Genomic DNA, 57,671 nt, shown 5'->3' on the forward strand with positions numbered 1-57,671 from the left:
AAACGATGTCGTGCGAGGTCAAGTCAAAACGGCTCGCCTATTTTACGTCGCCGCAAATCCATTGTTTGCCCCCTAGGACGCCAGAACATTTCTGCGCCGTTCTGCGTGACCCTGGGCAGCCATTAGGGTTGGCGAGGCGATGTTCCAAGCCTCGAAACGAACCGACTCTTGGCACACTTCTGGACGATCATCGTCGTCACCTCGCCACTCCCCTCTTGGTAACCAGTATCATACCATCCCACCAACAGTTGCTTTGCCGCGATTGTTATCAGCCGACTGACGAATTCCCAACCGACGGACTCATCGAACGCGAGAGGGCAACGATTGCTGCGAGCGAACTCCAGTCAACGGACGTGGCTTCAGGACGACCTGTCGACGCGAGAATTGCTGCATCGCTATCCCGCTTTGTTCGCGATGGTGTTCGCAGTTACGGGCATCTTGATCGATCGGTCCGTCTTTGCGGTTGCTCGATTCGGGATCCATTCCAACTTGCTGTGTTGGGGCGGACTTTCGATTGCCGCGTTGCTGGCGGTTGAATTTTCAATTCGGTACATGGATTCCGTCGACAGCAAGAAAGCGAAACGCCTGAGGTGCATCGCGAGTGCCGTCGGCGTCTTGTCCCTGTTCGCGAGCTGGCATGCCATTTCGGAACAGAGCTACCGTTCGGCATCGATCCATCGCTTGATCGGTGACGATGCGGTCCCAGTCATCGTCCAAGGAGAACTGTCCGAGCGAGTGACGTTGCGATCCAATGGCGAATCGATCGACTCACCCGACTCGTTTCTCAGTGAATTGATCGTTGCCATCGACACCCACCGGGTCGACGGCGTCAATCAAGCGGTTACAGGATCTGTGCTGGTCAGTGCCGACGGTGACCTCAGTCACTATCACCCAGGCGATCGCTTGGAAGTTTATGGTTGGCTGCGAGCTTTCGACCCGCCGACCAATCCGGGGCAGCCAGATTTACGTCCTGCCTATCGGAGACGCGGACTGCATTGCCGACTGGAAACGAAGAACGACCAGTCGATCGTTTTGTTAGAAGCGTCAAAGGATTGGTTTGGCCGGTTGATTTCGACCGTTTCAAACTCCGGTCGACAATCGCTGCTCCGCCACACCGACTCGCACACCGGGCCGCTCGCACTGGCGTTAATTTTGGGCCAACGTGAATTGGTCGATGCTGACACTCGAGACGCGCTGCTCGCCACCGGAACCGCACACCTGCTTTCCGTCAGCGGAATGCACTTGGCAATTCTCGTCGTTTTTGTTTCGTGGGGAATCGCTGCTGCTGGCTTCCGGCCGGCGACGCAATTCTTAGTGATCGTGCTGCTTAGTTCGGTCTATGTGGCAATGACCGGTGGTCGTCCGCCTGTCTTTCGCGCGGCAGTATTAATCGGCGTGTTGCTGCTGGCATCTTGTTTTCGTCGTACCAGCCAGCCACTGAACACGCTAGCTTTCGCGGCGATTTTGTTGTTGATCAAAAATCCGCTGAACGTGCTTTCGATCGGCGTGCACTTGTCCTTCCTTGCCGTCATTACGTTCATGCTGGCGGGGCGATCGATGCCGAGCTTATCGCTACATCAGCAATTGGAACGAGAGCGCGAGCAGAGTTTCCAACAATTGATCGAAGGGGCTTCATCTCGCTGGATTCGCACGGGCAAAGCGATCGTTCGGTTCTTCGTGCAGATGGCTTGGATGAGTGCTTGTGTGACGGCAGTCAGTTTGCCTTATGTCTGGTCACAGTTCCATTTGATCTCGACCGTCAGTGTATTGACCAATGTGCTGGTGTGGGCCGGATTGATGCTCGCGCTACCAGCGGGCGTGCTGGTTGTGCTCCTGGATCCGCTGGCAAGTTGGCTGGGGTACCTACCCGGCGTTGTCTGTCAGTGGTCCTTGCGATGGATGGCGTGGGTGATTGATTGGACGCATTCCATTCCGAACGGACACTTCTGGTTGCCATCACCACCGGCATACAGCGTTGTCGTGTTCTTTGTTGGTTTGGCGGCGACATTGGTTTGCAACGATCGCATTGCCCGAACAGCGCGAATCGGCTGGATCGCCGGTTGGACCGTCGTGAACTTATTTCTGGCAACACGTCCCGCTGCGTTACCGCCGTCGACTTTGGAAGCAACATTCGTCGACGTCGGGCACGGCACCAGTGTGATTGTCCGAACGCCACAACACCGATGTTATCTGTATGACTGTGGGCGATTAGGTAACCGCCAAGGGGCTTCTTATCCGATCGATACCGCACTCTGGTTACTGGGGCTGACGCATCTTGATGGTGTCTTGCTTTCACACGCTGACGCGGATCACTACAACGCCTTGCCGAAACTGTTGCAACGGTTTCGCATCGATGCGGTCTACACCCCGCCCGGGATGCTCCATGGTGCTGGCTCACAATTGGAGCGGCTAAGAAACGCGATCGAACACGCCGGTGTTCCGGTCATCGAACTCTGTCGTGAAAACATGACGGACGATATCGACGCCCGATACCGAAAGCTGCCATTTCGAGTTTTGCATCCGCCGCGTAGTGGGGTGGGCGGCAGCGATAATGCGAACAGTTTGGTGTTAGAAATCGAACAGGGTAGGGTACCTTTGTTGTTGCCTGGCGACCTGGAGCCACCGGGGACAGAGGTGCTCGTTGACGGGCCGCGTCCTACGCCAGGCGGTGTGATGATGGCGCCGCATCACGGAAGTCTGCGGATGAACGCTGACATGGTGTTGGCTTGGGCTCGGCCGCGTGAAACGGTCGTCAGCGGCAGCCAGCGTGCCGCCCGAACCGAAGTCCGTCAAATGCTGTCTCAAACCGGCAGTGGCGTTTATGTAACAGCCCAAGTTGGTGCGGTACGAATTCGCATCGGCAACATGAAACAAAACCGAACCACTGGAAAAATCGACGTCCGCTGCTGGCTTTCGGACCCTTGGGAGTAAATCGGCCGTGGCCAGTCACCGGCGGTATCGTGTCGCCTATGGCCATTGCTGAAAACACGTGTACGATGGGGAAGACCCTGATTGGGGTTCCGCGTCACCGCGTTTTTCTGCGACAAAACTTTCCTTTCGTGGAAACTGCCACGTCGTTTGACATTTAACGAGGTTGTATAGTTTTCCGCCTCCCCCCTCATACCCCTCGCCCACCTTCGAACCGCTTTCGTGTTCGCAATCCTGCACCAGATATCCGTCGCCTGCTTTTTCACCAGTTATCTACTCGCGCTTGTGATTGAACTGTCGCGACTGGTGGTGACATTTCATGCGCGATCGGCTGCGGTGCTGTTGATGATGGGGCTAGGCCTGTTCACGCAGGTCAGTTTTCTGTTTTTGCGTGTGATCGACGTCCAAGTCGATGAGAAACTCGGGCTGCTTTCCAGTTGGGCAGAGTGGTCGCTGGTGCTCGCTCTGGGGCTGGCGATATTCTTCACCGTCGCCTACGTCCGCCGCAGTGACACGATCATCAGCTTTTTCTTTTTGCCGTTGATCTTGGCGACAATTGGTCTGGGGGTTTTCGTCGGTGGTTGGGAACCGTTTTCGCGTGATCATGCTACCGATGTTTGGGGTTCGGTCCATGGATTGGCGATGATGGTCGGAACTGGCGCCGTGCTGATCGGTTTTTTGTCCGGCGTGATGTACCTGGTGCAATCCAAACGGCTGAAACAAAAGCGTGCTGGTTCTCCAAGGTTTCGTTTGCCGACGCTGGAGACGCTGGACCGCGCTAACCGCCAACTGTTAATCGTCAGCACCGTAGCGGTCGCGATCGGTGTGGTCGCCGGAATGATTATGAATCTGAACCAAAATAACCGGTTGGTTTGGACAGACAGCGGGATCCTGCTCAGCTTGGTATTGTTCGGTTGGTTGTGCGTGGCGACCGCGACAGAGTTTTTCTATCGACCGGCCAGTCGCGGCCGGAAAGCGTTTTACATGACGCTGGCCAGCCTCGGTTTTTTGATGTTAGCGCTCTTCGGCGTCATCTTTAGTTCGCACGGGGTGAGCTGATGCAGCTGCAGATGATTGGATGCAGCCACCACGATTCGGCCGTCGATTTTCGCGAGCGTGTGGCATTTACGAATGACCAAATTGGAACGGCGCTAAACGAATTTCGTCGCCGGTTCCCTGACGGCGAATTGGTGTTGATCAGCACCTGTAATCGCACCGAGCTGTACACGACCGCCGACGACCAAGGTTCACCTGACCGCGATGCGGTCGTCTCGTTCCTTGCCGAACAGCATTCTTTGCCCGCCGATGACGTCGTTGAACAGATGATCTATCGCAGCGGTCACGATGCGATCGAGCACCTGTTCACAGTTGCGTCGAGTCTCGACAGCATGGTGATTGGCGAATCACAGATTCTGTCGCAAGTCAAACAAGCGTACGAACTCGCATGCCAACTCGGATCGGCGGGCCCGCTAACCCACGCGGTGTTCCAAGCGGCCAACCACGCCGCCAAACGCGTACACACCGAAACTGATATCCATCGCCGCCGGGTCAGTGTGCCCAGTGTGGCTGTCGGTGAAGTCATCCCCGAAGTGTTCGACAGCCTGGTCGGCAAACGTGTGCTGATCTGTGGTGCGGGGGAGATGGGCGAAGAAACACTGCGTTACTTGATCCAGGCCGGCGCCAATAACGTCGTGATTCTGAATCGCAGTTTGGATCGAGCGAAAAACTTGGCCGAAGCCTTCGGCGTTCAACATGCTCCCTGGGAAACGTTCCTCGATCAAGTTGTCCAAGCGGATGTGATCGTGGGGACCACCTCCGCGACGACGCCGATTCTGACCGCTCAACAATTCGAATCGATTCGGTCACGTCGAAAAGACCGAGTGCTGTTGGCGCTCGACTTGGCAGTCCCACGTGACTTCGACGCGGCGCTCGACGAGTTTCGCAATCTGTACCTGTATCAGATCGATGATTTACAAGCCGCCTGCCAACGGAACCGCCATGAGCGGGAAAAAGAATGGCCCAAGGCACAGCGAATCATCACGGAAGAGACCAAACGTTTGCTGACTGATCTGAATCATCGTGCGACCGGCCCGGTGATCAAAAGGCTGCGCGAACAGGCTCAGCAGATCAAAAAAGACGAACTCGAACGTTTGCTTCCGAAGTTAGAACTGCTCGGCGGTGAGCCGGCGTTGCGGAGCGAGATCGAGAAGAGTTTGGATCGGATTATCAACAAACTCTTGCATCCGCCACTGGCGTCGTTGAAAGAAGACGCCGCTGAAGGCCATCAAAAAGGGCTCGTCAAAGCCCTTCGAGAACTGTTCCGACTGGACTGATCAGAACACGGGTGATGGGTTGGGCACTCACCAAGCTTGGTGATCAGTCCCAATCCTCTTCGTCTTCTTCCTCTTCTTCCCAGTCGTCGTCTTCTTCGTCGCCGTCGTCGTCCCAGTTTTCTTCGTCGTCTTCGAAGTCATCGCCGAAGTCTTCTTCGTCGTCGTCCTCATCGTCGACTTCTTCCCAGTCGTCGTCGTCGTCTTCTTCATCGTCGTCGAGGTCATCTTCGTCCTCGTCGTCATCCTCTTCCTCATCGACGTCGTCGTCGACATCATCCCAATCTTCGTCTTCTTCTTCGTCGTCGTAGTCAGGCTCGCCTTCGTACAGCTCGTCCTCTTCGTCTTCAATGACGGCCACTGGCTGAACTGGCAATGGTTCAACGCCCCACCAAAAATTGGTGGTGATCGGATCGGTAACGTTGGCTCCAGACGCGGTGCTGGCTACAGACGAGGCAACAAGGCTCACGACTGACTCCTTCTTGATGTCGATATTACTTGAGGTCGAAATTTGAAGACGATGATTCGGGTTCCGGTTCGACAGCATCATCTTGTAAGGGATCCCAGTCGATCGGTGGTAATGCGTCGGTGGACGGAAGCCCAAAGACTTCCAAAAAATGTTTCGTAGTATCGTATAGATACGGTCGGCCGAGCTCTTCGCTCCGTCCAGAAATTCGAATTAAATCGCGTTCCATCAGTTGTCGCAACAACTCGCCGCACGCTACCCCGCGAATCGCTTCCACATCAGCGCGTGAAACCGGACCACGGTAGGCAACAACTGCCAGCGTCTCCATCATCGGCGATGATAACCGAATTGCTGAAGGTAAATGTTCAAGTCGGCCAAGCCAGGGCGCATAGGCTGCTCTGGAAAGCATCCGGTATCCGCCAGCTACCTGCTCGATTCGAATCGCTCGGCCCAAATCGTCGTAAAGTTGGTTCAATTGGCGGACCAGTGTACGGGCCTCGGTTCCATCCGCCAAGTGAGCCATTTGGGCCAGTTTTCGCGTGGTCAACGGGTTCTTGGCAAGCAACAACACCGCTTCGACTCGCATCCGACGTTGGATCGGGTCCTCATCGATCTTGGCAGCCGCCCCCGACGGTTCTTCACCCTGTGATGCAGATTCTTCGGCCAGACTTGAGGGCTGGGCGACACTGTAGGGCCGCCGACAATGGGGCTCAGACAGACGGTGCCAAGCTCGCTCACCCCACGATGGTGACGAGAGGGGATGCTGAAACGCACTTCGGTAAGGCTGGAACTGCATGACCTCGTCGAAAATCCATCGGCTAGTTTTTATCTTAAACTGTTGTCCCGGTCCGTGTTATCGTAGCGACTGAGGGCTTGATCGTCCTTCAGCGAGAGCCACAACCTTCGGTCCCCATTCGCTTTTTTATCACACAACGTGTCTACGACGGATTCCAACCTTTCACGCTCGCGAACGAATCCCCGATTTCGCAACTCTCGCAAAAAGATGGTCGTCATCGCGAGCATCTTTGCGGTGGTGTTGGTGGGCGGGGTCGTTCTATTCAAAGGGAACGTCACCGGTGTCGAATTCGCACCCAGCCATTTTCAAACTCGCGAGTTTTCGTTTTACGAAATCCCTTTGTTGCATGTCCAAATCTCACCGATCCGTCGCTCGGTGGTTCAAGATCCTGTCAGCAAGCAACTGCTCGCCGATTCATTGATTTCGTTCCCTCGTGGACAGAAACCCAAGCAATGGCATCTCGTTTGGATCCGGCGAGGACCGACGATGACGCCCGCCATCGCATCGCTTTTGATCCAATCGCTATCCGTTTTTGATCGCGGCGGCGTGGCTTTCTGGGTGGATTGGAACAAATCACATCCACAACGTGCCGCCGTGCTGTGGCCACAAATCCAGAAACTTGCCACCCGCGAGTTGTACGTATTGGTCCCACCATTGTTGGAACTGGCCAGAACGCTGCCGGGGGATGATGACGCGCCCAGTCTGACCCTGGCTGTCGATGAATTCATGGTGCAGCAAAATGCCGACTTGGTCAAAGACTTACGTCTGGCAAATCGAGATCGTCTTGCAGACGAAGTCCTACAAGATGCTCTCGCGGATTACCCCGACGCTGAAACCCTGCAATCGATGAAGCTGACTCGGCCCGAATGACCGCCCGATGATTTACCTGGACAACAACGCGACCACAGCGATGGACCCCGCCGTGATCGACGTCATCGCCGAAGAAATGCGCCGTGGTCCGCGAAACGCCTCCAGCCTGCATGCCCTCGGTCGGTCCGCCGCTGATGCTCTTGATGATGCGATCATTCGAATCGGCCGTTCGCTTGGCGCCGACCTCTCCCAACCGGGCGGCCCTCGTTTGATCCTGACAAGCGGCGGGACTGAATCCAACAATCTGGCGCTCGCCGGTCTTGCCGAACCTGAGACGCCGCTGGTCGTTAGCTCGATCGAGCATGCAAGCGTGTTGCAATTCGCCGAAACCCAACGCAAGCGAGGTCGCCAAGTCGGCTATATCGCTGTGAAGCCTGACGGAACCGTTGACCTCGAATCGCTCGATCAATGCCTTGGTCAGTTCGATAAGCCACTCGTCTCGGTCATGACGGCCAATAACGAAACCGGAATTGTCCAGCCCACCGCAGCGATCGCGGAACGATGTCGGCGGAACGGGGCTACCTTTCATGTCGACGCAACACAATCGATCGGCAAAATGGAGGTGTCCATCGCCAACATGTCCGCCGACGCGGTGACTTTTACCCCCCACAAATTTCATGGCCCCCAAGGCATCGGTGGACTGCTTTTGACGCCGGGCCTGAAATTACGTCCAGCACTTTTCGGTGGTGAACAACAACTGCTCAGCCGACCGGGGACAGAGCCGGTCCCCTTGGTTGTGGGGATGGCTAAAGCAATTGAACTTGCCGTGGATAACCTGTCAGAAAACTGTCAGCGAATCGTCAGCCTTCGTGATCATTTCGAAGATGCCCTGCTTTCAGGCATTCCTGGTCTTCTCATCCACGGAAGGAACGTAAGCCGTTTGCCGAACACAAGTTGCGTTTCGCTTGAGGGGGTGGATAGGCAGTCGATTTTGATGGCATTGGACATGGCCCAGATAGCTTGCAGCAGCGGGTCTGCCTGCAGCAGTGGCAGTAGCCCTCCGAGCCATGTTTTGACAGCGATGGGATGCCCCGAGTGGGCTATTGGCAGTGCAATTCGGTTCAGTGTCAGCCGGTTTTCCACTGCGACAGAAATTGACGAAGCTGCGGGACGTATCTGCCGTATTTACAACAAGTTAAGATCCTAAGAGATTGTTGAAAACTACGTGGAAAAGTCACTTGAAAAGCAAAGGGAGAAGCTAGAATAGGGCGTCCGCTGGATTGGCGAGGTTTGTCAGTTCTACCGCTTTCCAGCATTAAACCTTCCGGTTCGAACGTAACCCGCGTTGTGAATTCGCCCGTCAAACTACCGATCGACACTTTCCCGGTTGAACGACCGTTGCTGAAGCAGCGTCCGCGGGAAACCAAGCTGTCGTTTGATGGTCGCAATGCTTCGTTGCCAGTCTTTGTTGCTGGTGATGAAAACCGGTTGGTCGCTTTCGTTTGCCAATCCGACACGTCGATGTGGTCGACGGGACCATTGCTGTTGATTGGGCCAGAAGGTTCTGGAAAAACCACGATCGCATTGCATTTGGCCGCTCGCTGTTCGGCAGAAGCGTCGCTGGCTGATGACCCATCAGCGGTCAGGTATCTGTCAGCGCTTGATTTCGCGCGGGAATATGCGGACGCCGTTGCGGCGGACGACATTCCACACTTGCGACGCTCGATTGATAAAGCGGCTGTGTTGGTGATCGAAGATCTGCATTTGATCGCGGGCAAAACCGCAGCCCAAGACGAGCTGACCAGTCGGATCGACCAACGGATCCAACGCGGTGCACCGACGATTCTGACCAGTCGTCGTCTGCCAACTGAAACGCGGGCGATTCGGCCACAGCTTGCATCTCGAGCGGTGATTGGGCTGACGATTCCGCTCGCCTATCCACAGGCCGAAAGTCGTTTGGCTTTGTTGCGAGAGTTGTCGCTGGTGCGGGGCGTCGAAATCAGCGACGAACACTTGGCCTTGCTCGAGGCGGGCCTGCGAACGGAGGTCTCCGTACGCAGCTTAGATGGGGCGATCAAGCAAATCGATCTGCATTGCCGTATGACACAGTGCGGTGTGGATATCGCAGCCGTTCAGTCTGCGATCAATGCGGCTGGCGAGTTAAACGACATCGATCTGGGCAAGATCACGCGAACGGTCGCTAAAATTTGGGGCCATCGCACCCGAGATTTGCGAAGCGGTTCCCGCAAGCAATCGGTCGTCCGTGCTCGTTCGCTAGCAATGCTTCTGGCTCGCCGGATGACGCCATGCAGTTTGGACAAGATCGGCGATTACTTCGGCGGACGCGACCACTCGACGGTCCTTCACGCGATCCGCAAAACGGAATCGCTGTTGGAGTCTGATGCGGATCTCAGCCGCATCATGCACGAAGCGAAAGAAAAGCTGGCTGCCTAGCAGCACCTCTACCGCGCCAGCATTACTTGCACAACACGCCCGTTGCCTTCGGTCTGACTGCCCCAGTCGTACCAACATCGGTACACGAATGAGCTGGTATCAGAGCCCATCAACTAATTGACAGGCTCTGTCCCCGTCAGAAATCCCCACGCCAATTCAGGCTGACGGGGACAGACACCGTCACCGTTTCTGCCCTCTGCTGAGCGTTTTCTCACCGCCCAGTTCTCACCGCCCCGAATCATCCATCGACCGCCGGGAAACGTTGTCTGTTGCGTCCTCTACACCGTGACGGGGTCTGGCCCCGCAACGTTTCTCGCATCCAAGCAAACAGGTCCTATTGCGTGACGGGGACAGAGCCTGTCACGGCTTCGTGGGTGTCGCGGGGTCTGTCCCCGCACCCTGTTCTCGCTAGCTAACACGTGCCGATTGGCTGACGGGGTCTGGCCCCGTCACGCTCTGGCCGCCCGAGTCTTTGGCAGGGTCTGTCCCCGTCGAAGATTCGGATACACAGCAAAATCACCCGCTATGCCCCCGCTGCCTGCCGGCGAAAATCGCTACACTCCCGACGATTGGACTGAATCGAAGTTTGCTAGCAATATTGGTTAAAGAATGCTGATGCTGTTCTGTCGGGACTGCCGACGGAACGTCACAGGACCGTGTCTGGCTACCGCTACGATTCGCAGCTAGCCGTACCAACAGGGGCAAACCCTGCCGTGACGGGGACAGACACTGCCACTCCTATCAACTCTTCCAAACAGCTTATTTGCTATCACCACTAGATTGATCACTCGGCTTTTCCAGCGTTTTTTCGCTGTGGAAAACTTGTGCATCAACTGTCAGCCTATCGTTGATCCTCCTGTTCACGGTAAATCCGCTGACTACCGGAGTGTTAGCCACTGTCAGCCTTTGAGTGACTTTCGCACTGTCCCTCGACGCGTCACCGACAGGTTTTCCACGCTCGGTTTATTGGCGTAACTCTTTTGCTAGCCTTTGGTTTTGAATCCAAGTCGGGCGTTACTGACAACTTCGGCGGACGTATTCTTACGACGACGATAAATAAAAATTTAAGACAACAATAAAAGTCCAACGCCTCGCACCAGCTGACCGAGCGAAGTGGATGACCATCCACGCTATCGCTACCGGCTCGATGCGTTACAACATGAAGGCAGTCGAAACTCCATTCCTTTGCTTTTGCTACGCAACATGAAAATCTCGTGTGCTCGTGAACCTCTGACCAATGCCTTCTCCTTGGCCGCCAGCATTGCGCCGTCACGATCGCCCAAGGAAATCTTGACCAACGTGAAGTTCACAGCTTCGGGTGGAAAGCTGATTTTGACCGCTACGGACATGGAAGTCGGCATCCGCTTGGAAGTCGAAGACGGGATCGATATCGAAACCGAAGGCACCGCACTGTTGCCGGTTCAGCGAACCATGGCCATCTTGCGAGAGAGCACCGACGAGACGATCACGCTGGAGACGGACGACACCGGAATCCTGCTGAAAGGCGATCGCAGCAAATTCAATCTGCCCGCTGGCAACCCCGATGAATTCCCGCCAGTGGTGTCCTTCGAAGAGGAAAAATACCACGTGCTGTCCGCCCGACTGTTCCGCACGATGGTTCGCCGGACTGTATTCGCGACGGATACTGACAACACCCGGTTTGCCCTTGGTGGGGTGCTCTTGGAACTTTCCGAAGGGACCGTGACAGCTGTCGGCACTGACGGTCGCCGCCTAGCCTGCATGGAAGGCGAGGGCGAATCGGTCGGTGGTCACGAAACGGTTGGTAACAACACAATCGTTCCGACACGGGCGATTCAGCTGATGGAGCGGGCGGTTGACCCCAACGATGAATCGATTGACATCGCCGCTCGTGCAAGCGACCTATTGTTGCGAACCAAGAACGCGGTGATTTACTCACGACTCGTCGAAGGACGGTACCCAACCTGGCGTCAGGTCTTGCCACAGCGTGAAAACGCGGTGCAGCTGGACATGACCGTCGGACCGGTGTTTGCCGCCCTTCGCCAAGCGTCGATTGTGACCGATCAAGAAAGTCGCGGAATTGACTTTACGTTCGGTGATGGGACTCTAAAGCTAGAAGCCAGCACGAAAGACATCGGTCAATCACAGATCGAATTGCCCGTGGCCTACGATGGGGAACCGATCACGTTGACTTTGGATCACCGTTATCTGGCAGACTTTTGCAAGGTTCTCGACCGCGAACAGCCGTTCCAAATCGAGATCGAATCTGGCGCATCGCCAGCATTGCTGAGCACCGAAGATGGTTATCGCTACGTGATCATGCCGATGTCACGCGATCGATAAGCCGACCGTACATTCGTTTCTACCCGATTCCACCAAACGCGGAAAAAGAAAAGTGTCTAGCGGAGCCAACCAACTGGATCAGTTGAAACAATACACCACCGTCGTTGCAGACACTGGTGACTTTGAATCGATGCGAGAGTTCGAACCGCAGGATGCCACGACCAACCCGTCGCTGATTCTGGCCGCCTCGGGCCAACCACAGTACGAGTACCTGATCGATCAGGCGATCGAAGAGCACGCGTCGAAGTCGATGTCGGACTCCGAACGAGTCGCGTCGATCATCAACCGCGTGTTGATCTTGTTCGGCAAGGAAATCTTGAAGATCGTTCCAGGACGCGTTTCCACCGAAGTCGACGCTAGCCTGTCGTTCGACACCAAGGGCACGATCGACTTGGCCCATCATCTGATCGACCTTTACAAACAAGAAGGCATCGAACGCGATCGCATCCTGATCAAGATCGCGTCGACTTGGGAAGGCATCAAAGCAGCCGAACAACTCGAGAAGGAAGGCATTCACTGCAACCTGACGCTGTTGTTCTCGTTGTCGCAAGCGGTTGCATGTGCCGAAGCCAACGTGCAACTGATTTCGCCATTCGTCGGTCGTATTTACGACTGGTTCAAAGCGTCGACCGGGCAAGAGTACACCGGTGCGGACGATCCCGGTGTCCAATCGGTCCAGCAGATCTACAACTACTACAAAAAGTTCGGCTACAAGACCGAGGTCATGGGAGCCAGCTTCCGTAACGTTGGTCAGATCACCGAATTGGCTGGCTGCGATCTGCTGACGATCAGCCCGAAACTGTTGGCCGAACTCGCCGGATCGACCGATCCGATCGAAAAGAAATTGGACGAATCGGCCGCGGCATCGAGCGACATCGAGCGTTTGGAACTGGACGAAAAGACGTTCCGTTTCCTGTTCAACGAAGACGCGATGGCAACCGAGAAGACGGCCGAAGGCATCCGCAAGTTTGCGGCCGACATGCGAAAGCTCGAAAAGTTGATCGCCGACAAGGCTCAAGCCGCTGTCTAAGCGATGGCATAAACAGTCAAGCCGCCGGGCGATTGTCACGGCGGCATGCGTGTTTGAAATCCCGATCCCGTAACCTTTTTGGTTTGCCGACGACTCGATGCCACCATCGAAAAAGAACGACCAGGAAAAGAAGGGTGCTCAGCGGATCGGAAATCTGGTCAGCCAGCTAATGTCCCGACGCGGCTACGCTCAGTCCGCCGTCAACGACGAATTCTTGGCTGCGATCACCGCAGCAGTCGGCCAGGGCATCGCGAACGAGATCACCGTCGGCAAACTCAATCGCGGCGTACTGAAAGTCTTCGCCAGTGACTCGGTCACGATCCAAGAGCTGACGTTTCAAAAGCGGATGATCTTGCGGCGGATTCAATCCACGATGCCACAAGCCAAAGTGACGGACATTCGTTTTGCCGTTTTGACCAAGTAGGCTTCATTGGAGTGATTCGGCCGGTCTGATAAGATCCCGAACATGACAACTCAAGATACAAGTGAAGTCCCACAGGACTTGGTCGACGCCGCCAACACGCTGTTGGACTGGCATTGGCAGGAAACTCAAGTCGGCGGGCAAGCCTGGCAAATGGCGGTCGCCAGCGATCCAGATGCGATGTTGGTCGATGCTTGCGAACGACAGGACGCCGGCGAGGAAGGTGTCATCGATCCGTTTTGGGCGACGACTTGGCGAGCCGCCGCGGGCTTAGACCAGTTTATCGGCGAATTAGATCTCGCCGGTAAACGAGTGCTGGAGCTTGGCTGTGGGACAGGCCATGTCGGAATCGCGGCGGCACTTCGTGGGGCCAGCGTGATCTTGACCGATGGGGTAGAAGACCCACTGCATCTGGTGCGGATGAGCAGTTACCCCGTACGAGATCGATGTGAGATTCAGCGGCTGCGTTTTGGGATGGACCGTCTCGACGAACGATTCCCGATCTTGCTAGGGAGCGATGTCACGTACCAGCGGCAACTCTGGCCGGAGTTGATCGAGTGCATCGATCAGCATCTCGCGCCCGGTGGCGTGGTGTTGTTAAGCGATCCGTGTCGCATCATTGGCAACGAGTTCAGGGAGTGGATCAAAGCTCACCCGTTCAGCTATGTCGAGCACAAGGTCCAGATGGAAGACGATCCGGAGCACCCGATCCGAGTCATGGAGCTACGCCGCAAAGGCGACTAGATGTTGTCAGCGCACGGCCGGCGAATCTACCAACGGAAGAACGGCCAAGGACCGGGCGAGTCTTCTTGGGGAGAGACGCAAACGTAGCCGTCGCTTTGGGCCATCGCGACGAGGTCTCCAGAGCCTTTTGCCGGGACGAGTTCCGCCAGTCCAGGGCCAACGAGACGGGCGAGCAGCATCGCGTGAAGTGGGATCGTCTTGCGGATCGGTTCGACCAGCGTTGCCAATTCGGGCTTGGACATCCAGTGCTGACAACCGGCCATCTTGCGGATCAGTGGCACGGCGAAGCGATGGCAATTGATGGTCGCACTGACAGGGTTCCCAGGTAGTGCCAAGACCAAGCCACCGGCTTTGGTGACCGCACCCAAGATCGGCTTGCCAGGGCGAATCGGCAGGCCGTGAAAGCGAATGTTCGCACCGGCATCAGCGATCACGTCGGGGACATAGTCATAGTCACCTTTGGAAACGCCGCCAGTCATCAGCACGACGTCGGCTTCGCGAACCGCTTGCTCGAACGCTTCCGTCAACGCGTCACGATTGTCACGAACGTGCTCTTGTTTGACGACATCAACATACGCGAGTTCCGACATGATCGCGGCGACCGCGGCGGCGTTGCTGTTGCGAAGTTGCCAAGGCGAAAGCGACTTCGTTGCTGGCGGCAAGACTTCATCGCCAGTCGTCAGGATTGCGACACGAAGCTTACGTAGGACTTTGGTGGACGTGATGCCGAAGTTGGCGAGTGCGGCGGTCAGGGCCGATGTAACGACCAGGCCGGAATCGAGAACAGCGTCGCCGACGGCGGCATTTTCACCTTGGCGACGGATGTGGTCGCCTTCTTTGGTGAGTTCCAATGCGGTCGGCAGGAATCGAATGCTGTTTGGCGATTCGACGGTGTCTTCGCGTTTGACGACCGCTTGGCACTCACTGGGAATGACCGCGCCGGTGAAGATTCGGATCGCGTGACCAGGCTTCATCGTCGGCGGCTGCACACCGGGCGGACATTGGTCGCTGACAGGCAGGTCGACATCGGATTGCAAATCTTCGAGTCGGATCGCATATCCGTCCATCGCCGAAACATCAGCCGCGGGGCTGTCACGATCCGCCAGAACGGGTAATGCCAGCACCCGACCGCACGGCAAATCGACCGTGTCGATTTCGCTCACGACCGCCAATTCATCGGCGACCGCCAGTAGTGCAGATTCAGGATCCGAGAATGCAAACAGGTCGTTCATAGATCAAGACGTAGGGATTGAAGATCGGCGGGCGTGTTGATGTTTCGTGTCGAAGACTCCGGCAGCGAAACCCGGCGGGCGGCGAGACGTTTGAGCAAGTGCTGTAGTCCGTACTGACCTTGCTCGATCGAACGACGGATCGAAGGCAGAACGGTAACAGGGTAGATGCCGATCAACGGTTCGTACACGATCGGGCCGTTTCCGGCGGCACACAGAATCGTCGATCGGTCGAGCAAAAACGCCTGATGCAAGGTGCGGAGCTCGTCCACTTGCAACAAGGGTGTATCAACCGCGGTGAAGATACAACCACTCAATTGGTTTTCGGCGGCGTAACAAAGCGACGCCAAAATGCCCGAAATCGGCCCCCGCGAAGGCTGTGCATCAACAATCCGCTCGTGCTCGTGCTCGTGCTCGTGCTCGTGCTCGTGCTCGTGCTCGTGCTCGTGCTCGTGCTCGTGCTCGTGCTTCGCCGCTTCACGAAGCATTGATTCCTCAGCCAGCGAGACACAGACTTGCCCCGTCACCAATTCCAACCTTCGTACCGCGTGTTCCAAGAACGTCTTGCCAAGAAACGTTGGGCCGGAACCATGCGGACGATGAAGTCGTTCGCTCGGCAATTCGAGCGTCGCTTTCTCGCGGCCCATCCGCGAAGATTGTCCGCCGCAAAGGACAACGCCAAGCAACCGGTCGTCCGGCGCTGGGGGCATGACCGGCTTGGTGCCGGTCATGCGTTCTGTTTGTCGATGACGTCTTCGACCCAGGACTTGCCTCGCATCATCGTGGGGAATCCGATGGTCGGTGCGCTCAGCAAAGCGACGTGGCGAAGGTCATCGGCTGAACAACCGGCTTCGAGCGCTTTGCGACAATGGGAATGGGCAGCGCCTTCCAGTCCGGCGCCCAGCGAGATCGCCAGCTTCACCAACGCGACTTCGCGATCTGACAACGGGCCGGCGTCCTTGGCCGCCTTGCCGAACGATTCATAAGCCTGCATCAGTTCCGGATGGTCTTCATGCATTTTCTGATATCGCTTCGGGATCATGGCGTTTTCTCGATCGCGTCAAGTAAAGAATCAATCGTGTATGGATCCGCTGTTGCGGCGACTTGGTATCCCAGGTCGGTTAACACCTTGGCCGTCTTTGGCGACAGCGCGGCCAAGCGGGCACGATGAAGTATTGGACCATAAAGTCGGTGCAGATTGTTTGCCGTCGCGCCGCTAGTAACGGTGATCCAGTCGATGCCACCTTCGCCAAGCAACGTTTCAAATTGACCGTCCGGCTGATCAACATCGACGTTTTGATAGGCGGCGACTTCGTGAACGTCCGCCCCGCAGCGAGTCAATCGGATTGGCAATTCGTCACTGCCGCGACTGGCGCGAAAGATCAAGAAGCGTTGACCGTCCAAGCTGGAGAGGTTTTCTTGCAGGGATCCGAGCAAGCCTTCGGAACTGAATCGATGAGGGATCAGGTCGGCGAACAGTCCAAACTTGGCAAGCGATTCGGCTGTCTTGCGTCCCACCGCGGCGATTTTGCAATGGGCAAGTTTTCTTATGTCGATCGATCGTGAACGCAGTCGTTCAAAGAACGGCGGGATCCCGTTGTGGCTGCAGAAGATCAGCCAATCGGTATCGTCCAGTCGATCGATCGCGGCATCCAAGACGCTTGGATCATCAACGGGGGAAATCTCGATTGCCGGGGCGATGATGGGCGTGCCCCCCCGAGCCCGGATAAGCGCCGCCATCGAATCGGCTTGATGTCGGGGACGCGTGACGGCGATCGTTTGACCGGCGAGTGGCAGCTGCTTGCGAAGTTGTTCGATCGGCTCGGCCAGCTCTGAAACTTTGCCAATGATCGCGATTACGGGAGGACGAAAACGACTGGCCGGGGTCAACCGGTCGACGACTTCATCCAAGCGACAATGGATCGCACGCTGATCAGGCAAGCTGCAGCGGCGTACCAGAGCAACCGGCGTGGCGCGGTCCATTCCGCCAGCGATCAATGCTTCCGTCCAAACCGGGGCGGTCGTGACGCCCATGTAGATCACAAGTGTTCCAGGGAATCGGGCTAACACGTTCCAGTCGATCGCCGATTCTGCTTTGCCGGGTTCCTCGTGACCGGTGACCAAGGCGACCGCGGAGGCGTATTTGCGGTGCGTGATCGGGATGCCGGCGTAGGATGCCGCGGCCAAGGCGGCGGTGATGCCGGGGATGATTTCGAACGGAATGTTGGCTTCGATCAGCGCGTCAACTTCTTCGGCGGTGCGGGCAAACACGGCCGGGTCGCCGCCTTTCAATCGCGCCACGACTTTGCCATCACGGGCATGACGCAGCATTTCGTCGATGATCTCAGTCTGCTTCCAAATTCGCGAGTGCCCGTGTTTGCCGACGCAGATGTGTTCGGCTTGAGGGGCGTGGGACAGCAGACTCGGGTTGCTTAGTCCGTCATACAGGACAACGTCCGCTTGCGCGAGTGCCGCCGCACCCCGCAAGGTAAGTAGCTCGGGATCGCCCGGACCGGCGCCGATCAAATAAACGTAGGGATTCATCACTCCAATTGAACCCATTCGTTTCCGGTGGTGCAGGAGGGGGGACAGATTTTCCCTGTCAAACGACGATTCGCCGATCTTCCCCATGCAAATCTTTGCGAAACGGCTTCAATCCGAAAGGTTTAGCGGAGGGATGCAAAGCGGAGGGCCGATGCAACTCAACCCACGACATCGATGCAGTACCGCGCGATGTCGTTGACATGGTCGAGATCGGTCCCCCAACTGCCACCGTTTGGTCGTCACCCACGCGGCCTTTTGCTGGCGCAGTAGAATGTGACGCAAACAGCGATCGGGCGGATTTGTCAAGTTTTCTGGCACCCAATCGGGCGGGCAAGAAAAGTTATCCCTGGACACATCGCCAGCGCATCGCCATACTACGCGGCTCGATTCAAACCGATCAGATATCAAAACACATCAAAATCACGCTTTCCGGCAAAAGTTAACAGAGAAAGATGCCAAACACCGCAAGTGCAAAGAAACGGTTGCGTCAGAACGAAAAGCGTCGTCTGCACAATCGCACGCTCCGCAGCCGTATGCGGACTCAACTTCGTAAGGTTCGCGAAGCCGTCGCTTCTGGCGACGGAGAAAAGGCACAGACCGAATACCGCATTGCAGCAAAACGTCTGGATCAAGCTGCCGCCAAGAACCTGATCCACAAGAACGCCGCCGCTCGCGGTAAGAGCCGCTTGAACAAGCTGGTTAAGACTCTCGCTTAATTGCGAAGCGATAGAAAACAAACGTTAGCGTCCTCCGATTCGTTCGAAGGACGCTTTCTTCGTTTGTGGATCCGCCACTGCAGCGTCAGCATCGAATCATGTGACGCGTTAGGGCTGTTTGACCGAAGCGTATTCAATCGGCTGTTCCGGCAGCGATGACAAGAACACTTTGCCATACGGCTTGGTGCAAACTCTTGGGTCCAGCACGACGACCATCCCGCGATCGGAACGGGTTCGGATCAGTCGGCCGACACCCTGGCGGAACTTGATCGCCGCTTCAGGCACCTGGTACTCGACAAACGGATTGCCGCCGCCAGAACGGATCGCTTCCAACCGAGCTTCGAGCAGCGGGTGATCGGGTACGGCAAAGGGCAGCTTGGTGATGATGACGTTGGTCAGTGCCGATCCGGGAACGTCGACGCCTTGCCAGAAGCTGTCGGTGCCGAACAGCACACCCGGTTCACGTTTAAATGCGTCGACCATTTGTGTCCGATTCTGATCGCCGCCTTGGGTGTATAGCGGCAACTGGCGTTCGGCAAAGTGACGCGCCAACCGGGCCGCACATAGCTTCAGCAATCCGTAGCTGGTAAACAGCACAAACGCATGACCGTTGGATTGGTCGACGTACTTCTTGATCTGTTCGGGTAGCTGTCGCTCGAACAGTTCACGTTCACGCGACGGGTCAGGCATGTCGCGAACAATGACGACTTTCGATTGCTTGGCATAATCGAATGGGCTGCCGACACGGACCGACATGCCGCCGGTCAGTCCGATCCTTGATCGAAAGAACGAGAATTTGTCGTCATCGCCTGAAGCGATCGTCGCGCTGGTCATCACGACACTGCGAATGGCTTTGTCTTGGAACAGGCATTCGCGAAGTTGGGCGCCCACATCGATCGGCGACGACGACAATTCGACGCGGTCCATCCCCGAGCGTGATGGCTTGGATTCGATCCAATACACGGTGTCATCGTCGCGTTGGCGGATCCAGCGGTCTAGCGACGACGCCAGCAGCACCAGGCGATCGTGGGCCGATTCGAAGTCCAACCGGTCGGCTTCGTCGCGTTGGCCATTGGCTTGCATCGCCAGCTTTTTGGCGAGCTCATGCATCGGCTCGCTCAGCGGATTGCTAACGATGTCCGGTTGGCGAACCCGCCCGTTGGATCCGCCGTGATCACGCAGCCAATCCAAAATGTCCGCAAAAAACTCGCTGTGGGCAAAGCGAATCCGATCGACCAGTTGCTGTAGACCAGTCAGCCCTTTGTCGACAAGCAGGCCTTTTTGATTGCGGTCGTTGTAGAGTCGATCAAGTAAAAACAAAAACTGACCGCTGGTTAAACGCAGGCCCAAGTGGTCGCCCGCGGCAGCTTCGATGGTGTGGCATTCGTCCAGGATCACCGCGTCGTAATCGGGCAGCATCGAGACGCCTTCACGGCGGAGTGCCAAGTCACTGAAAAACAACGCGTGGTTTACGATCAACAGCTGTGCGTGCTGGGCGCGACGACGGGCCTTGAAGTAAAAGCAGTCGGCGAAGTGGTCGCACTGCTTGCGCAGGCAATTGCCGGTGTCGCTGACGATCTCGCTCCAGACTTCACCGTCCGGCCGCACCGGCATGGTGGCGAGCGAACCGTCGCTCGTATCGTGCGTCCACGCACGAATTTTATTGAGCTGCTGATACTGGTGATCCGATCCTAACATCGACGTCATTTTGGCCATCGTGCGGTCCAGACGGCGTTTGGACAAATAGTTGCCGCGGCCTTTGACCAAGATGCTGGAAAACTCGCGGGGGATGACGCTGTTGAGTAGCGGCAGGTCTTTGGCGATCAGTTGTTCTTGCAAGCTGATCGTGTGGGTGGCGATCAAGACCCGCGGCTTGCGATTGTCGTTTTCGTCTTCGCTGTTGCGGATGATCGCTTCGCCGGTGGCATGCAGAATCGCAGGGACGAGGTAAGCAAAGCTCTTTCCCGTTCCGGTGCCAGCTTCGGCAACTAAGTGTTTACCGGTTCGCAAAGCCGTCGCGACCGCATCCGCCATCTCCAATTGTTGGGAGCGTGGCTCGTACCCAGGCAAGCGCGCAGCGATTCGCCCTTCGGATCCGAGAATGGATGAAACGGTCAGTTCAGGATCGGACAAGTTTGCAAGCGGGTAGGGCGGTCGTCGATGCGGGGGCAGGTCGCAACCGGCAGAGTACCAAAACCGAGCGATGGCGGACAGCGATCGCGGGAAGCAACCAAGCGATCACCGAGAGCGGGATCACGCTCGTACGTCGTAGATCTGAATCGGGCAGTAAGCGATCCAAGCCAAGTTGATTTGCTAGCAAATATGCGGCTTCGGTAAAGCGTTCCGGGGGAGGGGACTCGCGATTGGCAGCGTTCTAAGATGCGGTTGGTATGTGGTGACCGTATGTGTCCCATTGCCCGCGATAAAGCAGGTGTCCCCAAAAGAAATCAGTCGCCAACAAGTTTTCCACGCTTGTTTGCTTGTGACTGGTAGCAGTCGCGGGTAAGTTTCACGGTCGGTGTTTCCGACCGGTCCGACCAGGGGGGTGGCGGTCGAGCGGACGGGGTGTCAGCGGTAACCAACCGCACCATCATCGCCAACAATTTCAAACGTGGCAAAGAAGGAAGCAGAAGATGGCTAAGAAGAAAGCAACCAGCAAAGGTCCTAAGGTCGATCCAAACCTGAAAACGATTTTGGAACGCGAACCGGGCTTGGCGACCACCCTTCAGCAAATCGACAAGACCTTTGGCGAGGGAGCGATCATGCCCCTCGGTGCGACCGGTCACTTGACCATCGAGGGCATCCAAACGGGCAGCCTTTCGCTGGACATGGCACTTGGCGGTCAGGGAATTCCACGTGGACGGATCATCGAAATCTATGGGCCAGAATCGAGCGGTAAAACGACGTTGGCTTTGCACGTTTGTGCGGAAGCGCAAAAGGAAGGTGGCATCGCGGCAATCGTCGACGCCGAACACGCGTTTGATCCAACCTGGGCCAAAAAGCTGGGCGTCGAGTTGGACACGCTGCTGGTCAGCCAACCGGGCAGCGGTGAAGAAGCGATGCAGATCTGCGAGATGCTGGTCAAAAGTAACGCCGTCGACGTCATCGTGATCGACTCGGTCGCGGCTTTGGTTCCCAAGAAAGAACTCGAAGGTGAAATCGGTGACAGCCACGTCGGTTTGCAAGCACGTTTGATGAGCCAAGCGTTGCGTAAGTTGACCGGTGCGATCGCCAAGAGCAAATGTGCCGTGATCTTCATCAACCAGATCCGTGAAAAGGTCGGTGTGATGTTCGGTAGCCCCGAAACGACGCCTGGCGGTCGGGCATTGAAGTTCTACAGTTCTTGCCGAATCGATGTTCGCCGTATCGGTGCACTTAAAGATGGCGAAGAACAAGTCGGTCAGCGCGTAAAAGCCAAGATCGTCAAGAACAAAGTCGCACCTCCGTTCCGCATCGCCGAGTTCGACATGATGCACAGCAACGGTATCAGCTACGAAGGCGACTTGTTGGACCTCGGCACCAATCACAAGATCATCAACCGCAGCGGTGCGTGGTTTAAGTACGGCGAAACCTACTTGGGCCAAGGGAAAGAGAAAGCACGGAATTTCTTGATCGAAAACACCGATGTCGCTGAAGAGATCAAGAACAAAGTCATGGCCGAAGGCGGCTTCGGACCACCGGTTGACGAAGCCCCAATGGTCGATGACGCGAGCGAGTTGGATTCCGAAGAAGTCACCAATTCGTAAACTTCATCGCGACAAACGTAGACGCGCTAGTCACGGGATTTCGATTGCCAGTTTCGGCATCCAGAACCTTGTCTAGCGCCAATGCAGCCTGTCTAGCGCCATCTGCCTAACCCCATTGCGTGCGACGTGATCAGGTATCATGCGACGTTCTGCAAAGAACTCCCTCCCGATACCTTCCGTCGCAAGTTATGTCGCAAGAAAAAGTCTTGATCGTGATCGGTGATGCCACCGAGACATTGGACACGATGTATCCCTATTACCGCTTGATCGAAGCGGGGTTTAAACCGGTTGTTGCCGCGCCCGAAAAACGTCGCTACCAGATGGTCTTGCACGAGATCAAACCGGGCTGGACTATCACCAAAGAATGGGAAGGCTACACCTTAGACGCCGACGTCGCGTTTTCGGAAATCGATCCCGCGGAATACGTGGGCATCATGTTTAGTGGTGGTCGCGCTCCCGAATACATTCGCTATGACGAAGACTTGGTCCGTGTCACCAAGCATTTCTTTGCAGCCGGCAAACCGATCGCAAGCGTCTGTCATGGCGTCGAGATTCCCGCCTATGCCGACTGTGTTCGTGGCCGAAAAATGGCAACTGTTCCCAAGTGCCAATTCGATTTGGAAGTCTGTGGCGGGATCTTCGTCAACGAGCCGTGTGTGGTTGATGGCAACTTAGTTAGCGGTCGAACGTTCCATGACAACGGCCACTACATCGGACCTTGGATCGAACTGCTTGAGAACGCACGTGAAGCAGCGGCATTCCCAGCCGGACGTGATTGAGCAAGACTGGTGTGAAGGTTCAATCAACGGCAACTTTCACTTTCAAGATCCCACGCACAAGAAATCGATGGACGCGATTCCAGAATCAATCACCCGTGATGGCGAAACGGCTATCGTGATCCAGTGGTCTGACGGCAAGACCACAAGATGGACGGCAGCAAAGCTGCGGGCGGCGTGTCCATGTGCGACCTGTCGTGAAAAGAAACGCGGGCAATCCAAATCGCCCGCGATGCTTCCGGTTTTAAGTGCTGCGGAGGCCAAGCCGCTGACAATCGACTCGATGCGTCCCGTCGGATCGTACGCTTACAACATCGGTTTTAGCGACGGTCACTCCTCTGGTTTGTTCCAATTTTCGATGCTTCACGCTGATCAATAACCGCGTGAGGTTGTGGGGGATCGCCAGTAAACTCGGCTCCGTCGGCGCACAAAACCCGATCCGGATTTTCTCACGAACGTTGATTCGGGTTGGTATCAAACCCGCCGTTAGCTGCATTTTTGCACAGTGTTTGGCGTAAAAGATTGCCCAGTGGGGACCAGAGGCATCCTTGAACCCGAATTTACGCGGGTTTTTCCTATCTAATACCCCACCAGGGGGTGCAGGTTGCAGCGTGACGCAGATAGATTGGCGTTCGTCGTGAACGACCTGATGCGGCATAAATCCGCTAGGGCGTTTGCGGTTTTACCGCAACCAACTGATCTTTGAAAAGAAGTTCCCGATGTGCTTATTGGCCGTTCAGTATCAATTGGTCCCAGAAAGTCCGATTCTTGTTGCCGCCAATCGAGAGGAATATTTTGACAGGCCAAGTCTGACACCTTCGATCCAATCTGGAAAGCCCCGTGTCCTGTGTGGGATCGATCAAAAAGCTGGTGGTACTTGGCTAGGCGTAAACCAAAACGGTTTGTTTGTCGGGGTTTGTAACCGAGCGACAACGATGCCTTTGTTTGGGCAGCGTTCTCGTGGCTCACTCGCAATGGACTTACTCCGTTGCACCAGTGCGTCGCGAGCTTTGGAAAAAGCGCTCAACGAACTTGGCGAGACGCAATACGAAGGTTGCAACCTTGTGATTGCCGACGCGAAGTCGGGTTATGCAATTTATTCGGATCAACGTCAAGAAGTGGTCGATCTTCAACCCGGGTTGAACATCATCGGATCACACAACTTGAATGACCCCGATGACGAACGCGTCAGCATGGCACGTCGTCTGTTGACCCTGCAAACCTTGGATTCGCCGGTGAAATTCCTCGCCGTCGCGAGCCGCGTTTTTGCCCGTGCACCCGTTGGCCCTGGCCGACCAAGCATGGTTATTCGCAATAAAGATTACGGAACCGTCAGCAGTTCGTTGATCGCTTTGGGCGTCAAACCCCGCGACGCGATCTACCAATACAGCAACGGTGCTCCGGATCAAACCAAGTACGAAGACTGCTCGCCGATGCTTCGCGATATCCTCAGCCGTGGACTGCGTGAAGCTCGCACCAAAGCCAAAGTTGGTGCTTAAGCACTTCTGAACGATCTTTGCTATCTAACGAAACGCCGCATCGATTTGATGCGGCGTTTTGCGTTTCGGATGACAGCATCTCGGACTTGAGTCAAACTCAGAAAACTTCTCTATCTGCCAAAAGCATCGATCCCTAGACTCCCCAAAGTCGCTGGCGAAACCCCGTAACGGATGCGGATTTGCTAGCACTCTGACCAAAACCCAAACAGGGAGTTTTCGGGCATGGATGCCATTGCACGTCGCTCATTTGTGCTTGTGTGTTTGCTAACACTGGAGATCGGTTTTCCGGTTCTCTGTCACGGCCAAACCAAGCGAAGTCAGAACTTCTACGTCGAAGCCGAAACTCAAGCACTCGCCGACGCCGTTTGTGAACAAGCCGAACGTTCTCGCAAAGAACTCGCGATCTATTGGCTCGGAAAAGAGTTGCCACCATGGCCGCAGCCCTGTCCGATCACGGTTCACGCCGGTCCACGATTGGCGGCCCAAGGGGCGACGACCTACAACCCACGACCGGTTAGCAACTTCCGCATGGAAGTGATCGGGACAACCGAAAGAATTCTCGACAGCGTCTTGCCACACGAAGTCACTCACACGGTGTTGGCGACACACTTCGGACGCCCATTGCCACGTTGGGCCGATGAAGGCATTTGCACCACCGTCGAACACGCCGCCGAACGAAACAAACACGAACACAAACTGCGTGAATTCCTGCGCAGCAAACGCGGCATCGCGATGAACCGGTTGTTTCTACTGACCGAGTATCCGCAAGACATGCTCCCCATGTATGCCCAAGGCTATTCGGTTTGCCGCTTTTTGGTTGAACAAGAAGGCCCACATCAGTTCATTCACTTCTTGGAAGACTGGATGAAAACGAACTCGTGGACCAGCAACGTTAAGAAGTACTACGGCTACGATTCGTTGTCCGACCTACAGCAAAGTTGGCTCAATTGGGTTGCCGATGGCAGCGGTCCCGTCGACGCCTATGTTTCCAACACGCGACGATCAAACGGGGCTCAGCCAAGCGTTTCACTCGCCTCGGCAAACTTGGGGCAAAACGCCCCATCGCAAAACGCCGAGTTGTCGCTTAATGCCCCATACCAGCCTTCGCCGTCGACGGCACTGGCGGCCATCGGGAAAGGTCGCCAAACAGGCAACCGGCAAGACGCAGGGACTCCAATGGGTGGATCTACGATCGACAGTTGGTACCTGCGACAGCGTCAGCAAACAGCGGCAGGCAAAATTGCTACCAGTGACCGATCGGACGCCCCCCATGACGCCCGACCAAACACACATTTACTCGGCACCACCTCAGCTGGACGCAATTACATGCCGATGCAAACGAGATCCGACTACAGTGTGTCTCAACCACAAGACGAACTAAGATACGGACAATACCGCTAGTGGTCGCCCATGATTGGGTTCAACCATGAAATGAGACAAAGCACTAGTGGTAACACTACCGCGGTGAACGAAATTCTGCTATTTTCTGCGGTCTTCGAAATTCCTCCACTCTCACACCTGATTGATTGATGGCCAAGCCACACCACAAGTTGAAGAAAGCGAACCACGGACGTCGTCCGGCCAGCGCCAAAGCACGCAAGGCAAAACGCAAAAAGATCAAGACCTAAGCATTTCGCCGCTCCGATTTGACTCTACCTGCGGAAGCGACTGCCGTGGCCAAAACCGACTTTATTGTTGACCTTTCGTTGCTGGATCATGATCAGCCGACTGCTGATCTGGATGCCATTCGAGCGTTGAATCCTCAACGTCACGAGATGGAGCATCTGACGGGCATCTTGTATGAAGATGTCGAAACGCTTCGCTGCGCCGGGTACAAAGACGTCACCCACGACGAGTTCTGGGTGCGTGGTCACATGCCGGGGATGCCGGTCATGCCAGGCGTGATTCAGCTCGAAGCCGTCGCCCAATTGTCCAGCTTCTTTGCCCAAAAGCACGATTTGCTGGGGGCCGAGATGGTCGGTTTTGGTGGCGTTGATGCCGCCCGTTTTCGCGACGTTGTCGTTCCTGGTGATCGATTGGTGCTGATGATTCGCTTGACCAAAGCACGTCGCAACCGAATGATCGTTGCTGAATTCCAAGGCGTCGTCGGCGATAAACTGGTTGTCGATGGCACCATTCGCGGCATCCCGCTACCGGTTGCTGCTGTGAAAACTCACCTAGCCGCGCGAGCCGCGCAGAACGCTGTCTGATCCATCATCTGACTCTGATCATTTTCCGACTTCAGGCCGGATCGCTTCGATCGATTATGGCACCGTCCGAATTGGTGTTGCCGTTTGCGACCCTTCGCGGTCGCTAGCCAGCCCCGTTGAAGTCTACCAGGTTCGTTCTCCGGACCTGGACGCCAAGTATTTCCGGACGCTTGCAAAAGAAGAGCGTCTAGTGGGGTTTGTCGTTGGTCTGCCAATTCACTGCGACGGCCAAGAGAGCCAGAAAAGTCAGGAATCGCGGGCGTTTGCCCGTTGGTTGCATGACGAAACCGGGTTGCCGATCCGACTTTTCGACGAGCGATTCAGTACCGCAGCGGCGAAAGAACGGCTTCGAACCGGTTCGATGACGCGAAAGAAAAACAAGAAGCGGCTCGACGCTGTCGCCGCGCTCGTTCTGCTCGAGTCGTTTCTGGAAGCCTGTCGATATCACGAGACAGTGATGGGCCAATCAATCGAACAATCCGGTGGTGGTGCCGACGCACTCGAGGATTGATCGAATAAGACCTAGCGGACGAGGAGTTCATCAGGACATCACTCCTCGTCCAGTGTCAGCACGCGTTGAAACCCTTCGAGTCAACGAAGCTTTGCGAATAAGAGCCTTGAGCGGTTTGGCCACGCTGGCTCCGCAAAACATTGTCCTCTGCGGAAACTACCGCTGAGAACCGACGCATTAGGCGGCTTCCGCGAACAGGGTGTCGACCAGGTTTTGGAACCGGCGATCGGCTTCTTCACGACGGGCTTTACGCTCTGAAAGCGACCAGTTGGACCGGATGTCACGAACTCGACGCATGATCTCAGCGTCCGACAGTTGCAATTGATCAACAGTGTTCTCAGTTTGAGAAACGATTCGCGAATCCAGTACTTCAGTGTTGCAAACAGCGTTCATCATCTTTCAATCCCTCGTAAGAAAAGGGCCGACCAGTGCTGATCGGTTTTCGGGGTTCCGTTGGTTTGGCAACCGACCCAGTTGGTTGCCTTCTTTCGATTTTGTCAGTTCTTCTCGATCCGACGAATACAACTAATTGCAACCAGTGTGCCAATCAATGACCTAGAGCGGAAAAAATAGCTGAGAGTTCGCGGAAAAGATGCAAACTGCGTCGAAAACGGGTTGTTTCGACTTTGACGGCAGGAGAATCAGCCCAGCTGGGCGCTCAACTTTGGGTCATCCGCTGAGCAAACTTTCAAAGCTTTGAAAATTCTTCCACTGTCGAAGCGGCAGAATCATGATCGAAAACCGATCAATCTTGGCAAATCCGCTAATGCTTTGAATGAGCGTTCGCCAATGGGTGGGGCTTCCGTGACCACGAAGCTCCAAATATTGGATTTGGCCAGCCGCGTCGTAAATCATCCCCACGAGCTGGTGATCTGGGCCCGACCAAGCGATTGAGCCGTCCGGTTCGGTCAGGGCGGAGAGCTGCTCCAGTCGATCCATCGCCGCTTCGAATGTGGTGGGAATTGGCAGCTGACGGCCGGACAGAGTCTCGTCGGCAATTCCTTCTGCGACGGGACCGTAGACGTGAATGTGAAAGGTCGACAGCGGATTGGAAGATTGGCTCATCCAAGGATTTTGCCGGCAATGCGTTGCTTCGACAATCCGAGCCCGAATGTCTTACCAAAGTGGCGCAACTCTTAAGACAGTTCAGCTGGGCTGTAGACCGAATCAGCAGACCTGAGTGAGATGCTTTTGCACCGGAAAGCCATTTCGTTGAAAGCAAATGCTTTGCGGAACGCCTAACGGTCGGGAATGTTTCGGGACTGTATCACCCGCGAACACGACAGGGAGTCAGTGCTTATGTACAGAGTTCACGCGATCTATTCGCTGGCTGTGGTCCTGACCATTGCTACGGTAGCAACGGCCGCACCAGCGAAAACGGATCGATCGATTTTGATCGGTCCGAATGATCGGTGGGATGACGAGACCGTCCATGAAGAGACGGCATCGAGTCAAATTAATTTTGCCCCGATGATCAACGATTCGTTCGTTCCGACACCGATCCCGGCACCCATTACGGATGCTGAGCCCTTACCCGTTTCTGATGATTCGACCGATGCGTCGCCGCATTCATTGAAGCATCAGGAACAGAAGCGAAAATCCGCACATGCAAACCACGAGTCTTCGAAAAAGAAGCCAACGGTGGTGGATCGGATTCGCGATTTTGACCGCCGAAGCAATGCTTGGTTCAAGCGAACATTTATGGGCGGCTAGCACCGTGTCGAAACTTGCCAAACTTTCCTGACGCGAGTGCTCTCTCCACTTCTCCGCTCATCAATCGCACTTGTCTTGCCAGACGATGCGCCCGACCGAAAGCACCTTCGGCGGGCGCTTTTTCTTTTCTGCCGACCGGCTGATTTCTCTCAGCCCGTATTCTCGCCAACTTGCAACCCGTCAGGTGCAAACACTGTCCGGCCACCGTCAACGGGCAAGCAGACTCCGTTGACGAACGTGTTCTCACAAAGAAACCGCACCGCGTGTGCGACGTGTTCGGCGGATCCGATGTTGCCACCCAAGGTGCTCGCGCACAGTTTTTGTCGCTGTGCATCAGGGACTTCATCAGCCAACAAAACCGGGCCTGGCTTGATACAGTTAACCCGGATGGAATCGTTCAGCTGCGCTAGCTCAACCGCGAGCGAACGCGTCATAACATCGACCGCACCTTTGCTGGGAAAGTACGCGGCGTGATCAAGGTACGGCCGTTCGGTCGCCCAATCGCCGATGTTGACGATGCAGCCGCCTTTCGCTTGGTTCGCCATCGCTTGTCCAGCGGCGCGAGCACAAAAGAACGACGCCATCGTGTTGATTTCAAAGTACCGTCGCATCTCATCGGCGGTGATGTCGGCCAGCTTGGTCGGTTGCCAGATCGCGGCGCTATTAACCAGAATGTCGAGACGTGAAAACTGATCGACGCATTCGCTGATTAAACGTTGCGGGGTCTCACTGTCTTCTAGCGCACCGATCGCAACGGACGTTTCGACATCAAACTGCTGTCGCAATCTTTCTGCCGCCGTATGAGCTTGGTCGACACTATGGTTGGCGTGCAAGACAATCCGGCAACCGGCGGCGGCCAACTCCATGGCGATCGTTTGTCCAACACGCGGAGCTCCGCTGCCGGTGATTAACGCGACCGGCGCGTCGCAGTCAAAAACGCGTTGCAAAAGATTCGTCATCACGATGCCATTCGTCGGTGGGTTATGTCAGTCCGTTAAAGATACTTTGCCAACGGGCCACCGCGTGCGGCACGGGCGTCGACTTTGGCGGTCGTCTCGGGGTCTTCGATCAGCCCCGGTGCTTGCCAAGGTTTAAAGCGGGCGTCGATGACCAGACTGCCTCGACAGCCCCAATGTTTGGCAACGGTTTCGCTTTCGATTCCCGCGATGTCGGTGGCCGGGTTGCTTCTTGTGAACGTCGTCCACAACCAGTTTTGCAGGTTCCGGGCGGCAAAATCACTGTCGTCGACGATCGTGATCAGCGGGAAAGAGGCGATCGAATCACTTGCCGAAAACGCCTCACAAAAACGCTGAATCTCCGCCGCTCCGCTGTCACGCTGGTAAGCGTCAGCCTGGACAGCCAAGACACCCGGCATGACGACTTTCGGTGAACTGAATCCTCCGGGGAGATTCAAATCCGACGGCAGTTTTGTTGGTAACGAGCGTCTTGGGGGACCGGCCGCGGCGACGACGACTTTGGATCCGCGATTGAAACCTTCGCCGCTGTAATCAAGCGTGTCGATGGTCGTCGACGTGTAAAAGTGCAAGTCGCGTTTGGTATCGATTCGGCACAGCACGTAGTGCAGGAACGATTCGATATTGTGCAGGTCCAGTTCGTCGTCTCGATCGTCCGCGATGAATAGGTACTTTGCCAAGGACAATTGTCCGTTGCCAAGAATCGCGTTCGCTTGAGTCAACAATTCCTGCGGGGCGGTTTCATTGAGGTACGGCATGTACCGTTCGCTGCCAATCGCCAGCAGCAGTGGATGGACGCCAGCCGCATCGACCGCATGAACCGCTTTGACACCTGGAATCACGGTCGGAATGATCGGGTCGGTCAGCTCGTGGATCAGTTGTCCGAACGTGGTGTCTTCTTGCGGAGGACGGCCGACGACAGTGAACGGCCAGATCGCATCTTTTCGATGCCAGACCTTTTTGACTTTTAGAACCGGAAACGGATGCTGCAAGCTGTAGTAACCGAGGTGATCGCCGAAAGGGCCTTCCGGTTTGGTGACATCGGGATCGATGCTGCCGATGATCGCGAAGTCGGCGTCACTATAAACGGGCGCATGATTTCCACGAACCATTCCGATTCGCCGACCGGCCAGCGCTCCGGCGAACGTCAATTCAGTCAGGCCTTCTGGCAACGGCATCACCGCAGCGACGGTCATCGCGGGCGAGCCACCGACGGTGATCGTGACGTTCAGAGACTGCGATTTGGATAAGGCTCGCTTGTGATGAACGCCGATCCCACGATGGATCTGATAGTGCAACCCGGTTTCATCGCCCGCGTATTCGTTGCCCGACAGCTGGACGCGGTACATCCCCAGGTTCACTCGCATCAGGTTTTCTGGTGCATCGGGGTCGGCACTCAAGACCTGCGGCAACGTCACGAAGGCACCGCCATCGTCAGGCCACGATTTCATCATTGGCAAATTCGCGACGGCGCACTCGTTTTCGCAAACCGGACCGCGGCGAACGAATTTGGGCAACATGCGGGTCGCTGTCAGAGGTACGCCCGCATAGCGAAACGGTCGCTTGGGAATCGCCGAAGGATCGATTTTGACTTCGATCAACCGACGAACGGATTCCAATGTGTCGCGAAACAGATACCGTGCTTGTTCGATCGAACCAAACAAGTTCGAAACCATGGGGAAAGATGTTCCCGTTGGATTCGTGAACAAGACCGCAGGCCCGCCATTGGCATAGACACGGCGTTGGATCTCGGCCATTTCCAAGTTAGGATCGACCGCCTCGGTGACTTCAAGCAGATAGCCACCGGCTCGGAGGTCGTTAACCGTGTCTCGGGTGCTGCGGTGCTTCATGGCGAGCGGTAAACTGACGCGCGTTAAACGATGGAAGTTTAAAAAAACAAGTTTTGTAACTTAACCGTGGGTGGGATCGACCACCGGCTGCGTTGAATGGTTAAGTCCCAAACCAATTCGAAATCACTGTTGAATCATCTCATGTCGGAAACTTCGTCACAGTCTCAACGGAAATCCATCTTGGGGCAATTGCCCAACCCACAATCTCCACCACAAACCCCGGCGCCGACGAGCCCTGTGACGTGGCGATTGTTGGCATTTGTGATGGTGCGGCACTCAGTCCGACTGCGGCGCTGATCGACAGCGAAATTGGTGGGGCAATCGGACGCCTCCGCGATGCCGGCAAGCTGTCGTCTGACGAAGGCGAAACGATGTTGCTGGCCGGGCCCGGTGCTGGTGGTCCCGAGTTGGTCCTTGTTATTGGTCTCGGTAGCCTAAAGTCCGACCACGAATCCAACCGCGAGTTGGCCTTCCGGTTAACGAGTCAGTCGGTTCGATCGCTGGTCAGCAAATCGCACAAGAAACTCTTCATCGCGCTCGGCGAATACTTTGATGCCTCGGCTCATGACTCCGTCGTAGCGGGTGCCCTGTATGCCTTGGAAGGCCAATCGATCTACCGAACCAAAGCGGTGATCAACGTTCCCGAGACACTCGTGTTCTCGTCAATCGAACAAGACGCTGTCACCCGCGGCACGATCATCGGTCAATCGGTCAACTTGACTCGCCGCTTGGTCAATGAACCCGCCTCGGCGATTTATCCGGAATCACTGGCCGACTTGGTTTCTGATCTGGCTTCTGACAACGGGATCGAATGCGAAGTCTGGGACGAAACCAAACTGGCCGAAGAAAACTGTCGCTCGATCTTGGCCGTCGGTGGCGGAAGCGACCGACCACCGCGTTTGGTGATCTTGCGTTACAACGGCGGTGAAACGGGCGAGGCACCTGTCGCGTTGGTCGGCAAAGGCGTCACGTTTGACAGTGGCGGTCTGTCGCTGAAACCCAGTGACGGCATGATCGACATGAAGTGCGACATGGGCGGCGCCGCAACCGTGATCGGAGCCATCAACGCGATCGCCAAGCTGGGCATCAAACGCAACGTCATCGCGGTCTGTGGCTTAGCCGAAAACATGGTCAGCGGATCCAGCTACAAACTCGGCGACGTGATCAAAACACGCAGCGGAAAAACGATCGAGATCTTGAACACCGACGCCGAAGGCCGCGTGGTCTTGGCGGACGCATTGAACGTCGCGATCGGTTTCAAGCCGTCAGCGATGGTGGATCTCGCCACGCTCACCGGCGCCTGCATGGTCGCACTCGGCAACGAAGTCGCCGGGCTGATGACGAACGACCAAAGCGTCGCCGATCAAGTTTTCGCTGCTGCCAAAGTCGAAGGCGAACTGCTGTGGCAATTGCCGATGCTGCCGCTCTATGACGAGAAAGTGAAAAGCAAAGTTGCCGATATCAAAAACATCGGCGAAGGACGTTGGGGCGGTGCGATCACGGCGGCCAAGTTCCTCGAGAACTTCGTCGACAAGACTCCTTGGGTTCACCTGGACATCGCCGGCCCGGCGTTTTCCGATAGCCCCAAACCGTTCCGAGATGCCGGAGCAACCGGCGTCTATGTGAAGACCTTGGTTCGCTGGATCGAGTCTCTGTAACTCGCCGGCCTTGCCCAGTTTATCTTGACGCTCTTGACTGCTTTGCTTATCCAAACGGGATGAGCAAAACGATCTTTTTTTCAGTCGGTGAACCCAGTGGTGACGAACACGCGGCCCACTTAATCGAGGTGCTCCGCGAAAGGCAACCGGACCTGCGTGTGCGCGGGTTCGGCGGTCGTGAAATGCGTCGGGCTGGTTGCGACGTCGACCTGGATCTGACCGAACACGCCGTCGTCGGGATCTTAGAGGTCCTGCCCAAGCTGCGGCAGTTCTTTCGCTTCGTCGACGATGCCGAAGCGATCTTTGCGACCGGTGAAATCGATGCCGTGGTCCTGGTCGACTTTCCAGGTTTCAATTGGCACATCGCCAAGCGAGCCAAAAAGTACGGTATTCCGGTTTACTATTATTGTCCGCCGCAACTTTGGGCCTGGGCATCGTGGCGGATTCGCAAGATGAAAGCCACCGTCGATCATGTGTTGGCCGTTTTGCCGATCGAGCAGCAGTTCTTTTCCGAGCACCAAATCCCCACGACCTTCGTCGGGCACCCGTTTTTTGATGCCGTCGACCAAGCACAGCTCAGCGAAACAAGCATCGCTTCGATCCGCCAATCCGCCGCAGATGGTCCGACGGTTGCCGTCCTTCCCGGGTCGCGGACCGCAGAGGTGTTCGGCAACTGGCCGGTGATGTTGTCCGCCATCGCAGAACTGAGCGAGCAGCATCCGAAGGCACGCTTCGCTGTCGCGGGATATCGCGACAAGCATTTGCAGTTTTGCAAAGACGAGTACCAGCGTTTTGTGAATCGCGAAGGCCGCAACTTGCCCATCGATTTTTATCAGGGCGCGACCAGCGAAATCATTGACCAAGCGACCTGTGCGATGATGGTTAGCGGCTCGGTCAGCTTGGAACTGATGGCAAGGCAAACCCCTGCGGTGGTGATGTATCGAGTGGGGCGATTCTTGTACGCCTTCGGTCGCTGCGTGGTCAAAGTCGACAGCGTGACATTGCCGAACTTGATGCCCGACCCAGAATCCGATTCACGTCCTTTTCCAGAGATGATCAGCGTTGGGAACCCGGCCCCGGCCAGCCAATTTCTGGTTGATGAAATCGGCCGGTTGCTTGCCGATGATCAGTTGGTTGCCGAGCGGCGCCAGCAGCTCGCCAGGCTCAACCGTTTATATGCCCAGACGGGGGCCAGCGTGCGAGCGGCGGACAAATTACTGGAGCTTCTTGACCACCCCGGTGCCATCGCCAAACGCGTCGCGTGAACCCATTCGAGGGGTTTGACTGGCCGAACAGCTTCGTTCCCGCAAATCACGGGTGAAACGTGTTGGAAAGCGGCATTCTGAAGGCGTAAATAGGTGAAAATTTCGCGGTCAGATGCCAAACCAAACGGTCGGGGATTGCGTACGTGGGTGATTCAGGAGTTTGTCTGCGCCTTGATCGCAGCGATCCTTCACTGATGAACTTTACGTATCGACCTTGAATTGATCACTTCCCGATGACGACCGATTCGACCTCCCCGCGGACGCTCGGCGCGGTAATGAGCAGTGAGACTGGATATGAGACCCAGGACACGCCGCTGCGTATTTCCGGCTTCATTGCCCTGATTTTGGCCCTGATTAGCGGCTTCGCCACCGTCGCGTTGCCGATGGTCTTGGTGGGGATTCTCGCGCTCATCATCGCCCTCTTTGCACTGCGCAAGAACCGGCCTGGAATGGAGGGTGTTCGTCCGGTCGGAACCGGGGTGGCTAAAGTCGCGATCATCGTGGCGAGCTTCTTCATGGCCTGTAGTTTGGCCCGGTATGGCTCGAAATATCAAACCCTCGGTTCGCAGGCCGAGTATTTCGCACGCCAATTCGTTCGTGTCGCAAGCAGCGGAAACGAAATCTACGCCAGGGAGCTTCAAAAACGGTACGTGAACCGATACCTCAAAACGATGCCGTTGGAAGTTCACTACGAAAACGCTCGCCGCCAACGTGAAGAACAGAGCCGTCGAGAAGGCACCGAGACTTACCAAGAAGAAGACTCCACGGTGTCCGATCTTGCGAAGTACGACGTCGATCATGAATGGGTCTTGTGGCGTCCAGTGCGCGTCTACAACCACTATGGTCAGCAAAAAGCCGAGGTCATCTTGGCTGCGGGACCAGAGGAGAACGCGTATCGACTCCGTCTCGAGCTCGACTACCTCGTCCACAAAGAACGCGGAAGCAGCGAATGGCACGTCGCAACTGCAACCCCATTCCATGAACGGATCGTTGCCGAGAGCATTCTGTAGTTCTTACCAAGCCGATCGGTGAGCTTGCTGGCGGTCGGCTTCCGTTTCAAAGCCCAACGTGTAGGGCTGATAGCCGAGCCGCGGATGGGCTTGCAGGGAACCAAACCCAAAATCGCGTGGGTCTTCACCACGCCGCGCAATCTCGACGGCAAGTGCGACGTCGCGGACTTCCGTACGGAGAACTTTCCGCGTCGGATGCATCGCTCGCCAAACGTAGGCGACCCTCTGATCGGAACGGTAATGCTGAAGCCACTCGGCGAGCTGCAACGTCGAATCGTGATCGATTTCTTTTCTTTGGTTCGCGATCGCCAACAATGCAACCGTTAAACGCGGTGGCGGTTCGGATACGCTGTTCAGCACCCGCCGACAATCCGTTTCCACCAGTTGCTCACAACCGTATCGCATTGCGATGCAAAGCCGGTCTTCGAGATTGACCTGTGTGTGGCACAAGTAACTTTCTAGTAGCCTCGTAAACACACGTTGCTCAGAGTCATGAATCAGTAGCGGACCTAAACCTTCGCTACGCAGCACAGCCAAGATGGCTTGTTGCTGCCGTATGTCTTGTGATGCATCCGTTTGTTCACAGCCACGCACCAACAACATGCTCCAGCGGATAGTGTCGAACGTGGCCAAGTGTTGTCCATCGAGCGTTGCTGCGAACGAACGTGTCCGATCGTTTGGTGGTTCAGCGATTAAAAGGCGTTCGCCGAACCGACGATCACGTTGCAAGATTTTCACGAACACCCGTCGAGCATCGTAGTCGCTACCGGCGTGCTCCCGAAAAATATCCCAGCCTGGCGGTTGAGCCTCTGGGTTGGTGGGCGATGTTAAAAACTGATCGAGCAATCGTTCTTGGCGTCGAATGACAATCAATTGTCTGAGCCGCAAACGGTTTAGTGCGGATTCCAAACTCGGATTCTGATCGTTTGGAAACGCAAGCTGTGTTTCGATCGCTAGCGCAGAATTCGCGTCGGCTTCGGCAAGTTCCAATAGTTTTTGAGACGCAATCGTACGTGTCGCGTAGGAATCGTCAGCCAACTGTTTGATTAATTCATTGATGACAGGGTCATTGCTCGGTTCGGATTCATTGGCCTGTGCCGAACAGACGATGAAAGCTGCATTGGTCAAGACGACCACGACGATTTGATGAGCAAATCGGTCGAGAAGGCGGCGGGATGTGGCGAGCTGTGACATAACGAGAACGTAGATTCATCCAGATCACCGATCGCCCATGTCGTCGAGAGCTATCTCGAAAACCTTATCGGAAGCATTTTCGACATCGGTTACACTCGTTCAATCGTTACAACCCCTACCCGTCAGAAAGCGAATTCGACGATGAAATTGATCTGTTTCGAAGACCAATTTGTCAGCCAATTGCAACCGATCACCTATGCGCGTCCGGCCTACGCGATCACCTGCGCGAGCTATCAACTGATCGATTGGCTGCGACTGTTGCCGGGTGAAATTTCTGTTTCGGTACGAAACTATTTAGCGGCGATCGAGCAACTCGATGCCGGGCTGGGGGCGCCGAACGATGAAGCGGTGCGTGGCGAAGACGTCTTGCTGGTTAACGCTCGGTTGGTTCCGCGTGTGGAAACGTTGTGGCACCTGCAAGCGATTGCCAAGTCGACTGTCAGTGGTGTGATCCGGTGTCCCGAGACTGGCGTGATTTTGGTCGCTCGACTTGCCAAATCAGAGACCGACGGCTTCCTATCAGTCGAACCAGATTCGGGTACCGAACAGACGCGTGAAGTCCCGTCGCCGTTTAAGAAAGCGGTTCGCAAACCTGCAGAAGGTCTACAGAAGTTGACGGGCGAATCGACGCTCGAGCACTTGTTTTCCAAGGCCGAGCAAACGGGCACGGCATCTTGGGGGATCAGTGCCAGCGACCTACCGGTTTTCAACTGGCCACATGAAGTCGTGTCGTGGCACATGAAGGAGATGCCGGCGGCGATGAACTACCGATTGGAACATGGCAGCTATACCGAAACGGATGACGGCGTATTCGTTGCCCAAGGGGTTTCGATCGGGAAGTATGCCGTGGTGGAAACGCATGACGGGCCAATTTTGTTGGACGACAATGTGAACGTCGGGCCGTTCTGCTTCTTATCGGGACCCGTGTATGCAGGCGCGGGGACGCGGGTGATCGAGCATGCGGCGCTCAAGGACGGCGTGGCTTTGGGACACACCGTGAAGATCGGTGGAGAAGTCGAAGCGTCGGTGATCGAACCTTACACCAACAAGCAGCACCACGGTTTTCTGGGACACAGTTACCTGGGCAGTTGGATCAACCTTGGTGCCGGAACGTGTAACAGCGATTTGAAGAACACCTATGGAAAAATCAACATCGAGTACGGTGGCGAGAAAGTTTCCACCGGCATGCAGTTCCTTGGTTGCATCATGGGTGATTACAGCAAGACTGCGATTAACACCAGCATCTTTACCGGCAAGGTGATTGGCGTGTGTAGCATGTTGTATGGCTTCGCGACGTCCAACGTCCCCAGCTTCGTCAACTACGCAAGGCTATTCGGGCAACAGTCGTTGTTACCGGCTGAGGTGATGGTCAACACCCAACAACGTATGTTCGCCCGCCGCAAAGTCCAACAACGCGACTGCGACATCAAGCTCATCCAAGACATGTACCACCTCACCGCCCCCGAACGCGACATCACCGACCCCTACAGCTTCTAAAAGGTGTCAGGTACCTTTTTGGGGGACTAGGTAATTTCAGTTTTGTTACCGGCGAACTTCTTTGGCCGTCCGCGTGGCCGCATTGTCATTTCCAAGTTGTATCGCCGGGCGATCGACTCGGTCCAACCTTCGTCGCCATACGGTGCGCCGCGTTCGACCGACCAACGCAGCTTTTTCAGCTCACGTTCGGACAGTTCCATTCGTACCCATTCGCTCCACTTGGGGCGACGTGCAATTGGCCAGCTCCCGAGCAGCGTTTTCTCTTTCGTAGAGCCATACTTCCAGCGAAAAAGGCTGCCCCAACGCCAATTTTCAGGGCTTTCGCAAAGCTGTGCAGTGAACGCGTTCCGCTCGACATAGCGGCAGACGGTCAGAAAGTGATCGTCGTCCTGGATCGGAAAGCTCTTGTACCGGCCTTGATAGAGATGCCCATGACCGGTGATTTCATAGTGGGCGTTGTATCGCTGCGTATGCGTCAGCGTAAGCCATTGGCAGAACCGTGACATCTCGCCATCGACATTCGGCCGAACCACCATGTGCCAGTGATTCGGCATTAAACAGTAGGCGAGCAAATCGACGTCTGACCGTGCGACCGCCTCCGCAAGGATCGCCTCGAAGGCCTCGTAGTCTCCGTCTTTGTGAAAGACGGTCTCACGGTGATTGGCCCGATTGAGAATGTGGTAGCAATGACCAGCAACATCAACGCGCGGTGCACGACCCATAGCACTTGACCCCAAAGATGAACTTGTGGTGGCAACGGTATAGGGTCAAGCTAGCGGAGTGAAATCACCTCGTCAACCAAAAAGGTACCTGACACCTTTATTGGATGGGTGAGTAGTCGGTGGGTGTCATGTAGATGGATTTGGGGCGTTCGGCGAGGCGGCCGACGCCGGATGCGGCTGCTGCTTTTTGCCACTCGGGATCGGACCCAAATGCACTCCATGATTGCTTTGCCGCTGCATCACTTTCGTGTTCGATGATGTAGATCAACGTGTCTTCGTTGGCGGGCGAATCGGTTGGGTGCCAGTATGCGACGGACTTGATGCCATGTTTTTCGAACAACGCGATGGTGTGATCGCGAAAGCGTGCATCGAGCTTTCCGAGTTTACCTTCGGCGGCTTTATAGACTCGAAGCTCGAATACGTCGTCGTCATCACCTTCGGCGTTTTGATACTCAGGTGAGTAATCGGTCAGTGTCATGTAAGTCGACTGTGGACGTTCGGCGAGTTGCCCGACACCCGATTCGGCAGCCGCTTTCTTCCACTCGGGATCTGCTAGGAAGTTCTTCCAGGATTCTTTTGCCGCGTCACGGCTTTCATGTTTGATCACATAGACAAGCGTATTCTTTGAGTCGTCCTCATCTGTTGGAACCCAGTAACCCATCGATTCGATACCATGCTTTTTAAACAGTCGCATGGTGTGGTTGCGAAATCGCGCGTTGAGCGCGTCGAGCTTGCCTTCGTTTGTCTTGTAGATTCGCAGCTCATAGACATCGGCAGAGCACGTTGCGGCGGTGGACAACAAGCTGACTGCGCTGAACGTAGCCAGTGCCAAAGATCGAAAGAGAGTCTTCATGGTGGGTCAGGAATGGTTGGGGGTGTGAAGCGGTGAACCCGTATTGTGTGCCATGTGGTCGGCGGCGGGGGCATAAAAAAACGCACGCCTCAAATTGAATCGAGACGTGCGTCTGGTTTGTTCAGGGATCAAATCGTTACGCGAACGGATCGTACTTTCCAGGGACTGGGACTGGGTACTTGCCGTCAGCGCCAGGTACTGTTGGCGGTGCGGTATCGAGCGTGTAATCATCGATACCAGGCGCCAGCTCGCGGCCTTTTTCCAGCAGCTCGTCCCAGCGAATCACTTTGCCGCTGTAGCATGCTTCACGTCCAAGGATGGCAGTGAAGGTCGACATCGCGCCGTACTCGCCTTCGTTGTAGATATCGCCGCGCATCAACGCTTCGATCAAGTCGTGTTGCTCTTGCTGGTGACCTTGTTGACGGTCGCCGCTGAAACGCCAATTGCCACTTCCGTTTGTGATCGACGAACCGGAAACGTCAGCGGTACCTTTGGTGCCGTGTGCGTACTCGGCAACATGGTTCCAGCCGCCGCTCAAGTGACGACCTTGGCTAAACATCTTGCTGCCGTCCGCGAAGGTGTATTCGCAGAACGTGTGGTCAAAGATTTGGCTCTTCGTTGCGTCACCACCTTCACGCATTTCACGGCCACCCATGCCGTTGCACTCGACAGGGTATTCGCCCTTCAACCAGCAACCGACGTCGAGGTTGTGGATGTGTTGTTCGCAGATTTGGTCACCCGACAACCAGTTGAAGTGGTACCAGTTGTTGCACTGGAAGCCCATCTCCGTTTGATCCTCGGTACGGTTGCGATACCAGATTCCGCCACCGTTCCAGTAGACACGCAGTGCGACCAAGTCACCGATCGCACCATCGTGGATGCGTCCGACAGTTTCCAAGTACTGTGCTTCGTGGCGGCGCTGAAGACCGATGCCGACCATCAAGTTCTTCTTCTTGGACTCTTCAACGCTGGCCAACACGCGACGAACACCGACGGCGTCCGAAGCAACGGGCTTTTCCATGAAGACGTGTTTGCCGGCGTTAACGGCGGCTTCGAATTGTTGTGGCTTGAACCCTGGAGGCGTCGCGATGACGACCAGATCGCAATCGGTGGCGATGACGTTCTTGTAAGCATCCAGACCGCTGAAGATTTGCTCGGCAGGTACGTCGACTTTCGATGCGTACTTGCCACGGTTACGTGACTTGAGCATGTCGACAACACCCGACGCTTTGCCTTCGAAAGCATCAGCGACAGCGACCAATTTGACGTTGCCTTTGGTCTCGAAAATATTCATGACCGCACCGGTTCCGCGGCCACCGCAACCGATCAAACCGACTTTGATTTCGTCGCTGCCTTGGGCGTGTGCCGATCGCGCGATCGTCCCGGCGAGCGCCGTTCCTGCTGCGGTGGCGGTCGAGGTCTTCAAGAAATTTCTTCGGCTGGGCTGGTTTTCCATCGGTTGTTCCTTTTCAGCAGTCAGTAATCCGCCTGGTGGGATCACAAGTGAGTCTGCGGGCCTGCGCAGGCGGCGGATTGTTGGGGGGATTAGTTCAAGGGGTAGACCAATTCACATCGGCGTATTGTAAAGGGAAATTCACCGGTTTTGCCTTCCTGCGACGGCATTTCAACCAAGGTTTTTTGATTTCCAGCCCGATTTGTGGTCGTATGACCGATCTGTCACATCCTTTATTCACGCGATCATAAAATGTCGTTGCCAATCGAAACGCCCGCCGATCCCCCACCCTCGATGGGATGTATTGTTTACATCGCGAAAACAGAAACGGGCGTAGCGGGACGCGTCGCAAATTTGCCGGGAATTGTGGTGACGGCGAGCAACGAACGCGACTTGATGCGGCAAATCGTGAAGCAATTCAAAGCCGAAGTCGCACCGATTTTTGCGCGAGGCGAACAGCCGACTTGGGTCGACCCGCTGCCGCAGCTTGCCGAGAACGAACGCAAAGTGTTTTTGCCGGTTCACCTTTAGCCCGTTTTCGCCAAGCGAATCCCCGCTGATGCAGCCGCATCTCTGGTCCGCTTTCGTCGTTCTGGTTGTCTGGCACGCTTGCTTTGGTCATCTGGCGCAACCGAACTCGCGTCGTTACACTGACCTCAGTGTTCGCGCTCGTCTTCAATGCTTTCCTCGACCCGTTCGATAGTCCTGCTTCGTGAAAAAGTCCACTCTCGCTGCAAATCAAGTCCATCAAGGCGATTGTGTCGAAAAGTTGAATCAACTGGAGCCGGGAAGCGTCGACCTTGTGTTCGCCGATCCGCCGTTCAATATCGGTTACACCTACGACGTCTATGACGACCAGCAATCGTGCGATGACTACTTGCAGTTCTGTCGCGAGTGGATCGGAGGCGTGCACCGCGCGCTCAAAGACGACGGCTCATTTTGGCTCGCGATCGGTGACGAATACGCCGCCGAACTCAAGGTCCTCTCACAACAACTTGGGTTCCATTGTCGTTCGTGGGTGATCTGGTATTACACATTCGGCGTCAATTGCGTACGCGGTTTCAGCCGTTCGCACACGCACCTGTTTTACTTCATCAAAGACCGCAACAAATTTACCTTTAACGGCGACAACCCGTTGGTACGCGTCCCATCAGCGCGGCAACTGGTGTATGCCGATGCGCGGGCCAATCCGAAAGGACGACTGCCAGACAACACGTGGATATTGCGACCACAAGACGCGCCGGAGATGGGGTTTAGCCCTTCACACGATACCTGGTACTTCGCACGAGTCGCCGGCACGTTTAAAGAACGCGAAGGTTTCCACGGTTGCCAAATGCCCGAGCAGTTGTTGGGCCGGATCATCCGGGTTTCCAGTAATCCCAGTGATCTCGTGCTCGATCCATTTGGAGGAAGTGGCACTACGTTGGCCGTCGCAAAGAAGCTTGGCCGTCGCTACATGGGCTTTGAGTTGTCCGAGGATTACGTCACTCGTATCGAACAACGGCTGGACGCGTGCAAACCGGGTGATTCGCTGGACGGCGCGGCCGATCCGATCAGCAGTGCACCGGCGACGCGTCAAGGAAAAAAACGCACCGAGTTCCGCGACGGACGACCCCTCATTCCGTTGGATGAAAAAATCACCGCAAAGGTCCAAGACGCATTCGAACGTGCTGCCTTGGTCAGTGATGGTGATTTTGACGCAGCGGAATCAAAGCCGAAGAAGAAAAAGAAAGGGAGAACGCTGTGCCATGCGTACGAGTTGCTGCTCAATCCCGATCGGAACGCGATGTTTGCCGAAGAGTGCAAGCAGGCCAAGTTGCTCGGCGACACAAGGATGTGGCTCGAGTATCTGTTGGAGCTTTCACGGGCAGGCAAGTTGGCTGACGAAGGCAATTGGAAGAAACAACCGTTGAAGCAAATCGACGCGAGTGCCGCGGCGGCTGAGATCGCGTTTCAAATGATGTCGGTCGACTATGCAATGTCGCTGGACACCATCATGTGCAGCCCTGATGCTGCGACCGAGTTTGAACAGGTCGCGTCGCAGTTCATTGGCGATGACCAAACACATGATTTTCGGGCGGCAATCTGGAGCTTGCATGAAGCGGCAAGTGATCCCAAAGTTACCCGCAAAGCGAAGCAAATCGCCGACGAGTTTCTGAATGCGGAACAACCAGAACTCGAACCGATCGAGTCGTTCTTAGAGCAAAACGAAGCCGCATCGTTGTCCGGCATTTACGCGATCAGTGATCAAGATTCGGTATTGTTCATTGGGCAATCCGAAGACGTCGTCGGTTACTTAAGTCATGCGATGCGGTCTTCGGGATGGCAGCGTTTTTCGCCAACCACCGTTCAGTATTGGCCAGTGGAAAAGCCGAGTGATGCGATCATCAAGCGGAGTTTGTTGATCACTTGGTTACGTCCTTGGTTGAACGCCCATTTCTTTTATCAACCGATTGCCACCAAACTGTTTTAGTGCCCATGGATCCTGAAACCAACGGACGGCAACGGCTGCAGTTGTCACAGGCAAATATCGTCGCTATTGCCATCGTGTTGGCTGTCGGTTGGGTCGGGGCCAATCGGATCGATCAACGACGGAACCAGTCGTCTTTTGATTCGATGATGATTCCGGACGTGCACGCATTAAAACAGGACCAGATCAAATGCGACCCGTTGCAGATCACGATCGACGCACCCGCAGACTTTACGTTCTATTCGGTCAATGAGACTCCGCCGGAGCTCTCAACGATTTCGTTTGTCAATCATCATGCCAAGCTGGTCGGCCGGATCGACAGTTTTGATCCTGCGAGAAGCGCTTGGCCGCCTCACCCAAGTTCTTTCCAGCCACATACCGCAGACCAGTTCAGCGATAACAAAGAATTGGAAAATGACGTGGTCGTCGATCTCGATCAACCGATTGATTCGTTGGCCTTCGGAACACTGACCGACAGTCGGCTACAGGTTTGTTCGGTGATGTATCAACACATCCAAGTGGAATGGGTCTCGCCGATGAAGAGCGCTTCGTGGCCGTTTCGAATTCACCAAGGTCGATGCGAGCTGGAAAACAAAACCCTATTGATCTCGGTCTTCGAATTGGATTCCAAAACACCGACACCGGTGTATGACCAAGGTCCGATCGCGGCGATCGCCGACGCGATCATCCCCAATGGCTAACGACGTAGCCGTCGGCGGAACTGGGCCAAGTCGGTTTGATCGATGTCACCGTCGGAATCATAGTCGAATTGCACTGTGTAGCCGCTCCCTGCCGGAGCGGGCAGCATCGCAGACTGAAAGGCCGCCAGATCGATCGCGTTTAAAGTTTGGTTACCATCGATATCACCAAACAACCGAAAGAACTGGTCATTCAAATTCACTTGCTGTCCTTCGAGCGTGCCAAAGTACACGTCTGACAACATCGTGAAAGAGGGATCGGATGCCGACTGGATCTGATTGGCATCGATGCGAAGTTCGTAAAACCCGTCGAACCATGTGCCCGTCTCGCCGGTGCTAGGATTAGACGCTGGGAATGTCAACCGAACCTCGGTTTTGTCGTCGATATCTGTCGCGAGTACGGTGGGATAGGGGAAAAATTGGCTTCGGTCAGACACCAATCGAATTTGGAAAGCCCGCGCGAGCGGTTCGTGTGTGATTCGTTGGTTGAAGCGAACGGTGATCGATTCGATTTGGCTGCGAGCCGACGAACCGTCATTGAGTACGATTTCATCGACAAGAACATCGTTAGCAGATCCCGTAATTGCGAAGCTGTAATTGGATTCGCTGGGGTCGTCGTTGTTGATCACGACGGTCGCGTCATAGTCGCCTTGGCCGATCGGGTTGAAGTCGATCGAAAAAGTCGTCGATTCACCCGGATCGATCGCGTTCGTACCGGCATCGCTGATGGAAAAGGCCGCCGCATCGGGACCTTCAATAGCGATCGAGTTCAAGTTTAGGGTGGTTAGCCCCAGGTTTTCGATACGAAACGTTTTTGAAATCGCGGGAGCACCGATCGAGGTGACTCCGAAATTGGTGCCGTCATCTGTCGAAGGACTCGAGTCGCCGTTTGCGATCGTTTGGTCTGACGAACCGACAACATTGATTTCTGGTCCGGCAACATCATCGTTGGTGATCACGCCGGACAGCATCGAATTCACGATCGGTCCGCCAGTGTTGTTGCTCACTACTAAACTGAAGGTCTCGTCGCTTTCGATTTGGAAATCTCCAGCGATGTCGAACTGGACGGTAGCGGTCCGTTCGCCGGCGGCAAAGTTTACGGTGCCACTTGGAAACGTCCCGCCAAAGTCTTCGGCATTGACCGGTGACGCGCCCGACGGGATCACTGTCCAGTCCACGGAGATGGCCTTGTCGATGAACCCGGTACGCGGGATCGAGAGGGTCGCGGTGGTGTTCCCCACATTGCCTTCGTCAAACATCCGTGGTGTGAACGTCGCATCAGTCGGGAGTGAAATCGAGACGGGGGTCCAACTGGTAAACTCTTGCTCGTCGAATCGTTGAAGGGTGACCCAATCGCTTCCGTCGACGAGATATTCAAAGACGGCATCCTCTCCTTGTTCGGTCGCGTTCAACCCGGGGCCGTTCGAACCTGCAAAGATGATGTCGAATTCGGCTTTGGCTCCCAGTGCTGGCGAGATCGGAATCGTTGTCGCTTGTCGTTGGCTGGGACCGTTGAAAAATAACGCGTTGCCGTCGGAATTTGGGAAGTTGTCTGCGGCGATTGCCGAAAGGATCGAATCCCAGTTCGTCGCGTCGATCGACGGGTCAAAGTCGTCTTGAAGCGATGTCCCCGTGATCGCAAAGTTATCGATCGCGAAGTTATCACCATTACTATCGTTGAAAGCGACTTGACGAATTCGGAATTGGGCATTGGAAATGAACGAGACAACCGACTCGTCATCGAGAATCGTTCCGTTGGCGGAGGATTGCTCGGGTGAAATAAGCGCCGTTTCGCCAGCAACGGGAAGAAGTTCTAACTGGTAAGTCTCGTCCGGTTCGACAACGTTGTCACCAGCGATCAACATGTCGAGGTTAGCTGTGGTTTGGCCGGGCGCGAATGAAACGATTCCGGTAGCGATCGAGACGAAGTCGCTTGAATCGGCAGGATGAACGCCGGTCGCAGTCCGTTTCCAGCCGATCGACTGTTGATTGTCAGCACGGCCTTCGCGGCGTACAAGGAATTGTTGTGTTTGTCCGCTCCCGAGATCGCCTTCACGTGTCGAGGCGTCGATTGCGGTGATGGAAAAGAGCGACTGTGATTCGAGCACGTCGATATCAACGTATCCATTGTCGATCGCGTATCCGCTGGGATCGCTGATGACGACACGGAACGATTCGGTGCCTTCGATTTCGGCGTCATCGACGATCGGTATCGACAGCGTCCCCATGCCGCCTACGACAGAAATTGTTTGGGTGGCGGTGATTCCGAAGTCGATTGATTCGGTTCCGTTTGGCGCAGGACTACTGGGGCGACTTTGCCGACGCGGCAGGATTTGAATTTCAAAGGTCCCGCTGCTCTGGTCACTCGTTGCCAGTTCAATGTCCAGCGATTGGCCTTCAACCACGCTTGACGTAGCAGCACTGATCCGCACGGTCGGTGCGGTTGCGTCGACGATCGTCCCATGGACACGGTATTGTCCGAGACTGCCATAGTCGCTGTATCCGCTTGGCGGTGAAACGTTGTAGGGGCGAATCGTCGGTTCGATCAGTTGGTCAGTGATTGGGTCGTAGGTTGAATCACGCGGGGCACCGTCCAGTTTTAGAAAGTACTCGCCCGCATCCAAGGAAAGCGTGCCAAACGAAGCGGACAGTGTCGATGAGGGGTTGGCATCGGTGATGAATTCGCCGTTGGAATCAAAAAGTCCCGCCCACACATCAAGGTTCGGCTTGTACCCGGTCACGTCGACATCCAACGTGACGTCGCCGCCTTCGGTCGTGAAACGCAGCCAATCGACATCATCGTTTGTTTCGATGATTCCGAAGGCCTCGATAGAAGTCTGACGAACGAGCATGGCGGTGGCATCGGTACGAACGTCAGCATAGTCATCGTTGACGAATGGAAAGTTCGCGTTGCCGGTGATGATCGCTAGGTCGTCTTCGTTGGCAAGCGTCGCATCGAAATAATTTCCATCGCTCCATTGCGTTGTCAGTTTGCTGAATGGGGCGCCCATGATCGGTCCCCAACTTGTGTCGCCCGATCCGTGTCCCGAGTAGTACGTGTTGCTGCCGTTGCCGTCGTGATGAAGTCCCAACTGATGGCCAACTTCATGGCTAACCGTCTCGCTGCCTGCTTTTAGGCCGCTGTTGTAAACGATGGCCGGTTCGTCTTGCGAATCGTCAAAGGCGCCGATGTAGGCGTGTCCTCCGCATCCGCAGTCGGTAAACGATTGCTTCGTCATGACAACGCGGGTTCCCCAACGAGTGTCTGAGGTTCCGTTGTAGCGAAGGTCGTCCAAGTCAGATGGCTCTTCGGTGGTGACGTCGACATCGAATGGCGCGAAATCCTCCGTCACCACTTGCCAGATCTCCTGGATCAATTGCAAGCGGTCATCTGAAAAGCTGCTCCCGTCGCCGCCCCAATAATCCGGGTGCACGATCTCGCCGATTCCGTACGCAGAATTCCAGGTTGTGCCGACGGTGACGTGGCCATCAAAATCCAGATAGATCGTGAAGTTTGAATCGGGGCGACTGTGAAGTTTGAACGTTTGGTCGAGTGCAAACGGGGCGGCACCGACCGCGGGGCTATCCGCACCCGTGTCAGCTGGTAACCCATCAGGCCGACCATCTCCGTGATCGTCATCGGCGTCGGTCAACACCGCGATCGCCTGAATCGGCGGGACAGGACGCCCAGGCTCGAGCGGCCCATAAAACATCTTGATGATGCGAGGATCGGTTTCAAAATCGAGGACTTCAGTTCCGCCTGCGATTGATGCGGCGAGTACCCGTCGAGATTCCAGTGATTCAAGACTGGAACGACGAAATCGAACCTGTCGTCGCGAAGCCGACTTACGAAGACGTTTCATGGAAGCAGAAAGATAAGATGGTCGCATTCGATCAATCGCGGTGGTGAGAGACAAATCCTGTTGGGACGTGAACCCCAGCCGCGTCGATGACTTCCTTGAGAGGCAGCAGCGAATTCTTTCGCCTGCGAGAAGGTGCATAATGTAACTCAAATCGGTATCGATTGGAACGAATTTGCGGCTTCGGAGGTCATGGTTACCACCCAAATGTGATGCCTATCGACCCAACCAAGCTGATCCGCAACAATTCGGATCTGTCAGTGTGGTTTGCGTCTTTTCGCCAGCGTTGCCGTGCTGATCTGCCCACTTCGCTTCATCAACATTGGATTGAATCAGGAATGTCGATCTCCGTCGCATTGATTGGTGCCACCGGATACACCGGGCTCGAGGTTGCCAGGCTTTTAAGTGCTCACCCCGAGGCGGACTTGAAAATCGCGACCGCGCGTTCGGATGCGGGCCAGACCATCGCGGCGGTGCATCCGTCGTTGGCTGGACGAGTCGACATCACGCTGGAGGAACTTGATCCGGCGCGTGTCGCCGCAGAGTGCGATGTGGCGATGTGCTGCCTTCCGCACGGCGCTTCGGCCGAAACGGTGCAGCAACTTTGTGCTGCCGGTATTCGAGTCATCGATTTTAGCGCCGACTTTCGATTGTCATCGCTGGAGACTTACGAGACTTGGTACAAAGTCAAACATCCATGGCCCGAGCGGGTGGGGAAAACGGTGTATGGTCTGCCCGAATTTTTCGCCGACGAAATTGCGACTGCGGACTTGGTTGCCAACCCCGGTTGTTACCCAACGAGCGCGATTTTACCGCTCGCTCCGCTTGCCAAAGCTGGCTTGATTGAGACCGATGATGTGATCGTGGACAGCAAAAGCGGCGTCAGCGGTGCCGGTCGCAGTCTAAAATTGGGCACGCTGTACTGTGAAACCAACGAATCGATCGCTGCCTACTCGGTCGGTACACATCGTCACGGGCCGGAGATCGAAGACTTGGTGGGTCGGATCGGCGGCAGTCAGCCCCAAGTCATTTTTACTCCGCATTTAACGCCAATGTCGCGCGGTATTTTGTCGACGATTTATGTGCGACCCAAAGCCGGCAGCGGAGAAGACGCTGTCAAAGCGATTACGCAATGTTGGCGCGATTGTTACGGCGAGCAACCGTTTGTGAATGTTGTCGATCACTTGCCTGCCACGGCGCATGTTGCCGGAACGAACTATGTTCAAATGTCGGCCCGCGCGTCCGGCAACCGTGTCGTTCTCTTGTCAGCGATTGATAATTTGGCCAAGGGAGCAAGTGGGGCGGCGATCCAGAACATGAACGTGATGTTTGGGATCGACCAACAACTAGGACTCAACTGACGATTTGATGCAAAACTCCGACCCGCCGCCTTCGTTTCCGCCAGCTGACGACCTGGACCCCTACGAGATTCAGGAACCAGTGGCGCAGGGCGGCGAGCAAGTCAGTACGGAGTTACCGCCCGATCCGATTCGGCCGGCCCAGCCGACGCGGCCGGCATTTCCGCCGCCATACAGCCGAAACCCGATCGCGCTGCAGGTCCATGACTTTCGGACCCAGCAGCCTTTTTTGTACAAGTTGATCGCGTTCATCTGGAACGCGATCGGAATGCCCCTCGCATCGCTACTGCTCTTTTTTGCAGCTAGCTTCGTCGCGATTTTGGTCGCGATCATGATTGTCCACGGCGAGTTCAACCCGCGATTGATGGGCGATCCCGAAGCGATGAAGGTGGTTTCGCAATCACGCGTCGGGTTCTTGGTTCTGGTGCTCGCACCGCAAGCCGCTCTAGTCTCGTTGGCGCTTTTTTTGCCGTTGATTTCCCCTGACGGTTACCGCCGCCGCATGTCTATGGTTCGCGGGCACTGGCCGCTTTGGGCGTGGGGTGCCGCGGCAGCGACAACGCCGCTGATCGGCTGGATCTCATCGATCGTTGTCGGATCGCTGATGGGCGAAAGCGAAAACCTCAAGATGATGACCGACGTGTTTCGCGGTCATGGCGAGTCAGGGTTTTTGGTTCCACTCGCGTTGATGATCGGTGCGACACCGGCTCTCTGTGAAGAACTGGTCTTTCGCGGTTACATCCAAACTCGTCTGAACAGCTTGGTAGGGCCAGGGATCGGCATCGCGATCGCGTCGATCTTGTTCGCCGCATTCCACATGGACCTTGTGCATGTGATCGCGGTTTTGCCACTGGGGATTTACCTTGGTGTGATCGCGTGGCGAAGCGGATCAATCTTTCCGGCAATGCTCGCCCACTTCGTCAACAATTCCGTCAGTGTCTTTGCTGTCGTGTTAGCACCTCAACAAGAAGACCAATTGCCGTCCGGTCAGATGATCGCCTTCATGTTGTCCGTCATGCTGTTAGCGCTGATCAGTTCGATGATCACCGCCGTGGCGTTGTGGCGTTATCCAATCCCAATCGTCAAAAACCTCGAACCCGAATTGGCTGCGTAACGACTGCTTACTGCATGATCGCGGGCATGATGTTGCATGCCTATGGCCAACAGATTCGTATGACGCCTTTTGCCCGCAGGCCATAGTTGCGCGGGATTGTCTTTTGGCCGAAGGCCATGTTTACCGTAGCCTGGGGCATCGCCCCAGGAACGTATCCCCCACAAACACCTTTGGCTGAAGGCCATGCTTACCGACGCTGGACAGCAAGGGTGAAATTGACCTTCGGCCAATCAACAACAATGCGTGGATTGTATTCCTACGGCGTTGCCGCAGGCTACGGTGTGAAAGGCCTTCGGCCAACAGGATGGGGATTCGTATGCTTGCCTTCTGGCCGCAGGCCATTGTTGCCCGGGCCTGGGAAGCCATCCCAGGAACGCGATCGCGGGCGTGATGCGACAGACCTTCGGCCAACGGATTGGGGCTTCGTGCGATTGTCTTTTGGCCGCAGGCCATGCATACCGTAGCCTGGGGCATCGCCCCAGGAACATGTCACCCCAGAAGCACCTTTGGCCGAAGGCCATGCTTACCTACGAAATCAATCCCAGACGTACAGCTCGTTGAACTGGATGTTGTATTTCGCCAGCATGGCTCGATATTCGTCTTGAAAGGTTGTTTTTCGATGGTGCTCTTCTTGCGTGCGAACGTACTGTTCCGCAACACGAAGGTCTCTTGGGCTCACCGAAAACATGCCATAACCGCGTTGCCAATAGAATTTCGAATACTGTCTTCCGAGCGTTTTGACGAACTTTGAGGATTCGCGTTTAATTTGTTCCACAAACTTCACTGGGGCAACAAATTTTCCAAGGTCAAACAGCAGGTGAACGTGATCGGCGACGCCACCAACGACAACCCAATTGGAGGATAGGTTTCGTACGGTCTCTGCGAGGTAGCCATGCACCTTGGTGCGAATTAAATCGTCCAACCAAGGTTTCCGATTTTTGGTGCTGAACACCAGATGGGCATACAGTCCTGTTAGCGATTGAGGCATTGATTCAATCCCGCGTCATTGGAAGATTTCGGGGGTGAAATTGACCTTCGGCCAATCAACAACAATGCGTGGATTGTATTCCTACGGCGTTGCCGCAGGCTACGGTGTGAAAGGCCTTCGGCCAACAGAATGGGGATTCGTATGCTTGCTTTCCGGCCGCGGGCCTTTGTTGTCCGGGATTGCCTTTTGGCCGAAGGCCATGCTTACCATAGCCTGGGGCATCGCCCCAGGAACGTGTCACCCCACGAGCACCTTTGGCTGAAAGCCATGCTTACCGACGCTGAACAGCAAGGGTGAAATTGACCTTCGGCCAATCAAAACAACGCATGGATTGTATTCCTACGGCGTTGCCGCAGGCTACGGTGTCGCAGGCCTTCGGCCAACAGATTGGGGGATTCGTGTGATGCCTTTTGCTCGCAGGCCATTGTTGCCCGGGCCTGGGAAACCATCCCAGGAACGCGATCGCGGGCATGATGCGACATGCCTTCGGCCAACGGATACGAGCTTCGTGCGATTGCCTTTTGGCCGAAGGCCATGCTTACCATAGCCTGGGGCATCGCCCCAGGAACGTATCACCCCACAAGCACCTTTGGCCGCAGGCCATGCTCACTACTACCGCCGGCGATCAACGTTTGCCATCGCAGTATTTCACCATCGTGACTTCGTTGCCGATGTCGTTGTAGGTCAACTCGTCGGCGAAGCTTTTCATCAGCACCAAGCCTTGTCCGGACTCGGCGGAGAACACATCGGGATTGACGGTGATGGGAACTTTTGAGGTGTTGAAACCGGGTCCTTCGTCACGGATCGTCAGACGGATCTCCGATTTACTCGCCGAGGCATGGACATAGATTTTGCGGTCTTTGTAAGGAGCTTCGTTCTTTCGACGTTCAATCAAATCCGACGATGCGTCTTCGTAAATAATCGCATGGTGGGCTGGGGTCACGGATGGCCCAAGTTGCAAGTTGCCTCGGAACATTGCGTTGACGAGCGCGTGTTCGATGGCAACGCCCAGGCGGTTCATGTCCGCGCCACTGATCAAGTCCATGCCGGCGACCACCTGCATCAACAGCCCGACGAGTGGCGAGATCAGATCAGGATCATTTTTGATTTCGAACTCGAAAACGTTTTTCGTCAGAGTCGAGATCAATTTCGTGAAACTCGCATCGGTGCGGATCACGCCCAGCACGTCGATGATGGTGTCGTTCAGCAGCGACTGCAGGTGATTTTTCGGGACGTATCCGGCGGCACCCTTTTGCAATGCTTGCGACGCGAGTTCCTCACTGCCACGCGCGGTGACCAAAATCGCGGGGATGTGGGCGTACTCCGATCGCATGATTTCGACCAGTTGCAGCCCATTGAGCTCGGGCATTTCCAGATCGGTGACCACAATATCTGGAATTTCTTCGGCCAAAACGTCAAGCGCGGCTTTCCCGTTCATCGCATGTTTGACTTCGTGGCAGCCCTCTTCCAGCAACATCCTCATCTCGATCGCCTGGGTCGGACTATCTTCGACCAATAAGACTTTTGCCATGATCAGCGTTAGCGTTGGAGAGAAAGAGGGGCGTCAAAGCACTGCCAAACGAATGTCACCTAATGGTACACGTTTTGTCACCGTGGCGGTGCGACGGGAGGCTATCACGCATTATTGGCGATTGTGCCGTAATTTAGGCAGCAAAACTGTTTAAAAACGCTGATCGCTGCGGTTTATAAAACTGGGCAATCACCCCACACGGGCACTGGCCAAATGCCTTGGCAAGCCGGTGTGATTGTGATCAGGCTTGCAATCCGACAGCCAAGCAAAATCCTTGCGACGGATGCAATGGAAATTGCCCGAATGATCCAGACACAAGTTCACCAGATGGACTATGGAGACATTGGATTCCCGGTCGACTATACTATCGTGCCGCTGCTTGGTGCCCGATTCACCCAGTCTACGGGTAGCCGTCCAGCGTCCCGCCCAATAACCCACCCATTTTCGCCAGTGACAGTCACTTGTAATTACGACGCGTAAGCCGCGTTGTTTGGCGAAAGAACGTCCGCATTCGGTTTCTTCGATGCCAGCCGGACTCCTTCATGTTGGAGTCTTGGTCGCTGTGCATCGTGACTGTCAGCCGAGCGACTCCCATCCAACTTTCCCTGCCGAAACGCCATGTCTTCAAAGGCCACGTCTTCCCAGACCGAACAGAAGCAAACGCGCCGACGGAGAAAGGTTGCTGCACCCAATCGCGGTGTCGTCCACGCTATCCAAGCCCTGGCAACCGCCGTCGTCGTTCCAGTCGTCGGGTTTTCACTGTCGTCGTTTTTCTTTGGATCGGATACACGGATTGACGAGAACGTGCTGCTGCACACCGTGAATCCGCAACACATGAACGTCACCGTCATCGAACGGGGCAATCTGCAAAGCCAGAACAATCGCGAAATCAACTGCATGGTCGAAGACGTGCAGCGCGACGGGATCAATGGCACGCCGATCTTGTGGATCATCCCCAACGGCAGCAAGGTCAAGAAAGGCGACTTGCTGGTCGAACTGGAATCCGCACCGATGCGTGAAGAGCTCGACCAACAGATCCTCGATACCGAGGAAGCTCGCTCGACACAAATCCAGGCCGAAGCAAACTTCAACAACCAGATCGTCCAAAACGAAACCAGCAAGGCGGAAGCCGAGCTGCAGGTCCAGCTTGCCGAGTTGGAACTGAAAATGTTTACCGATGACGAAAGCGGAACGCACAAGCTGGCCGTTGAAGAAATCAAGCGGACGATCGACGAAGTCAACAACCAGATCTTGGAAGCCCAAGCGACCTTGGAACTTCGCCGTGACGATCGCCGCGGTATCGATTCGCTTTACAAACTCGGCTACGCAAACCGGAACGAGCTCCGTAAAAGCGAACTCGCCTATCTGCAAGCCGAAGGCAAATACGCGGCCCAGTTGAACAAACTGGAAACGACGCTCGCGACGCTGAAGAAAAAAGAAAACTACGAGCAGGAAATGGAACTGCTGCGGTTGCGTGGAAAGCTCGCGACCAGCAAGCAGGGACTCGAACAAACCTTGCGAAACAACGAGGCCAAGCTGGCTCAGGTGCAAGCGATCCTGCGTGCACGAACCGAATCGCTCAAGAAAGAAGAAGAGCGACTTGAACGCTACGAGACGCAGCTTGCCGCGTGCAAAATCTATGCACCCGAAGACGGCATGGTCGCGTACGCTTCGTCACGTAACGACGAAATCCGCGAAGGTGCCCCGGCCCGCTATCGTCAACACCTGATGTCGTTGCCATCCCTGCGTGAAATGCAGGTGCAAACCGCCGTTCATGAATCTGACCTGGATCAGATCAGCATCGGTATGAAAGTTCGTATCACGGTCGACGCATTCCCCGGTAATGAATACATCGGTACCGTCCAGTCGATCGCAGTTCTGCCCGACCAAAACGGTTGGCTTAGCAGCGGCACCAAGGTCTACACCACGATCGTCACCATCGATGACGAAGTCCAACAACTGAAACCCGGGATGACTGCGGTCACCGAAATCCTGGTCGACTCGATCGACGATACGATTGCGGTTCCGATCCAAGCAGTGATCGAACGGGATGACCAAACGGTCGTGTTGGTCCGTCAAAACAATCGTCTGGGGCTGCGTGAAGTCGAAGTCGGACGTGAAACCGATTCGATGGTGCAGATCACCGAAGGTCTCAACGATGGCGAACAGATCGCACTCAATCCTCGCGAATTTGTCGACGAATTGCTTTCCCAAGACGGCTGATCGCTCAGCCGCTTTCTCCTGATTTCCGTACGACCGCGATTTATCGAGACAGCGAATCTTTCCATGTGGTGGGCCACCCTTAAACTTGCCGTTCGCAACCTGTTGCTGCACAAGATGCGCAGCTCGTTGACGCTGCTGGGAACCATCCTGGGTGTCGCCTCGGTGATCGCGATGTTGTCGATCGGCGAAGGCAGCAAGCAAGACGCTCTCGATCGAATCCGAGAACTGGGCGCTGGGAACGTGATTGTTCGCTCGCTCAAACCGGCCCCGGAGGACGATTCCAGTAGCTCGTCGAACAATCAAGGCATCGTGTCGACGGCCAGCTACAAAGTCAACGCGTATGGCCTGACCTACGGTGATCTGCGCGCCCTGCAAGACTTGCCAACCGGCGAAACAATCGTCCCGCTGATGATGAAAAAGCGAGACGTCTCACACGGCCGTCGTCGGATCGGGCAGGCTCGCGTTTTGGCAACCACGCCGGACTTGGCTGATGTCCGTAAAATCGAAGTCGCACGCGGTCGCTTTATCCAACAACGCGACTTAGAAGGCATGTCCAACGTCGCGGTCCTGACCGAAGGTGCGGCGCGAGCGTTGTTCGGTTTCAATGATCCACTCGGCCAACCGATCTTGATCGGCGGGATCGCCTTTCGAACCGTCGGAATCCTGAAACAGCGTGACAGTGGTCGTGCCCGCGCCGGCGAAAGCGAAGGCGGCGATGCCAACCGCGACATCTTCATCCCACTCGATACCGGCCGGGCGCGGTTCGGTTTCTTCGTCAACGAAGGCAATCGCGGCAGCCGCGAGTTCGACCGGGTCGAGCTCAGCGAAATTACCTTGGCGGTGGCCGACGCAAACGACAAAGAAGCCGCCACACGCGTGGTCCCGACAGCCAACATGATTCGTGGGCTGCTGGAAAAAAGCCATGCCGACAAAGAAGACTACCAAGTGCTGGTACCGTTGGAACTAATGGCACAGGCGGAGCACGAGAAGCGAATTTGGAATTTGGTGCTCGGGGCGATCGCGGGAATTTCGCTGTTGGTCGGCGGGATCGGCATCATGAACATCATGTTGGCGACCGTTACCGAACGGACACGCGAGATCGGGATTCGCCGTGCGATTGGCGCCAAACGTAAAGACATCATCCGGCAGTTTTTGTTGGAAACCACCGTGCTGTCGGCGGCCGGCGGAGTCCTTGGTGTCGTGCTTGGTGTTTCGATTCCGATCGCGGTGACGATGATGGCCGGTATGAAAACGGTGACCAGCCTGGGAGCGATCATGTTGGCGTTCGGTATTTCCGTCGCGACCGGGATCATCTTTGGCGTGTATCCGGCCTACAAAGCGGCAGCGATGAACCCGATCGAAGCGCTGCGAAAGCAATAGCGATTCGCCTAGCGTTATTCCACACTCAATCCTGCCGCATCCTTCGCATCACGCGACTGTTGGCGAAGATGCTTCATCCAAAAGTTGACGGTCTGAAATCGTTCCAGCCATTTTGTCGTTGACGTCATGACAAAAGTGTCGGTGCGGTGGTCAACGACGATGTAGGCGTCTTTCATTAGGTCTTCGACTGCCTGAGTATCGATTTGCGCATCGAACTCGATTTGGTTCAGGGCGATCTGTGTGATTCGGTCAATCGCTCGTTTCGACCGAACCTGTTCCAGGTACATCCAAAACGCGGTGGGTGTTTGTGGTCTGGGCATCCATCGTT

50 protein-coding genes (1 of these 50 only partly in view) are annotated in these 57,671 nt (G+C 55.6%); 31 read left to right on the forward strand and 19 right to left on the reverse strand.

Annotated elements, in window-relative coordinates:
* The first annotated feature begins 324 nt into the window (after positions 1 to 324).
* The 3 genes from CGZ80_RS12915 to hemA all read left to right on the forward strand — a co-directional run bounded on the left by CGZ80_RS12915 (position 325) and on the right by hemA (position 5,261).
* Positions 325 to 2,931 carry a ComEC/Rec2 family competence protein gene (locus CGZ80_RS12915; protein WP_094414999.1) on the forward strand — a complete coding sequence of 869 codons (2,607 nt, stop codon included), beginning with the start codon at positions 325 to 327 and terminating at the stop codon, positions 2,929 to 2,931.
* Between the two features lie 219 nt (positions 2,932 to 3,150).
* On the forward strand, positions 3,151 to 3,987 hold the full coding sequence (gene ccsA, locus CGZ80_RS12920) for a cytochrome c biogenesis protein CcsA (protein ID WP_094415001.1): 837 nt from the start codon (positions 3,151 to 3,153) through the stop codon (positions 3,985 to 3,987).
* The gene (gene hemA / locus CGZ80_RS12925) at positions 3,987 to 5,261 is read left to right on the forward strand and encodes a glutamyl-tRNA reductase (RefSeq protein WP_094415003.1); all 1,275 of its coding nucleotides are present in this window, start codon (positions 3,987 to 3,989) and stop codon (positions 5,259 to 5,261) included. The genes ccsA and hemA overlap by 1 nt, the downstream gene beginning before the upstream one ends.
* Before the next feature lie 43 nt (positions 5,262 to 5,304).
* Here the strand turns inward: hemA and CGZ80_RS27965 are convergent, their stop codons facing one another.
* Both CGZ80_RS27965 and scpB read right to left on the reverse strand, forming a co-directional pair.
* Positions 5,305 to 5,727, reverse strand: a complete 423-nt coding sequence (locus CGZ80_RS27965) for a hypothetical protein (protein WP_158222682.1) — start codon at positions 5,725 to 5,727, stop codon at positions 5,305 to 5,307.
* Positions 5,728 to 5,752: 25 nt separating this feature from the next.
* On the reverse strand, positions 5,753 to 6,520 hold the full coding sequence (gene scpB, locus CGZ80_RS12935; protein WP_094415005.1) for an SMC-Scp complex subunit ScpB: 768 nt from the start codon (positions 6,518 to 6,520) through the stop codon (positions 5,753 to 5,755).
* Between the two features lie 138 nt (positions 6,521 to 6,658).
* On the opposite strand from scpB, the gene CGZ80_RS12940 reads away from it, so the two are divergent.
* The 7 genes from CGZ80_RS12940 (at position 6,659) to CGZ80_RS12970 (ending at position 14,301) form a co-directional block, all read left to right on the forward strand.
* On the forward strand, positions 6,659 to 7,390 hold the full coding sequence (locus CGZ80_RS12940; RefSeq protein ID WP_143543904.1) for a hypothetical protein: 732 nt from the start codon (positions 6,659 to 6,661) through the stop codon (positions 7,388 to 7,390).
* Positions 7,391 to 7,397: 7 nt separating this feature from the next.
* Positions 7,398 to 8,537 carry a cysteine desulfurase family protein gene (locus CGZ80_RS12945; protein ID WP_094415009.1) on the forward strand — a complete coding sequence of 380 codons (1,140 nt, stop codon included), beginning with the start codon at positions 7,398 to 7,400 and terminating at the stop codon, positions 8,535 to 8,537.
* Between the two features lie 140 nt (positions 8,538 to 8,677).
* Positions 8,678 to 9,784, forward strand: a complete 1,107-nt coding sequence (locus CGZ80_RS12950) for a helix-turn-helix domain-containing protein (protein ID WP_146042934.1) — start codon at positions 8,678 to 8,680, stop codon at positions 9,782 to 9,784.
* A gap of 1,113 nt (positions 9,785 to 10,897) precedes the next feature.
* Positions 10,898 to 12,106, forward strand: a complete 1,209-nt coding sequence (gene dnaN / locus CGZ80_RS12955) for a DNA polymerase III subunit beta (protein WP_409994545.1) — start codon at positions 10,898 to 10,900, stop codon at positions 12,104 to 12,106.
* A gap of 52 nt (positions 12,107 to 12,158) precedes the next feature.
* Entirely contained in the window at positions 12,159 to 13,136 is a 978-nt protein-coding gene (gene tal / locus CGZ80_RS12960) for a transaldolase (RefSeq protein ID WP_094415013.1), read from the forward strand.
* Positions 13,137 to 13,233: 97 nt separating this feature from the next.
* Positions 13,234 to 13,560: a DUF721 domain-containing protein gene (locus tag CGZ80_RS12965; RefSeq protein WP_094415015.1), complete on the forward strand. Its 327-nt coding sequence runs from the start codon at positions 13,234 to 13,236 to the stop codon at positions 13,558 to 13,560.
* 42 nt (positions 13,561 to 13,602) lie between these two features.
* Entirely contained in the window at positions 13,603 to 14,301 is a 699-nt protein-coding gene (locus tag CGZ80_RS12970; RefSeq protein ID WP_198953682.1) for a class I SAM-dependent methyltransferase, read from the forward strand.
* Positions 14,302 to 14,327: 26 nt separating this feature from the next.
* Here CGZ80_RS12970 and CGZ80_RS12975 read toward each other — a convergent pair whose 3' ends face one another.
* From CGZ80_RS12975 to cobA, 4 genes are read right to left on the reverse strand one after another with little or no spacing between them, the layout of a single operon-like run.
* Positions 14,328 to 15,533, reverse strand: coding sequence for a molybdopterin molybdotransferase MoeA (locus CGZ80_RS12975; RefSeq protein WP_094415017.1), 1,206 nt, complete (start codon positions 15,531 to 15,533; stop codon positions 14,328 to 14,330).
* On the reverse strand, positions 15,530 to 16,261 hold the full coding sequence (locus CGZ80_RS12980) for a molybdenum cofactor guanylyltransferase (RefSeq protein ID WP_094415018.1): 732 nt from the start codon (positions 16,259 to 16,261) through the stop codon (positions 15,530 to 15,532). Before CGZ80_RS12980 ends, CGZ80_RS12975 begins: the two co-directional genes overlap by 4 nt.
* A complete protein-coding gene (locus CGZ80_RS12985) occupies positions 16,258 to 16,572 on the reverse strand; it encodes a carboxymuconolactone decarboxylase family protein (RefSeq protein WP_198953683.1) in 315 nt (104 codons plus the stop codon). The genes CGZ80_RS12980 and CGZ80_RS12985 overlap by 4 nt, the downstream gene beginning before the upstream one ends.
* Positions 16,569 to 18,074, reverse strand: a complete 1,506-nt coding sequence (cobA, locus tag CGZ80_RS12990) for a uroporphyrinogen-III C-methyltransferase (RefSeq protein WP_094415268.1) — start codon at positions 18,072 to 18,074, stop codon at positions 16,569 to 16,571. Before cobA ends, CGZ80_RS12985 begins: the two co-directional genes overlap by 4 nt.
* Before the next feature lie 452 nt (positions 18,075 to 18,526).
* Between cobA and rpsT the strand changes: the two genes are divergently transcribed.
* Positions 18,527 to 18,790, forward strand: a complete 264-nt coding sequence (gene rpsT, locus CGZ80_RS13000; protein WP_094415021.1) for a 30S ribosomal protein S20 — start codon at positions 18,527 to 18,529, stop codon at positions 18,788 to 18,790.
* 108 nt (positions 18,791 to 18,898) lie between these two features.
* Here the strand turns inward: rpsT and CGZ80_RS13005 are convergent, their stop codons facing one another.
* A complete protein-coding gene (locus tag CGZ80_RS13005; protein ID WP_094415023.1) occupies positions 18,899 to 20,923 on the reverse strand; it encodes an ATP-dependent DNA helicase in 2,025 nt (674 codons plus the stop codon).
* Between the two features lie 500 nt (positions 20,924 to 21,423).
* Here CGZ80_RS13005 and recA point away from each other — a divergent pair, with 500 nt between their 5' ends.
* The 8 genes from recA (at position 21,424) to ruvX (ending at position 27,532) form a co-directional block, all read left to right on the forward strand.
* Complete coding sequence (gene recA / locus CGZ80_RS13010; RefSeq protein WP_094415025.1) at positions 21,424 to 22,536, forward strand: recombinase RecA; 1,113 nt, start codon at positions 21,424 to 21,426, stop codon at positions 22,534 to 22,536.
* A 188-nt stretch (positions 22,537 to 22,724) separates the two neighbouring features.
* Complete coding sequence (locus CGZ80_RS13015) at positions 22,725 to 23,315, forward strand: DJ-1/PfpI family protein (RefSeq protein ID WP_094415027.1); 591 nt, start codon at positions 22,725 to 22,727, stop codon at positions 23,313 to 23,315.
* On the forward strand, positions 23,308 to 23,691 hold the full coding sequence (locus CGZ80_RS13020; protein WP_233148398.1) for a DUF971 domain-containing protein: 384 nt from the start codon (positions 23,308 to 23,310) through the stop codon (positions 23,689 to 23,691). Before CGZ80_RS13015 ends, CGZ80_RS13020 begins: the two co-directional genes overlap by 8 nt.
* Positions 23,692 to 24,031: 340 nt before the next feature.
* Complete coding sequence (locus tag CGZ80_RS13025) at positions 24,032 to 24,811, forward strand: NRDE family protein (protein ID WP_094415272.1); 780 nt, start codon at positions 24,032 to 24,034, stop codon at positions 24,809 to 24,811.
* Positions 24,812 to 25,033: 222 nt separating this feature from the next.
* Positions 25,034 to 26,212 (forward strand): hypothetical protein, encoded by a 1,179-nt coding sequence (locus CGZ80_RS28270; protein WP_198953684.1) that lies wholly within the window; start codon positions 25,034 to 25,036, stop codon positions 26,210 to 26,212.
* Between the two features lie 128 nt (positions 26,213 to 26,340).
* On the forward strand, positions 26,341 to 26,439 hold the full coding sequence (locus CGZ80_RS29230) for a 50S ribosomal protein bL37 (RefSeq protein WP_372894368.1): 99 nt from the start codon (positions 26,341 to 26,343) through the stop codon (positions 26,437 to 26,439).
* Positions 26,440 to 26,484: 45 nt separating this feature from the next.
* Positions 26,485 to 27,021 (forward strand): 3-hydroxyacyl-ACP dehydratase FabZ family protein, encoded by a 537-nt coding sequence (locus tag CGZ80_RS13035; RefSeq protein ID WP_094415029.1) that lies wholly within the window; start codon positions 26,485 to 26,487, stop codon positions 27,019 to 27,021.
* A 49-nt stretch (positions 27,022 to 27,070) separates the two neighbouring features.
* The gene (ruvX, locus tag CGZ80_RS13040; protein WP_315851417.1) at positions 27,071 to 27,532 is read left to right on the forward strand and encodes a Holliday junction resolvase RuvX; all 462 of its coding nucleotides are present in this window, start codon (positions 27,071 to 27,073) and stop codon (positions 27,530 to 27,532) included.
* Positions 27,533 to 27,709: 177 nt separating this feature from the next.
* On the opposite strand, the gene CGZ80_RS13045 is transcribed toward ruvX, so the two are convergent.
* Together CGZ80_RS13045 and CGZ80_RS13050 are read right to left on the reverse strand one after the other, a co-directional pair.
* Positions 27,710 to 27,928, reverse strand: a complete 219-nt coding sequence (locus tag CGZ80_RS13045; protein ID WP_233148399.1) for a hypothetical protein — start codon at positions 27,926 to 27,928, stop codon at positions 27,710 to 27,712.
* A gap of 273 nt (positions 27,929 to 28,201) precedes the next feature.
* Positions 28,202 to 28,597 carry a hypothetical protein gene (locus CGZ80_RS13050; RefSeq protein ID WP_094415033.1) on the reverse strand — a complete coding sequence of 132 codons (396 nt, stop codon included), beginning with the start codon at positions 28,595 to 28,597 and terminating at the stop codon, positions 28,202 to 28,204.
* Between the two features lie 228 nt (positions 28,598 to 28,825).
* Here CGZ80_RS13050 and CGZ80_RS13055 point away from each other — a divergent pair, with 228 nt between their 5' ends.
* Complete coding sequence (locus tag CGZ80_RS13055; protein WP_143543905.1) at positions 28,826 to 29,245, forward strand: hypothetical protein; 420 nt, start codon at positions 28,826 to 28,828, stop codon at positions 29,243 to 29,245.
* 149 nt (positions 29,246 to 29,394) lie between these two features.
* On the opposite strand, the gene CGZ80_RS13060 is transcribed toward CGZ80_RS13055, so the two are convergent.
* Positions 29,395 to 30,204 carry an SDR family oxidoreductase gene (locus CGZ80_RS13060; protein ID WP_198953685.1) on the reverse strand — a complete coding sequence of 270 codons (810 nt, stop codon included), beginning with the start codon at positions 30,202 to 30,204 and terminating at the stop codon, positions 29,395 to 29,397.
* Positions 30,205 to 30,239: 35 nt separating this feature from the next.
* Entirely contained in the window at positions 30,240 to 32,069 is a 1,830-nt protein-coding gene (locus tag CGZ80_RS13065) for a UbiD family decarboxylase (RefSeq protein ID WP_094415039.1), read from the reverse strand.
* Positions 32,070 to 32,272: 203 nt separating this feature from the next.
* Here CGZ80_RS13065 and CGZ80_RS13070 point away from each other — a divergent pair, with 203 nt between their 5' ends.
* The 3 genes from CGZ80_RS13070 (at position 32,273) to CGZ80_RS13080 (ending at position 36,002) form a co-directional block, all read left to right on the forward strand.
* Entirely contained in the window at positions 32,273 to 33,727 is a 1,455-nt protein-coding gene (locus CGZ80_RS13070; protein WP_255407708.1) for a leucyl aminopeptidase, read from the forward strand.
* A gap of 59 nt (positions 33,728 to 33,786) precedes the next feature.
* Positions 33,787 to 34,992, forward strand: coding sequence for a lipid-A-disaccharide synthase (lpxB, locus tag CGZ80_RS13075; protein WP_094415043.1), 1,206 nt, complete (start codon positions 33,787 to 33,789; stop codon positions 34,990 to 34,992).
* A 233-nt stretch (positions 34,993 to 35,225) separates the two neighbouring features.
* On the forward strand, positions 35,226 to 36,002 hold the full coding sequence (locus CGZ80_RS13080) for a hypothetical protein (protein ID WP_143543906.1): 777 nt from the start codon (positions 35,226 to 35,228) through the stop codon (positions 36,000 to 36,002).
* Between the two features lie 3 nt (positions 36,003 to 36,005).
* Here CGZ80_RS13080 and CGZ80_RS13085 read toward each other — a convergent pair whose 3' ends face one another.
* Positions 36,006 to 37,196 carry a hypothetical protein gene (locus CGZ80_RS13085; protein ID WP_094415047.1) on the reverse strand — a complete coding sequence of 397 codons (1,191 nt, stop codon included), beginning with the start codon at positions 37,194 to 37,196 and terminating at the stop codon, positions 36,006 to 36,008.
* Positions 37,197 to 37,337: 141 nt separating this feature from the next.
* Between CGZ80_RS13085 and CGZ80_RS13090 the strand changes: the two genes are divergently transcribed.
* Complete coding sequence (locus tag CGZ80_RS13090; protein ID WP_094415048.1) at positions 37,338 to 38,693, forward strand: putative sugar nucleotidyl transferase; 1,356 nt, start codon at positions 37,338 to 37,340, stop codon at positions 38,691 to 38,693.
* A gap of 26 nt (positions 38,694 to 38,719) precedes the next feature.
* Here CGZ80_RS13090 and CGZ80_RS13095 read toward each other — a convergent pair whose 3' ends face one another.
* The 3 genes from CGZ80_RS13095 to CGZ80_RS13105 all read right to left on the reverse strand — a co-directional run bounded on the left by CGZ80_RS13095 (position 38,720) and on the right by CGZ80_RS13105 (position 41,724).
* Positions 38,720 to 39,415, reverse strand: a complete 696-nt coding sequence (locus tag CGZ80_RS13095; RefSeq protein WP_198953686.1) for a transposase — start codon at positions 39,413 to 39,415, stop codon at positions 38,720 to 38,722.
* A gap of 97 nt (positions 39,416 to 39,512) precedes the next feature.
* Positions 39,513 to 40,268, reverse strand: coding sequence for an NIPSNAP family protein (locus CGZ80_RS13100; RefSeq protein WP_094415050.1), 756 nt, complete (start codon positions 40,266 to 40,268; stop codon positions 39,513 to 39,515).
* Positions 40,269 to 40,404: 136 nt separating this feature from the next.
* The gene (locus CGZ80_RS13105) at positions 40,405 to 41,724 is read right to left on the reverse strand and encodes a Gfo/Idh/MocA family protein (RefSeq protein ID WP_094415276.1); all 1,320 of its coding nucleotides are present in this window, start codon (positions 41,722 to 41,724) and stop codon (positions 40,405 to 40,407) included.
* A 249-nt stretch (positions 41,725 to 41,973) separates the two neighbouring features.
* On the opposite strand from CGZ80_RS13105, the gene CGZ80_RS13110 reads away from it, so the two are divergent.
* The 3 genes from CGZ80_RS13110 to CGZ80_RS13120 all read left to right on the forward strand — a co-directional run bounded on the left by CGZ80_RS13110 (position 41,974) and on the right by CGZ80_RS13120 (position 44,892).
* A complete protein-coding gene (locus CGZ80_RS13110) occupies positions 41,974 to 42,252 on the forward strand; it encodes a hypothetical protein (protein ID WP_094415052.1) in 279 nt (92 codons plus the stop codon).
* 181 nt (positions 42,253 to 42,433) lie between these two features.
* Complete coding sequence (locus CGZ80_RS13115; RefSeq protein ID WP_094415054.1) at positions 42,434 to 44,194, forward strand: DNA-methyltransferase; 1,761 nt, start codon at positions 42,434 to 42,436, stop codon at positions 44,192 to 44,194.
* Positions 44,195 to 44,199: 5 nt separating this feature from the next.
* Positions 44,200 to 44,892, forward strand: coding sequence for a hypothetical protein (locus CGZ80_RS13120; RefSeq protein WP_094415055.1), 693 nt, complete (start codon positions 44,200 to 44,202; stop codon positions 44,890 to 44,892).
* Here CGZ80_RS13120 and CGZ80_RS13125 read toward each other — a convergent pair.
* Positions 44,889 to 48,752, reverse strand: coding sequence for a choice-of-anchor D domain-containing protein (locus CGZ80_RS13125; RefSeq protein ID WP_158222683.1), 3,864 nt, complete (start codon positions 48,750 to 48,752; stop codon positions 44,889 to 44,891). The two genes, CGZ80_RS13120 and CGZ80_RS13125, sit on opposite strands and share 4 nt — an antisense overlap.
* 335 nt (positions 48,753 to 49,087) lie before the next feature.
* Here CGZ80_RS13125 and argC point away from each other — a divergent pair, with 335 nt between their 5' ends.
* Positions 49,088 to 50,110: an N-acetyl-gamma-glutamyl-phosphate reductase gene (gene argC / locus CGZ80_RS13130; RefSeq protein WP_094415278.1), complete on the forward strand. Its 1,023-nt coding sequence runs from the start codon at positions 49,088 to 49,090 to the stop codon at positions 50,108 to 50,110.
* A 7-nt stretch (positions 50,111 to 50,117) separates the two neighbouring features.
* The gene (locus CGZ80_RS13135; RefSeq protein ID WP_094415059.1) at positions 50,118 to 51,221 is read left to right on the forward strand and encodes a type II CAAX endopeptidase family protein; all 1,104 of its coding nucleotides are present in this window, start codon (positions 50,118 to 50,120) and stop codon (positions 51,219 to 51,221) included.
* A 535-nt stretch (positions 51,222 to 51,756) separates the two neighbouring features.
* Here the strand turns inward: CGZ80_RS13135 and tnpA are convergent.
* The gene (tnpA, locus tag CGZ80_RS13140) at positions 51,757 to 52,209 is read right to left on the reverse strand and encodes an IS200/IS605 family transposase (RefSeq protein WP_094415061.1); all 453 of its coding nucleotides are present in this window, start codon (positions 52,207 to 52,209) and stop codon (positions 51,757 to 51,759) included.
* 625 nt (positions 52,210 to 52,834) lie between these two features.
* Entirely contained in the window at positions 52,835 to 53,740 is a 906-nt protein-coding gene (locus CGZ80_RS13150; RefSeq protein ID WP_094415065.1) for a response regulator, read from the reverse strand.
* 618 nt (positions 53,741 to 54,358) lie between these two features.
* Between CGZ80_RS13150 and CGZ80_RS13155 the strand changes: the two genes are divergently transcribed.
* Positions 54,359 to 55,963, forward strand: a complete 1,605-nt coding sequence (locus CGZ80_RS13155; protein WP_094415067.1) for an efflux RND transporter periplasmic adaptor subunit — start codon at positions 54,359 to 54,361, stop codon at positions 55,961 to 55,963.
* Between the two features lie 63 nt (positions 55,964 to 56,026).
* On the forward strand, positions 56,027 to 57,343 hold the full coding sequence (locus CGZ80_RS13160; protein ID WP_094415069.1) for an ABC transporter permease: 1,317 nt from the start codon (positions 56,027 to 56,029) through the stop codon (positions 57,341 to 57,343).
* Between the two features lie 14 nt (positions 57,344 to 57,357).
* On the opposite strand, the gene CGZ80_RS13165 is transcribed toward CGZ80_RS13160, so the two are convergent.
* Positions 57,358 to 57,671, reverse strand: partial view of an ABC-2 transporter permease gene (locus CGZ80_RS13165; protein ID WP_094415071.1) — the end only. It continues 2,128 nt past the right edge of the window; the window shows 314 of its 2,442 coding nt (coding positions 2,129–2,442); its start codon lies off the right edge, out of view; the stop codon is at positions 57,358 to 57,360.

The organism is Rhodopirellula sp. MGV, from assembly GCF_002251265.1.
GTDB classification, from domain to species: Bacteria; Planctomycetota; Planctomycetia; order Pirellulales; family Pirellulaceae; genus Stieleria; species Stieleria baltica_A.

Excerpts from the sequence above, each read along its gene's own strand:
- hemA (WP_094415003.1), top strand. The coding sequence starts at position 3,987 with ATGCAGCTGCAGATGATTGGATGCAGCCACCACGATTCGGCCGTCGAT.
- scpB (WP_094415005.1), bottom strand. The coding sequence starts at position 6,520 with ATGCAGTTCCAGCCTTACCGAAGTGCGTTTCAGCATCCCCTCTCGTCA.
- CGZ80_RS12945 (WP_094415009.1), top strand. The coding sequence starts at position 7,398 with ATGATTTACCTGGACAACAACGCGACCACAGCGATGGACCCCGCCGTG.
- CGZ80_RS12965 (WP_094415015.1), top strand. The coding sequence starts at position 13,234 with ATGCCACCATCGAAAAAGAACGACCAGGAAAAGAAGGGTGCTCAGCGG.
- CGZ80_RS12970 (WP_198953682.1), top strand. The coding sequence starts at position 13,603 with ATGACAACTCAAGATACAAGTGAAGTCCCACAGGACTTGGTCGACGCC.
- CGZ80_RS12975 (WP_094415017.1), bottom strand. The coding sequence starts at position 15,533 with ATGAACGACCTGTTTGCATTCTCGGATCCTGAATCTGCACTACTGGCG.
- CGZ80_RS12980 (WP_094415018.1), bottom strand. The coding sequence starts at position 16,261 with ATGACCGGCACCAAGCCGGTCATGCCCCCAGCGCCGGACGACCGGTTG.
- CGZ80_RS12985 (WP_198953683.1), bottom strand. The coding sequence starts at position 16,572 with ATGATCCCGAAGCGATATCAGAAAATGCATGAAGACCATCCGGAACTG.
- cobA (WP_094415268.1), bottom strand. The coding sequence starts at position 18,074 with ATGAATCCCTACGTTTATTTGATCGGCGCCGGTCCGGGCGATCCCGAG.
- rpsT (WP_094415021.1), top strand. The coding sequence starts at position 18,527 with ATGCCAAACACCGCAAGTGCAAAGAAACGGTTGCGTCAGAACGAAAAG.
- recA (WP_094415025.1), top strand. The coding sequence starts at position 21,424 with ATGGCTAAGAAGAAAGCAACCAGCAAAGGTCCTAAGGTCGATCCAAAC.
- CGZ80_RS13015 (WP_094415027.1), top strand. The coding sequence starts at position 22,725 with ATGTCGCAAGAAAAAGTCTTGATCGTGATCGGTGATGCCACCGAGACA.
- CGZ80_RS13025 (WP_094415272.1), top strand. The coding sequence starts at position 24,032 with ATGTGCTTATTGGCCGTTCAGTATCAATTGGTCCCAGAAAGTCCGATT.
- CGZ80_RS28270 (WP_198953684.1), top strand. The coding sequence starts at position 25,034 with ATGGATGCCATTGCACGTCGCTCATTTGTGCTTGTGTGTTTGCTAACA.
- CGZ80_RS29230 (WP_372894368.1), top strand. The coding sequence starts at position 26,341 with ATGGCCAAGCCACACCACAAGTTGAAGAAAGCGAACCACGGACGTCGT.
- CGZ80_RS13045 (WP_233148399.1), bottom strand. The coding sequence starts at position 27,928 with ATGATGAACGCTGTTTGCAACACTGAAGTACTGGATTCGCGAATCGTT.
- CGZ80_RS13050 (WP_094415033.1), bottom strand. The coding sequence starts at position 28,597 with ATGAGCCAATCTTCCAATCCGCTGTCGACCTTTCACATTCACGTCTAC.
- CGZ80_RS13060 (WP_198953685.1), bottom strand. The coding sequence starts at position 30,204 with ATGACGAATCTTTTGCAACGCGTTTTTGACTGCGACGCGCCGGTCGCG.
- CGZ80_RS13065 (WP_094415039.1), bottom strand. The coding sequence starts at position 32,069 with ATGAAGCACCGCAGCACCCGAGACACGGTTAACGACCTCCGAGCCGGT.
- lpxB (WP_094415043.1), top strand. The coding sequence starts at position 33,787 with ATGAGCAAAACGATCTTTTTTTCAGTCGGTGAACCCAGTGGTGACGAA.
- CGZ80_RS13080 (WP_143543906.1), top strand. The coding sequence starts at position 35,226 with ATGACGACCGATTCGACCTCCCCGCGGACGCTCGGCGCGGTAATGAGC.
- CGZ80_RS13085 (WP_094415047.1), bottom strand. The coding sequence starts at position 37,196 with ATGTCACAGCTCGCCACATCCCGCCGCCTTCTCGACCGATTTGCTCAT.
- CGZ80_RS13090 (WP_094415048.1), top strand. The coding sequence starts at position 37,338 with ATGAAATTGATCTGTTTCGAAGACCAATTTGTCAGCCAATTGCAACCG.
- CGZ80_RS13095 (WP_198953686.1), bottom strand. The coding sequence starts at position 39,415 with ATGGGTCGTGCACCGCGCGTTGATGTTGCTGGTCATTGCTACCACATT.
- CGZ80_RS13100 (WP_094415050.1), bottom strand. The coding sequence starts at position 40,268 with ATGAAGACTCTCTTTCGATCTTTGGCACTGGCTACGTTCAGCGCAGTC.
- CGZ80_RS13105 (WP_094415276.1), bottom strand. The coding sequence starts at position 41,724 with ATGGAAAACCAGCCCAGCCGAAGAAATTTCTTGAAGACCTCGACCGCC.
- CGZ80_RS13110 (WP_094415052.1), top strand. The coding sequence starts at position 41,974 with ATGTCGTTGCCAATCGAAACGCCCGCCGATCCCCCACCCTCGATGGGA.
- CGZ80_RS13120 (WP_094415055.1), top strand. The coding sequence starts at position 44,200 with ATGGATCCTGAAACCAACGGACGGCAACGGCTGCAGTTGTCACAGGCA.
- CGZ80_RS13125 (WP_158222683.1), bottom strand. The coding sequence starts at position 48,752 with ATGAAACGTCTTCGTAAGTCGGCTTCGCGACGACAGGTTCGATTTCGT.
- argC (WP_094415278.1), top strand. The coding sequence starts at position 49,088 with ATGTCGATCTCCGTCGCATTGATTGGTGCCACCGGATACACCGGGCTC.
- CGZ80_RS13135 (WP_094415059.1), top strand. The coding sequence starts at position 50,118 with ATGCAAAACTCCGACCCGCCGCCTTCGTTTCCGCCAGCTGACGACCTG.
- tnpA (WP_094415061.1), bottom strand. The coding sequence starts at position 52,209 with ATGCCTCAATCGCTAACAGGACTGTATGCCCATCTGGTGTTCAGCACC.
- CGZ80_RS13150 (WP_094415065.1), bottom strand. The coding sequence starts at position 53,740 with ATGGCAAAAGTCTTATTGGTCGAAGATAGTCCGACCCAGGCGATCGAG.
- CGZ80_RS13155 (WP_094415067.1), top strand. The coding sequence starts at position 54,359 with ATGTCTTCAAAGGCCACGTCTTCCCAGACCGAACAGAAGCAAACGCGC.
- CGZ80_RS13160 (WP_094415069.1), top strand. The coding sequence starts at position 56,027 with ATGTGGTGGGCCACCCTTAAACTTGCCGTTCGCAACCTGTTGCTGCAC.